The organism is Hylemonella sp. P2_B10 (genome assembly GCF_056404875.1).
In genome coordinates, this window is the sequence record NZ_JBFUDE010000003.1 from 1 (window position 1) to 55712 (window position 55712).

The 55712-nt window shown below is 65.4% G+C and carries 53 protein-coding genes and 2 pseudogenes (1 of these 55 running past the window's edge); 29 read left to right on the forward strand and 26 right to left on the reverse strand.

Annotated features, from left to right (window positions below):
• The 6 genes and pseudogenes from AC1DX2_RS12470 to AC1DX2_RS12495 all read left to right on the forward strand — a co-directional run.
• A pseudogene (locus AC1DX2_RS12470) lies at nt 1–1631 on the forward strand (hypothetical protein); the annotation flags it as partial.
• 263 nt (nt 1632–1894) lie between these two features.
• Nucleotides 1895–2566 (forward strand): FkbM family methyltransferase, encoded by a 672-nt coding sequence (locus AC1DX2_RS12475; protein WP_477196684.1) that lies wholly within the window; start codon nt 1895–1897, stop codon nt 2564–2566.
• A gap of 44 nt (nt 2567–2610) precedes the next feature.
• Nucleotides 2611–3765: a glycosyltransferase family 4 protein gene (locus AC1DX2_RS12480; RefSeq protein ID WP_477196685.1), complete on the forward strand. Its 1155-nt coding sequence runs from the start codon at nt 2611–2613 to the stop codon at nt 3763–3765.
• A gap of 111 nt (nt 3766–3876) precedes the next feature.
• Complete coding sequence (locus AC1DX2_RS12485) at nt 3877–4620, forward strand: FkbM family methyltransferase (protein WP_477196686.1); 744 nt, start codon at nt 3877–3879, stop codon at nt 4618–4620.
• A 15-nt stretch (nt 4621–4635) separates the two neighbouring features.
• A complete protein-coding gene (locus AC1DX2_RS12490; RefSeq protein ID WP_477196687.1) occupies nt 4636–5505 on the forward strand; it encodes an O-fucosyltransferase family protein in 870 nt (289 codons plus the stop codon).
• Between the two features lie 35 nt (nt 5506–5540).
• Nucleotides 5541–6281, forward strand: a complete 741-nt coding sequence (locus AC1DX2_RS12495; RefSeq protein ID WP_477196688.1) for an FkbM family methyltransferase — start codon at nt 5541–5543, stop codon at nt 6279–6281.
• A 2-nt stretch (nt 6282–6283) separates the two neighbouring features.
• Here AC1DX2_RS12495 and AC1DX2_RS12500 read toward each other — a convergent pair whose 3' ends face one another.
• The 6 genes from AC1DX2_RS12500 to AC1DX2_RS12525 all read right to left on the reverse strand — a co-directional run bounded on the left by AC1DX2_RS12500 (nt 6284) and on the right by AC1DX2_RS12525 (nt 15555).
• Nucleotides 6284–7750, reverse strand: coding sequence for a TolC family protein (locus tag AC1DX2_RS12500; protein WP_477196689.1), 1467 nt, complete (start codon nt 7748–7750; stop codon nt 6284–6286).
• Nucleotides 7751–7755: 5 nt separating this feature from the next.
• Nucleotides 7756–8964: a beta-barrel domain-containing protein gene (locus AC1DX2_RS12505; RefSeq protein ID WP_477196690.1), complete on the reverse strand. Its 1209-nt coding sequence runs from the start codon at nt 8962–8964 to the stop codon at nt 7756–7758.
• Between the two features lie 44 nt (nt 8965–9008).
• Nucleotides 9009–11246, reverse strand: coding sequence for a type I secretion system permease/ATPase (locus AC1DX2_RS12510; protein ID WP_477196691.1), 2238 nt, complete (start codon nt 11244–11246; stop codon nt 9009–9011).
• On the reverse strand, nt 11243–13072 hold the full coding sequence (locus AC1DX2_RS12515; RefSeq protein ID WP_477196692.1) for an O-linked N-acetylglucosamine transferase, SPINDLY family protein: 1830 nt from the start codon (nt 13070–13072) through the stop codon (nt 11243–11245). The genes AC1DX2_RS12510 and AC1DX2_RS12515 overlap by 4 nt, the downstream gene beginning before the upstream one ends.
• Nucleotides 13073–13218: 146 nt before the next feature.
• Complete coding sequence (locus AC1DX2_RS12520; protein ID WP_477196693.1) at nt 13219–14967, reverse strand: O-linked N-acetylglucosamine transferase, SPINDLY family protein; 1749 nt, start codon at nt 14965–14967, stop codon at nt 13219–13221.
• Between the two features lie 87 nt (nt 14968–15054).
• Complete coding sequence (locus AC1DX2_RS12525; protein WP_477196694.1) at nt 15055–15555, reverse strand: TlpA family protein disulfide reductase; 501 nt, start codon at nt 15553–15555, stop codon at nt 15055–15057.
• 15 nt (nt 15556–15570) lie between these two features.
• On the opposite strand from AC1DX2_RS12525, the gene AC1DX2_RS12530 reads away from it, so the two are divergent.
• From AC1DX2_RS12530 to ptsP, 5 genes are read left to right on the forward strand one after another with little or no spacing between them, the layout of a single operon-like run.
• Nucleotides 15571–16269 (forward strand): DUF4197 domain-containing protein, encoded by a 699-nt coding sequence (locus AC1DX2_RS12530; RefSeq protein ID WP_477196695.1) that lies wholly within the window; start codon nt 15571–15573, stop codon nt 16267–16269.
• A 47-nt stretch (nt 16270–16316) separates the two neighbouring features.
• The gene (locus tag AC1DX2_RS12535) at nt 16317–16823 is read left to right on the forward strand and encodes a hypothetical protein (RefSeq protein ID WP_477196696.1); all 507 of its coding nucleotides are present in this window, start codon (nt 16317–16319) and stop codon (nt 16821–16823) included.
• A 52-nt stretch (nt 16824–16875) separates the two neighbouring features.
• The gene (locus tag AC1DX2_RS12540; RefSeq protein WP_477196697.1) at nt 16876–17322 is read left to right on the forward strand and encodes a PTS sugar transporter subunit IIA; all 447 of its coding nucleotides are present in this window, start codon (nt 16876–16878) and stop codon (nt 17320–17322) included.
• Nucleotides 17291–17560 (forward strand): HPr family phosphocarrier protein, encoded by a 270-nt coding sequence (locus AC1DX2_RS12545; RefSeq protein ID WP_477196698.1) that lies wholly within the window; start codon nt 17291–17293, stop codon nt 17558–17560. The genes AC1DX2_RS12540 and AC1DX2_RS12545 overlap by 32 nt, the downstream gene beginning before the upstream one ends.
• On the forward strand, nt 17557–19326 hold the full coding sequence (gene ptsP, locus AC1DX2_RS12550; RefSeq protein WP_477196699.1) for a phosphoenolpyruvate--protein phosphotransferase: 1770 nt from the start codon (nt 17557–17559) through the stop codon (nt 19324–19326). The genes AC1DX2_RS12545 and ptsP overlap by 4 nt, the downstream gene beginning before the upstream one ends.
• An 87-nt stretch (nt 19327–19413) precedes the next feature.
• On the opposite strand, the gene AC1DX2_RS12555 is transcribed toward ptsP, so the two are convergent.
• The 7 genes from AC1DX2_RS12555 to AC1DX2_RS12585 form a co-directional block, all read right to left on the reverse strand.
• Nucleotides 19414–20229: a DMT family transporter gene (locus tag AC1DX2_RS12555; protein WP_477196700.1), complete on the reverse strand. Its 816-nt coding sequence runs from the start codon at nt 20227–20229 to the stop codon at nt 19414–19416.
• Nucleotides 20226–21260 carry a lipoyl synthase gene (gene lipA, locus AC1DX2_RS12560; protein ID WP_477196701.1) on the reverse strand — a complete coding sequence of 345 codons (1035 nt, stop codon included), beginning with the start codon at nt 21258–21260 and terminating at the stop codon, nt 20226–20228. The genes AC1DX2_RS12555 and lipA overlap by 4 nt, the downstream gene beginning before the upstream one ends.
• Before the next feature lie 51 nt (nt 21261–21311).
• Entirely contained in the window at nt 21312–22382 is a 1071-nt protein-coding gene (locus AC1DX2_RS12565) for a rhamnan synthesis F family protein (RefSeq protein WP_477196702.1), read from the reverse strand.
• A 21-nt stretch (nt 22383–22403) separates the two neighbouring features.
• A complete protein-coding gene (gene lipB / locus AC1DX2_RS12570; protein WP_477197676.1) occupies nt 22404–23051 on the reverse strand; it encodes a lipoyl(octanoyl) transferase LipB in 648 nt (215 codons plus the stop codon).
• Nucleotides 23052–23122: 71 nt separating this feature from the next.
• The gene (locus AC1DX2_RS12575) at nt 23123–23419 is read right to left on the reverse strand and encodes a YbeD family protein (protein ID WP_477196703.1); all 297 of its coding nucleotides are present in this window, start codon (nt 23417–23419) and stop codon (nt 23123–23125) included.
• Nucleotides 23416–24324, reverse strand: coding sequence for an aminotransferase class IV (locus AC1DX2_RS12580; RefSeq protein ID WP_477196704.1), 909 nt, complete (start codon nt 24322–24324; stop codon nt 23416–23418). Before AC1DX2_RS12580 ends, AC1DX2_RS12575 begins: the two co-directional genes overlap by 4 nt.
• A 7-nt stretch (nt 24325–24331) precedes the next feature.
• A complete protein-coding gene (locus AC1DX2_RS12585) occupies nt 24332–25498 on the reverse strand; it encodes an MBL fold metallo-hydrolase (protein ID WP_477196705.1) in 1167 nt (388 codons plus the stop codon).
• A 137-nt stretch (nt 25499–25635) separates the two neighbouring features.
• Between AC1DX2_RS12585 and AC1DX2_RS12590 the strand changes: the two genes are divergently transcribed.
• The 12 genes from AC1DX2_RS12590 to AC1DX2_RS12645 all read left to right on the forward strand — a co-directional run bounded on the left by AC1DX2_RS12590 (nt 25636) and on the right by AC1DX2_RS12645 (nt 35024).
• Nucleotides 25636–26097 carry an ATP synthase subunit I gene (locus AC1DX2_RS12590; RefSeq protein ID WP_477196706.1) on the forward strand — a complete coding sequence of 154 codons (462 nt, stop codon included), beginning with the start codon at nt 25636–25638 and terminating at the stop codon, nt 26095–26097.
• Between the two features lie 28 nt (nt 26098–26125).
• Nucleotides 26126–27022: a F0F1 ATP synthase subunit A gene (gene atpB / locus AC1DX2_RS12595; RefSeq protein WP_477196707.1), complete on the forward strand. Its 897-nt coding sequence runs from the start codon at nt 26126–26128 to the stop codon at nt 27020–27022.
• A 73-nt stretch (nt 27023–27095) separates the two neighbouring features.
• Nucleotides 27096–27359 carry a F0F1 ATP synthase subunit C gene (gene atpE / locus AC1DX2_RS12600; RefSeq protein WP_477196708.1) on the forward strand — a complete coding sequence of 88 codons (264 nt, stop codon included), beginning with the start codon at nt 27096–27098 and terminating at the stop codon, nt 27357–27359.
• A gap of 33 nt (nt 27360–27392) precedes the next feature.
• The gene (locus AC1DX2_RS12605; RefSeq protein WP_477196709.1) at nt 27393–27863 is read left to right on the forward strand and encodes a F0F1 ATP synthase subunit B; all 471 of its coding nucleotides are present in this window, start codon (nt 27393–27395) and stop codon (nt 27861–27863) included.
• 24 nt (nt 27864–27887) lie between these two features.
• Nucleotides 27888–28418 (forward strand): F0F1 ATP synthase subunit delta, encoded by a 531-nt coding sequence (locus AC1DX2_RS12610; protein ID WP_477196710.1) that lies wholly within the window; start codon nt 27888–27890, stop codon nt 28416–28418.
• Between the two features lie 52 nt (nt 28419–28470).
• Nucleotides 28471–30024, forward strand: coding sequence for a F0F1 ATP synthase subunit alpha (gene atpA / locus AC1DX2_RS12615; protein ID WP_477196711.1), 1554 nt, complete (start codon nt 28471–28473; stop codon nt 30022–30024).
• Nucleotides 30025–30054: 30 nt separating this feature from the next.
• Nucleotides 30055–30945 (forward strand): F0F1 ATP synthase subunit gamma, encoded by an 891-nt coding sequence (gene atpG, locus AC1DX2_RS12620; RefSeq protein ID WP_477196712.1) that lies wholly within the window; start codon nt 30055–30057, stop codon nt 30943–30945.
• 55 nt (nt 30946–31000) lie between these two features.
• Entirely contained in the window at nt 31001–32413 is a 1413-nt protein-coding gene (gene atpD / locus AC1DX2_RS12625) for a F0F1 ATP synthase subunit beta (RefSeq protein ID WP_477196713.1), read from the forward strand.
• A gap of 24 nt (nt 32414–32437) precedes the next feature.
• Nucleotides 32438–32854: a F0F1 ATP synthase subunit epsilon gene (locus AC1DX2_RS12630; protein WP_477196714.1), complete on the forward strand. Its 417-nt coding sequence runs from the start codon at nt 32438–32440 to the stop codon at nt 32852–32854.
• Between the two features lie 120 nt (nt 32855–32974).
• A complete protein-coding gene (locus tag AC1DX2_RS12635) occupies nt 32975–33427 on the forward strand; it encodes a YybH family protein (protein ID WP_477196715.1) in 453 nt (150 codons plus the stop codon).
• A 13-nt stretch (nt 33428–33440) separates the two neighbouring features.
• Nucleotides 33441–34451 (forward strand): YheT family hydrolase, encoded by a 1011-nt coding sequence (locus AC1DX2_RS12640; protein ID WP_477196716.1) that lies wholly within the window; start codon nt 33441–33443, stop codon nt 34449–34451.
• A gap of 27 nt (nt 34452–34478) precedes the next feature.
• On the forward strand, nt 34479–35024 hold the full coding sequence (locus tag AC1DX2_RS12645; protein ID WP_477196717.1) for a DUF2946 family protein: 546 nt from the start codon (nt 34479–34481) through the stop codon (nt 35022–35024).
• A gap of 24 nt (nt 35025–35048) precedes the next feature.
• On the opposite strand, the gene AC1DX2_RS12650 is transcribed toward AC1DX2_RS12645, so the two are convergent.
• Together AC1DX2_RS12650 and AC1DX2_RS12655 are read right to left on the reverse strand one after the other, a co-directional pair.
• A complete protein-coding gene (locus tag AC1DX2_RS12650) occupies nt 35049–35921 on the reverse strand; it encodes a D-hexose-6-phosphate mutarotase (protein WP_477196718.1) in 873 nt (290 codons plus the stop codon).
• 93 nt (nt 35922–36014) lie between these two features.
• Nucleotides 36015–36560: a c-type cytochrome gene (locus AC1DX2_RS12655; RefSeq protein ID WP_477196719.1), complete on the reverse strand. Its 546-nt coding sequence runs from the start codon at nt 36558–36560 to the stop codon at nt 36015–36017.
• Nucleotides 36561–36705: 145 nt separating this feature from the next.
• Here AC1DX2_RS12655 and AC1DX2_RS12660 point away from each other — a divergent pair, with 145 nt between their 5' ends.
• Nucleotides 36706–37278, forward strand: coding sequence for a Crp/Fnr family transcriptional regulator (locus AC1DX2_RS12660; protein ID WP_477196720.1), 573 nt, complete (start codon nt 36706–36708; stop codon nt 37276–37278).
• A 9-nt stretch (nt 37279–37287) separates the two neighbouring features.
• Here the strand turns inward: AC1DX2_RS12660 and AC1DX2_RS12665 are convergent, their stop codons facing one another.
• The 7 genes and pseudogenes from AC1DX2_RS12665 to AC1DX2_RS12695 all read right to left on the reverse strand — a co-directional run bounded on the left by AC1DX2_RS12665 (nt 37288) and on the right by AC1DX2_RS12695 (nt 45251).
• Nucleotides 37288–38595, reverse strand: coding sequence for a class I SAM-dependent methyltransferase (locus AC1DX2_RS12665; RefSeq protein WP_477196721.1), 1308 nt, complete (start codon nt 38593–38595; stop codon nt 37288–37290).
• A gap of 203 nt (nt 38596–38798) precedes the next feature.
• Nucleotides 38799–39623, reverse strand: a complete 825-nt coding sequence (locus AC1DX2_RS12670) for an NUDIX hydrolase (protein ID WP_477196722.1) — start codon at nt 39621–39623, stop codon at nt 38799–38801.
• A 75-nt stretch (nt 39624–39698) separates the two neighbouring features.
• Nucleotides 39699–40607 carry an HpcH/HpaI aldolase/citrate lyase family protein gene (locus AC1DX2_RS12675; protein ID WP_477196723.1) on the reverse strand — a complete coding sequence of 303 codons (909 nt, stop codon included), beginning with the start codon at nt 40605–40607 and terminating at the stop codon, nt 39699–39701.
• Nucleotides 40604–41982 (reverse strand): annotated as a pseudogene (locus AC1DX2_RS12680) (MmgE/PrpD family protein). The gene AC1DX2_RS12675 and the pseudogene AC1DX2_RS12680 overlap by 4 nt, the downstream one beginning before the upstream one ends.
• Entirely contained in the window at nt 41982–43160 is a 1179-nt protein-coding gene (locus tag AC1DX2_RS12685; RefSeq protein ID WP_477196724.1) for a CaiB/BaiF CoA transferase family protein, read from the reverse strand. The pseudogene AC1DX2_RS12680 and the gene AC1DX2_RS12685 overlap by 1 nt, the downstream one beginning before the upstream one ends.
• A 15-nt stretch (nt 43161–43175) precedes the next feature.
• Complete coding sequence (locus AC1DX2_RS12690; RefSeq protein WP_477196725.1) at nt 43176–44339, reverse strand: acyl-CoA dehydrogenase family protein; 1164 nt, start codon at nt 44337–44339, stop codon at nt 43176–43178.
• Nucleotides 44340–44360: 21 nt separating this feature from the next.
• Nucleotides 44361–45251, reverse strand: a complete 891-nt coding sequence (locus AC1DX2_RS12695) for an HTD2 family dehydratase (RefSeq protein ID WP_477196726.1) — start codon at nt 45249–45251, stop codon at nt 44361–44363.
• 153 nt (nt 45252–45404) lie between these two features.
• On the opposite strand from AC1DX2_RS12695, the gene AC1DX2_RS12700 reads away from it, so the two are divergent.
• Entirely contained in the window at nt 45405–46376 is a 972-nt protein-coding gene (locus AC1DX2_RS12700; RefSeq protein ID WP_477196727.1) for a LysR substrate-binding domain-containing protein, read from the forward strand.
• Between the two features lie 88 nt (nt 46377–46464).
• Nucleotides 46465–47505 (forward strand): TRAP transporter substrate-binding protein, encoded by a 1041-nt coding sequence (locus tag AC1DX2_RS12705; RefSeq protein WP_477196728.1) that lies wholly within the window; start codon nt 46465–46467, stop codon nt 47503–47505.
• 47 nt (nt 47506–47552) lie between these two features.
• Here AC1DX2_RS12705 and AC1DX2_RS12710 read toward each other — a convergent pair whose 3' ends face one another.
• The 4 genes from AC1DX2_RS12710 to AC1DX2_RS12725 all read right to left on the reverse strand — a co-directional run bounded on the left by AC1DX2_RS12710 (nt 47553) and on the right by AC1DX2_RS12725 (nt 52064).
• Nucleotides 47553–48014, reverse strand: a complete 462-nt coding sequence (locus AC1DX2_RS12710) for a hypothetical protein (RefSeq protein WP_477196729.1) — start codon at nt 48012–48014, stop codon at nt 47553–47555.
• Between the two features lie 146 nt (nt 48015–48160).
• Complete coding sequence (locus tag AC1DX2_RS12715; protein WP_477196730.1) at nt 48161–49948, reverse strand: peptide ABC transporter substrate-binding protein; 1788 nt, start codon at nt 49946–49948, stop codon at nt 48161–48163.
• A gap of 116 nt (nt 49949–50064) precedes the next feature.
• Nucleotides 50065–50709: a response regulator gene (locus AC1DX2_RS12720; RefSeq protein ID WP_477196731.1), complete on the reverse strand. Its 645-nt coding sequence runs from the start codon at nt 50707–50709 to the stop codon at nt 50065–50067.
• Complete coding sequence (locus AC1DX2_RS12725) at nt 50706–52064, reverse strand: cache domain-containing protein (protein ID WP_477196732.1); 1359 nt, start codon at nt 52062–52064, stop codon at nt 50706–50708. Before AC1DX2_RS12725 ends, AC1DX2_RS12720 begins: the two co-directional genes overlap by 4 nt.
• Nucleotides 52065–52386: 322 nt before the next feature.
• On the opposite strand from AC1DX2_RS12725, the gene AC1DX2_RS12730 reads away from it, so the two are divergent.
• From AC1DX2_RS12730 to AC1DX2_RS12740, 3 genes are all read left to right on the forward strand, one after another.
• Nucleotides 52387–53598, forward strand: coding sequence for an ABC transporter substrate-binding protein (locus tag AC1DX2_RS12730; RefSeq protein WP_477196733.1), 1212 nt, complete (start codon nt 52387–52389; stop codon nt 53596–53598).
• Between the two features lie 67 nt (nt 53599–53665).
• Nucleotides 53666–54541 (forward strand): branched-chain amino acid ABC transporter permease, encoded by an 876-nt coding sequence (locus tag AC1DX2_RS12735; protein ID WP_477196734.1) that lies wholly within the window; start codon nt 53666–53668, stop codon nt 54539–54541.
• A gap of 31 nt (nt 54542–54572) precedes the next feature.
• Nucleotides 54573–55712, forward strand: partial view of a branched-chain amino acid ABC transporter ATP-binding protein/permease gene (locus AC1DX2_RS12740; RefSeq protein WP_477196735.1) — the 5' portion only. 801 nt of this gene lie beyond the right edge of the window; the window shows 1140 of its 1941 coding nt (coding positions 1–1140); it begins with the start codon at nt 54573–54575; its stop codon lies off the right edge, out of view.

The window sequence follows — 55712 nt, forward strand, 5'->3', positions numbered from 1 at the left end:
CGGCCACCATCGCCAACATGACCAGTGACCAGATCATTGGCYTGACCACGGCACAGGTTCCCGGGCTGACCACAGGCCAGATCAAGGCACTGACCAGCGACCAGTTCTCAGTGATCACCACAGCAGACCTGGTGGCCMTGACCACGGCCCAGTGGGCCTCGGTGGGCACCACCGACCTGCAAGCACTGACCACGGCGCAGTTCACCGCCATCGMMACMGMCGACATCCGTGCGYTGACCTCGGGCCAGATGAAGGCCCTGGGCACCAACGAAATCGACGTCATGACCACAGCGCAGATCGCCGCGCTGACCTCGGGCCAACTGGGCGCGCTGACCAGCGACCAGTTTGCCGTGTTCACCACCGGCGACCTGGCAGCCCTGAGCTCGCAAGCCATAGGCGCACTGCCCACGGCCACCATCGCCAACATGACCAGTGACCAGATCATTGGCTTGACCACGGCACAGGTTCCCGGGCTGACCACAGGCCAGATCAAGGCACTGACCAGCGACCAGTTCTCAGTGATCACCACAGCAGACCTGGTGGCCCTGACCACGGCCCAGTGGGCGGCGGTCACTACAACCGATCTCCAGGCCCTCAGTACGGCGAGTTTCCAGGCCATCGCCACCGACGACATCCGTGCGTTGACCACCTTCCAGGTGCGTGCGCTGAGCACGGACGAAATTGTGGCCTTCACCACCATGCAGATTGGTGGGCTGACGACGCAGCAGATCATGGCCATGACCACGGATCAGGTACATGCGTTCACCAGCACCGACATTGCTGTGATGAGCAATGCGCAAGTCAATGCGTTGATTGCGGCCACCCCCATTGCGCTGGACTTGAACGGCGATGGTGTGCACACCACATCCGCAGCCAATGGCGTTCATTTCGACCTGATGGCGACTGGTCTTACAGGCAAGGTTGGATGGGTGTCACCGTTGGACGGCTTGCTGGTGCGCGACGTCAACCACGATGGCAAGATCAACGACGGAACCGAGTTGTTCGGTGGGGGCACCGTGCTCAGCACTGGGCAGCGTGCCGGTACGGGCTTTGCGGCGCTGGCGGATCTGGACAGCAACCACGACGGCAAGATCAATGCGGCCGATGGGCACTTCTCCGAACTGAAGGTCTGGGTGGACGCCAACCAGAACGGCGTGTCGGATGCCGGGGAAATGAAGGACCTGTCGTCACTGGGCATTGTGGAGCTGGATCTGAACGCCAAGACAACCAGCATCGGGGACAACGGCAACCTGATTGGTGCAATCTCGTCCTACAAGACGGCAGATGGCAAGACGCACGAATTGGCTGACGTGTGGCTGACCAAGGACACGCCGGCTGGCACCTCACCACCAGCGCAGACACCTGGCGACGGTGCAACAGGCCCACAGCCGCCCGACACCACGACAGCGGTGGCTGCCAGCGCCGGAGGGGCCCAGGCCGGACCGCCCACCCATGGCGACCTGCTGGCTGGCCCGCCGTCAGGCAGTCTGCCAGGAGCGCCGCCACACGACAGTGCGGGTGCGGTGACCCAGGTCGCCAGTGTGGACCCTGCGATGGTCCACCATGGCGGGCACCTCGAAGGCCATTTGCGACGGCTGCTTGAGGAAGAGCGAAACCAACCGCTCATTTGACGCCGTAGTCATGCAAACCCGCTGGCGCCTGTAGGTGCAGCGGGTTCTGCATGTCTATCGATCGACGTCCGGGGCCGCGTCGGCAGGGGGATAGACTCTTCACCCATGGTCAGCGCACGCCTACGCTGAATCCGTATCCGACATAGGTAGCCAATTGGCCGTCAATTGGCCTGCTATAGCGCGGAGTGTTGCTGGGCGATTGGTCTAATATCTGTCTGGAATAAAACAGAGCGGACGGCCGACAATTACCCAGGACCAGTGTCATGCGTGACCCATTCACGATCATTTCTGCGCTCGGACTGCCCTTGCCGAAGGGAATCATTCAAGTCGGCGCCAGCAGCGGGCAGGAGGTGGACCAGTTCATCAGCCTGGGAATAGCGCACGCACTGTTGATAGAGGCCCTGCCGGAGCCCTTTCAGGTTCTGGCGTCTCGCTGTGCGAAAGCGCCTGGCTACATTCCCGCGAACATGGTCTGCACCGCCACCGATGGGGAAAGAATAAGCTTCCATGTGGCTTCCAACTTTGGTGAGAGCAGCAGCATTTTGAAGCCAACGCGGCATTTGACCGATTTTCCGTGGGTCAAATTCCAGGACATGCGCGAGATGGTGGGCTACACCCTGGACCGCGTGGTCGCCTCCTTTGAGGCCAATTACCCCGCGCCAGAGCGTGTCATGGACATGTTGTACATGGACTTGCAAGGCGCCGAGCTGCATGTGCTGAAGGGTGCCAACGCCACCCTGCACAAAGTCAAATACATTTACACCGAGGTCGGCTTTGGCGGCAGCTACGATGGGGACGTTGAACTGGTGGACCTGATCCAGTTTCTTGGGCTTCATGGCTTTCGGCCCTACGAGCTTGAAATGGGGGAAGCCGGCTGGGGCAACGCCTTGTTCATCAAGCCGCCTGCGAGATCCTGGCAAATCCCTGCCAAGTGACAGCCGCGCAGCGCAGTCCATGAATGGCATCTTTCACATCTGAAATGAACGCATCGAATCAACACCTGGTGGTGGAGGGTTGGCGGGGCATCAACCATTCCATCGCCATCGTCAATCAATTCCAGTTGCTGGAACTGGCCCAACACCCCGGGCTGACCTTGCGGCATACCGACGCACCGTTTCATTTTTCCCATTGGAGCCGGGCGACCAACGGCGCTGGTTTTCAGCCGGCAGACGAGGCCGTGATATCCGGCATCCCCGAGGCCCAACCTGGCCAGGCTGCCGATTGGACGTACCGCATTTTCTCTCCGGCAGATTTGCGACCTTCACCACGGGGTGGGAAGTTGGCGGTGTTCATGGTGACCGAGTTGGGTCTGGAGGCGCAGTCACTGGCGCCCGGAAGCGACATCCCGCAATTCGAGGCGGACGGCAACCTGGTCATCACGCCCAGCCATTGGGCACGCGATCGCATTGTCGACTGGGGTTTTCAGCCCAGCACTGTGCACGTGGTGCCGCATGCCGCCAGCCCCCGGTATTTTCGGCCCATGCCGGGCGAAGTCACCCGACATCAGCGCGCGGCACTGGGCTTTGCCGAGCACGAAGTGCTGTTGTTGAACATTGGCGCGGCCATCTGGAACAAAGGCATAGACGTCTTGCTGAAGGGATTCGCACTGGCCAGGCAGAAGCGCAAGGATCTGCGCCTGCTGTTCAAGGACCAGCGCAATACCTACGGTGTCAACGGCGAATCGTTCGTGCAGCAGACATTGGCAGGTGCCGGCCTGCTTTCTGACGAGATCCTGCGCGCCATCACGATGATTCCGGCCAACCTGACCATGGACCAGATGAACAGCATGTACGGTATCGCGGACTGTTACGTCTCGCCTTACCGCGCCGAGGGGTTCAATTTGCCGGTCTGTGAAGCCATGGCCTGCGGCACACCGGTCATTGTCACGGCCGGAGGGGCGACCGACGACTTTGTGCGCGGGGCGACGCACCGCAAGATCGAATCGACATTCCATGCCCATGTGGTCATTCAGGACCGCAAGATCAGCGGCTATTGCGAACCCAATCTGGAGCAGTTGGTGGACATGCTGATTCACACCAGCCCCAAGTCACCAAACCGTTCCGCCACTGATTTGGGTGACTTGGCGGCAGGCTGGCGGCCGCCGGTTGACCAATTGCTCGCCCTGCTTCGGTGAGCGTCAGCTGCTGCTGAAAATCCACTCGCTTCGCCCGGTACTTCGAGGCCTGGCAGGCCTGGCCGTCCCCTAAAATTGCCGTGAGCAGGAACCAACTTCTAGGAATTTCAGATGACAAATCAAACCCCGCTCGGACAAGCCCAGGTGCTGGATTTGATGAAGCTCATCCGGCCGTGGTCGATGACCAAGAATCAGAAAGTCCGGATTGGCAACGTTTACGATGGTGGTTACGTCTTGCCGGCGGCGATCCAGCAATGCGATGCCGTGGTTTCCATAGGCGTGGGGCACGACGTCAGTTTCGACTTTGCGCTGGCCCAGAACGGCGCCAAGATTCTGCAGTACGACCATACGGTGCAGGGCCCGCCGCAGCAGCACGCGAACTTCAAGTTCCACAAGCTCGGATGGGGCACCAAGACCGAAGGTTTGTTCATCAGCTTTGATGACATCCACGCAGAAATGAAAGCCCTGAATGCCAAGCACCCCATGCTCAAGTTTGACATTGAAGGGGCGGAATACGATGTGCTGGAGGCCACCCAATCCAGCGACTTGGCGGACTATGAAATCATCGCTTGTGAAGTGCATGATTTCGAGAAACTGGGCGACCCGGTGTTTTTTTCCAAAGTGCAGAGTGCGTTTGAAAAGCTGAATGCCCACCACGTGCCCATACATCTGCATGCCAACAATTACCAGAGTCTGGTGCTGGTGCAAGGGGTGCCCATTCCCAAGGTCATCGAGGTCGCTTTTCTGCGCAAAGACCTGGACACCTTTCGCGGCTTCTCCACCGACCCGATACCTGGCCCGTTGGACCGCCCCAATCACCCTGGCCTGCCCGACATCTGCATGAACCCCTTTTGATCAGAGATGAGTCTCATGCGTACGCTTGTGATCTATTGCGACGGTGGTTTTGGCAATCGCTTCAACGCGGTGACGTCAGGCCTGGCGTTGGCGAAAGCGCTGCAGCTGAAGCCCCAGGTGGTCTGGCCGCTGAACAACTGGTGTGGCGCGGCATTTGAAGACCTGTTCGATGTCGAGATGCCCGTGGTGCAGCGTGAGCTGGCCAGCTTCATGCCTGAGCGCGAGCGTTACCACTACTTCATCGTGGAAGACCGCCTGGGCCTGGCCCAGCAGTGGGTGTCGCCGCTGCACATTCCCAACTGGGACGGCGTGCGCGCCTTCTTTTCGGCCAGCGACAAGGATGTTTTCTACTACACGGCATTGATCCCGCCGTTCACGGATTTCACGGCGATTGCCGAGCAGGTCCGCGCGCTTCGTTTTCGGCCTGCCATATTGGCGCGGGCGCAGCAATTCCTGGATCAGCACAACATTGGGCGCCAGCACGGCGACTTCTTTGGCGTGCAGATACGCAAGACCGATTTTGGCGGCCATGGCGCCGACGACACCAATTTGTTCAACCTGGTCAAAGATCGCCCACAGAGCAAATTCTTCATCTGTTCCGATGACAAGGATGTGGAGCAGCGTTTCGGCGCCCTGCCCAATGCACTGGTCTATCAGAAGCGGGCGCATGTCGAAAAAATGGTCACGGGCGACTGGAACGCGCTGACCACCGATTACAGCGGGCGGCTTTATGCCGGCAATGTGAACCGCAGCGCCGCCAGTGTCGAGGATGCGCTGGTCGACCTGTTGATTCTGTCGCGCTCGCAAATCGTCAAAACGTCCAACAGCACCTTCCTGAGCACGGCTTTGCTGCTGCAGCAGGTGGGTGCCAGTTGGAATTCGTGAAACAGCAGCTTGTCTCAAGCGGAAATGGCACTCTCATGAACGAAACCCCCGTGACCCAATTGGATCTCTTCAATTTGCTGAATGAGATCCGCCCGTGGCAGATGATCAGCGACATCAAGGTCCGGATCGGCGCGGATGGGGACGGTGGCTATGTGATGCCGTCCAGTTCGCGGCGCAGCAACACGGTGCTGTCCATCGGTATCGGCAACGAGGTCAGTTTTGACGATGTCCTTGCCAGCCAGGGCGCCCGGGTGATCCAGTTCGACCACACCATTGCCGCATCACCCAGCACGCACAAGAGTGTGGAATTTCACCGCAAGGGGTGGGGCGTGCGTGACGAGGAGCCCTTCGTCAGCCTGCACAGCATGGTGGAGATGATTGACTGGCGCCAGGCACAGCATCCGATCCTGAAGTTTGACACTGAAGGCGCTGAATGGGATTGCCTGGCGGATGCCCGTGAGGACGACCTGGCCCGCTTCGAGGTGCTGACCGGGGAGTTTCACGATTTTCACAACCTGATCAACCGCCCCTACTTTGACAAGGCGTATGCGGTGTTCAAGAAACTCGCCAAGTCCCACCGGCCCATTCACATGCATGCCAACAACGCCGGCGGCATGGTGATGATCGGCGGCATCCCGTTCCCCCGCCTGCTCGAGCTGACCTACATGCGGCAAAGCTCGGCGGCGTTTCACGGCCATTCCTCAGAGCCGATACCGGGTCCTCTTGATCGGCCCAACATCCCCCAGATGCCCGACCTTCAGTTGCGGGCGTTCTGACCTTATTTGGTGACGGAGGGGAGGGTGGCGGACTGCGCCACCCAATCCGCCAGGCCGCTGCCGGCGCCGCGCAACTGGACTTGCGCCGTCATGGCGTCGAACACCGAATTGACGAACGCAATCTGCACGGAGTAGTGGTCGCCTTGCGAGGCCATCACGTCGAACAGGGAGCGTCGGCCCAGCAGGAACCACAGATCCTGGGTGTTGCGGCGCACCTGCTCGCTGTCGTTGAGCACCTGGGCGTAGCGTTGCGCGCGGGTCCAGCCCTGCTCGATCTGGTCCTTCAATTCGGCCACCCGGGCGAACTGTTCGGTCTGCACTTGCTCCAGCCGCAACCGCGCAGCGTCGGCACGGGCCAGTGCGGCTTTGTAGCCTGCTTCAGTGGCGCCGCCCGAATACAGGCTGGCGTTGAAGGTGACGCCGGCTTGCCAGCTGGTGCTGGAGGTGGTGCCGTCGGGCGTCCGGCCGCTGCTGCCTATCACCGCCCAGTTTACTTGCGGCCGGTACTCGCGCCGCAGCGACTCCGCATAGCGCTTTTGCGCTTCCACCTCGGCTTGCAGCTGCTTGAGCACGGCCGAGTGGCGCAAGAACTCATCCACGGCCGGCACCAGGGGCGCGTCAATCAGCGCCGCGCTCAGTCCATGCACGGCCAAGGCGTCAGCGCCCAGCAGCCTTGTCAACTGAACCTCGATCTGCCGCGTCCGCGATTTGGTCTCGTCCACCGAGATCTGTGCCTGTATCAACGATTTGCGGGCTTGCACCAGCTCGCTGGCGCGGCCGCGATCTTCCTTGACGATCTGCTCCAGCGACTCCAGCAGGCAGCTCACTTGCGCCACATAGCGCTGGTAGACCTGGGTCTGCAATTCGTAGCGCTCGCGGTCCAGCGTGAGCATCACCACTTCCAGGGCGACCGCCTCACGGCTGCCCGCTTCGATGGCGCGTGTCACGTCGCTCAGACCCTCCTTCCAGGCCTGCAGGCTGGACAGGCGGCCGCCGTCGTAGATGGGCGCCGTCAGCTCCACCGATACCGAGCCCTGCTGCGGGTTGGACACGGATTGGCCGTTGATGCGTGTGTAGGCCGACGTCAGGCTGCCGCTCAAACCCAGCTGCGGGCGCGCTGCGCCGCGCTGCTCTTCCACGTCATACTCCGCGGCGCTGCGGCTGCGGCGGGTCGACTGCACACCCGCGCTGCTGCCTATGGCCCGCGACACCAGTTCGCTCAGCTGAACCCGCGCGCTGATGTTCTGGTTCTGTCCGGTCAGCTGCGCCAGCACCCTGGGCGTGTCCTGGGGGTTGTTGAAACGCACCTCCTGGTTGGCGGAGCCAAGCGAGCGCGCGCAACTGGTGGTGGCCTGTGCGGCAGCAGCATGACCGTTGAGCGCCAATGCCGCCAGCACTGCCAATCCGCAAGGCAGCCACCGCACCGCTCGTGTCAACCGGGATGGGCGTGCGTGCATGAGGGTGGGCATGGTGTTCATCTCTCCCGCAGCGCTTCACGCGACTTCAGCATGGGCCGCACCAGGTAATCGAGCACTGTGCGTTCGCCGGTCCGGATTTCCACCGTGGCTGTCATGCCCGGCAGCACCGGCAGGGGCTTGCCGCCGGCCAGCAGGGCGTCGCTTTCAACCGCAACCACCGCGCGAAAGGTGGGGCCGTCCGCCGTGGCGGGCTTGCCCTCCTCAGCAACGGCATCCGGGCTGATGAAGTCGATCTTGCCATGCAAGCCGCCGTAGACGTTGTAGTCGTAGGTGGCCAGTTTCACCATCGCCGGCTGCCCGATCTTGACGAAACCGATTTGCGAGCCCTTGATGCGTGCCTCCACCAGAATGCGGGGGCCCAAGGGCAGGATCTCGATCACCGGCTGACCGGCCGGGATCACGCCGCCGACGGTGCTGTAGCGTATGCTTTTGATGACGCCACGTACAGGCGACTTCAGCAGCGTGCGCTGCAATGCATCTTCGCGCACGGTGGCTTGCTGGTCCTGCTGCGCCAGCTCGGTGCGCAGGCGTGAGAGGTCCGCGGTGGCCTCCTGGCGGAAGCGGTTGACGCGCTCGTCGATCTGCCCATTCAGATCGATCTGCTGGCGCTTCAGGCGCATCACCTCGACCTCCGAGATCAGGCCTTGGCCTGCCAGCCGCTCCGACATCGCCAACTCGCTGTCCAGCATCTTCAGGCTGCGCCGCGCACCTTCGACCGCCTCGCTCAGTGCCCGCCGCCGGGCCAGGAAAGACGCCTGCTCCACAGCGGTGACCGCCGCCGGTGCCGCCTGCAACTCCTTGGAAAATACCAGCGGACGTCCGGCAAGTTCCGCCTCCAGCCGCGCAATGGCGGCTTTCAGTGCCATGCGGCGCGCGTCGCCTTCGTTCTGTTGCGACTCGGCTCGTATCGGGTCGATTTGCAGCAGTGGCTGATCCTGCTCGACGATGGCGCCTTCCCGCACCAGCAACTGGCGCAGGATGCCGCCTTCCAGGCTGCCCAAGGTCTGCTCACGGCCGTCGGCGACCACGTGGCCTTCGGCCTTGGTGACTTCGTCGACGCGTGCCCAAGCCGCCCAGGCGATGAAACTGGCGCACACACCGATCATCAGCCACAGGGCGGCATTGGCTTTGGGGGTGCGCTCGAAGACGGCGTTTTCCAGGCCGCCTTGCAGGAAGCGCAGATCGCTGTCAGTGGCGACGGCCATCCGTTTGCGGGGGGGGGTCAGGCGAAACATGGCAGGCGGTAGCTTCAAGCGTTTGCAGATCTGCCGGACAACGCATCCATCACCTGCGCCTTGGGGCCGTCGGCCACGATGCGGCCCTCATCCACCACAATGACGCGGTTGACCAGGTCCAGCAGGGCCGGCCGGTGCGTGACCAGCACCAGTGTGCGATCGCCGACCGAGTTGCGCAGGTGCTGGATGAAGGAGGCTTCTGCCTGCGCATCCATGGAGCTGGTGGGTTCGTCCAGCAACAGCACCTGCGGCTGTATCACCAGGCAGCGTGCCAGTGCCACCATCTGGCGCTGGCCACCGGACAACAGGTTGCCCATCTCACCCACCGGCAGATCCAGGCCCAGGGGATGCGCGGCGGCGAACCGGTCCAGGCCGGTCAGCCGCATCACTTCAAGGAAGTTTTCAATCCGCGCATTGGGACGGTCCAGCAGGATGTTGTCTTTCAGCGTACCGGCAAACAGCCGCGGGTCTTGCGACACAAAGCCGATCTGCGTGCGAAAGTCTGCCGGGTCGATCTGGCGCAGGTCCAGGCCGTCGGACTCCACCATGCCCTCGGTGGGCAGGTACAGGCCACCCAGCAGCCGCAGCAGCGTGGACTTGCCGCTGCCTATGCGCCCGAGCACGGCCACGCGGTCACCGGCGCGGATTTGCAGGCTCACTTTCTTGAGCACCAGCGGCGCATGGCCGCCGGGGCCTTCGGGGTATTTGAAACTGACCTCCCGCAGGCCGAGCGCGCCCTGGATGCTGGTGCGCGGCACGTAGCGCCGGCCGGCCTGACGCTCGGTGGGTTGGGCCATCAGCCGGTCCAGTGCCGCCAACGCGGCGCGCGCACCCTGGAAGCGCGTGGCCAATGACACCACACTGCTCAACGGCGCAATGGCGCGCATGCAAAACATCATGGAAGCGACCAACGCGCCGCTGGTGATGGCGTTGTCGGCCACCAGGTGCACGCCCCAGACCAGCAGCACCACGGTGACGATCTGTTGCGACACCATGGAGAAATTGTTGACCCAGCCCGTCAACATGCGGGCGCGCAGCGCCGAGTCCGCCGCCGCTGCATTGGCGCGCTGGTGGCGCTTGATGAAATGGCCTTGCGCGCCGGCAGCGCGCACGTCTTCCAGGCCCTCAATGGCCTCGATCAGGTCGCCTTGCATGCTGGCCTGCAGACGCAAGGTGTCGCTCATCAGGCGCCTGAGCAGCCGTTGCGACGCCCAGCTGACGCCCAGGATGATGGGCACCGCCAGCAAGGGCACCAGCACCAGGGGCCCGGCGACGACGTAGGTCATCAGGATGAAGACAAAGATGAAGGGCAGGTCGGACACCACGGTCAGTGTGGCCGAGGTGGTGAATTCGCGCACCACCTCGATTTGCGCCAGGTGGTGGCCAAATGACCCAGCCGAAGCGGGCCGGTGCTCCAGACGCACGGTCAATGCCTGGCGGAACAGCAGGGAAGCCAGCGACAGGTCTGACTTCTTGCCCGCCAGGTCGATCAGGTAGCTGCGGATTTGCCGGGCCACCAGATCGAACACCACCGCCAGGGCCACGCCGGCCGCCAGAGTCCACAGCGTGACGAAGGACTTGTGCGGCAACACCTTGTCCAGCACCACCGAGGAGAACAGGCCCGTGGCCAGCATCAGCACATTGCTCAAGGCTGCGGCCAGCATGGAGGAGCGGTAATACGGAACGTACTGACGCAGCGTGGACCACAACCAGTGACCGGGGGCGGGTGCCTCGTCGTCGTCCGGCGCGCGTGCCTTGTCCGAGATCGGTTCCGGCCCGGTGAAGATCGCGTAGCCACTGTATTCCGACAGCAGGGCCGGGGTGTCCACCTGACGCCGGTGGTCCGGCTGGCCGGGCCACAGCAATTCATACTCCGTCGCGCTGCCGGTGGCCTTGTTCTGCAAGGCCACACGCCGCAGCAGGATGCAGGCCTCGCCGTTTTTCATCAGCAGGATGGCGGGCAGCAACAGGTCCAGAATCTGCTCCGGCGTGCGCCGCACGATGTCCGCCACCAGACCGGCGCTGCGCAACACCCCGGCGGCCTGAGCCGGCTGCAGCGGTTGATCGCAGATGCTTTCGCTGGTCAGCGAGGTCCAGGTGCGGTCAATGCCGTGGTGACGGCACATCCACAAGGTGCACTGCGCCAGCGTGTCGCCACTGTCGGGCAGGCCTGGTGGCGGTGCGGTGTGAAGGGGCGGCGGCACCTCGTGCGCGGTGCCGCCGGCCACCACCAGTGAGGGGGCGGCGCTCATGGGCCGCTTCCCGGCCCGGTGTGGGCATCCAGCGTGCGCAACAGGGCGTCTTCGTAACCGCGCATGAATGCGGGGATGTCGAACAGCGCGCTGTCCAGGCGATGCTCTTGCAGGTAGCGCCGGTAGGTGGCGCTCATGCGCGGGTTGCGCCCCAGTTGCACGGCGCGGCGCTCGTACTCGTCAAAGCTGCTGGTGACCAGGTCAGGCAGGCCCACGGCGTGCAGCAGGCTGCCGGCCATGCGTGAGACGAAGGTCTTGCCCGAACAGGTCAGCAGCGGGCAGGCCATCCACAGCACGTCGCTGGCGGTGGTGCCGGCGTTGTAAGGGAAAGTGTCCAGGAACAGGTCCACCAGATGGAAGCGCGCCAGGTAATTGGCCGGCGCGGCGCGGTCGGCGAACACCAGGCGCTCTTGCGCCACGCCGTGCGCGCGTGCGCAGGCGGTCATGTTGGCCTGGGCCGGTGGGTTGTCCGCCAGCAGCCACAACACGCTGCCAGGCACCTGCTGCAGCACGCGCATCCACAGTGCGAACAGCTCCTCGGTGAACTTGAAGTTGTTGTTGAACGAGGCGAACACGAAGGCATCCTCGGGCAGCTTGCAGCTCTCCCGTGTGGGCGCGGGCGAGGCCTGGCGTTGCCGGTCGCTGACCTGGAAGCACTGCGGCATGGCCAGCAGCTTTTCCGTCATGTAGGGTTGCAGTGCCGGCGGAATGGCGTACTCGTCGCCAATCACATAGTCGATGCTGCTCAAGCCGGTGGTGCCTGGAAAGCCCAGGTAGGTCAGTTGCACGGTGGCCGGGCGGTAGCTCAGGATGTCGGGCCGGGCACCGTTGGTGATGCCTTGCAAGTCCACCAGCAGGTCGATGTCCAGCGAGCGTATCAACTGCGCCGCCGCCTCGTCTTTCAGGTGGCCTATGCGCACATGGTGGTCGAAGGCCTTGATGAGCCGCGCGCGCAGCGGACTGCCGTCCTCGCGTGACCAGCAGAAAGCGAACACCTCGAAGCGGTTGCGGTCGTGCAGCTCGTACAACTCTGCCGTCAGCAGGCCCACCGCATGCATGCACAGGTCGCCCGACAAATAGCCTATGCGCACCTTGCGGTTCACCGGACGTGGGGGATTGGGCCGTCGCGGGTCAGTGGGCCGCACTTTCTCTTGCGCGAAACGCTGGGCTGCCAGCAGCTGCAGTGCCGGGTCGTCATGCGCGCTCAACATGGCCAATGCCGACGTGCACACCAGTTGCTTGTGCAGCGTCAACCCGCCGAAGGCCTTATACAACGGCCACTCGCATTGTTTTTGCCGTACGTGCACGTAGTGTTGGACGGTGGCGGGCTGGTCTGGGTCCGCCTCCAGGCTTTGACGCATATAGGCTTCAGCCTCGTCGAAACGCCTGGCCTTTTCCAGCGCCCGGCCCAGGTTGTTCAGCGCGTGCAGTTTCAGGCTGAGTTCGGTGAATGGGCTGTTGGCGCAGTCTTGCAGCACCCGGCGCCACTCGGCCAGCGCCGGCTCCAGTTGGCCCTGGTTTTCCAGTTGGTGGCCCAGGTTCAGCCGTGCGTGCACGAAATAGGGCTGAATCTCCAGTGCCTGGCGGTGCGCCTGCGCTGAATCGGCCGGCCGGCCGGCCGCGCCCAGCGCGGTACCGTAGTTGAACCAGACGACATAGCGCTGTGGGTCATCGGCCACGGCCAGCCACTGGGCATACAGCGCCAGCGCTTCGGGCTGTTTGCCGGCAGCCATGAGCGCGGCGGTCTGGTTCATCACCTCCACCATGGAAAGGCGGGCCTGGGTGCCGGGCTGGGGGGGCGGCGCGGTCTTGGGCGGCTTCTTCATGGGACTGTGGTGTTTCACGGGCGGTGGTCGGCCGGCTGCCCGCCGGCAATCTGGCAACAAGCCATGATAGTGCCTGCCGGGGGCCACCAAAAGCCCGAATTGACTGGAGCAAGCCCGGTATTCCGGACAACGTGGGGGCGGCGCATTCAGGACAGCGCCGACAGCCCAGCCTCCAGGTCGCGCACCAATTGAGGAATATTGAACAAATCGCTGCTGGCAGCGTGCTCCTGCAGGTAGCGCCGGTACAGCACGGCCATCTGCGGGTTGCGGCCTATGCGCACGGCCAGTTGCTCGTAGTCCGCCGGGGTCTGGGTGATCAGCTGCGGCAGGCCCACCGCTGTCAGCAGGCTGCCGGCCATGCGCGACACGAAGCTCCTGCCCGAGCGTGTCAGCACCGGGCAGGCCATCCACAGCGCGTCGTTGGCGGTGGTGCCGGCGTTGTAGGGGAAAGTGTCGAGAAACAGGTCGGCCAGCTTCAGCCGCGCCAGGTAGTTGGCCGCGGACGTGCGCTGGGCGAAGACCAGGCGCTCGGGCGCCACGCCCTGGCTGCGCGCGCGCTGACGCAAGTTGGCTTCGGCATAGGGGTTGCTGGCCAGCAGCCACAGCACGCTGCCGGGTGCCTGGGCCAGGATGCGCAGCCAGCTGTCAAACACCGGTTCGGTGAACTTGAAATTCTGGTTGAACGAGCAGTAGATGAAGCCCGTCTCGGGCAGGCCGCACTCGGCGCGCGTGGGCGTGGCAGCGGCCTGGCGCTGCCGGTCACTGGGCTGGAAGCAGCGTGGCAGGCGCAGCGGCTGCTCGCTCATGTAAGGCGCCAGCTCGGGCGGCAGCACATAGGCGTCGGCGATCACATAGTCCACCGCTGGCAGCGCGCAGGTGCCGGGATAACCCAGCCACGCCAGTTGCACCGGCGCCGGCCGGTAGCTGAGGATGTTCGGGCGGGCGGCGCCGGTCAGGCCTTGCAGGTCCACCAGGACATCGATCTCCAGCGAGCGTATCCGCTGCGCTGCCGCCTCGTCGCTGAGGTGGCCCAGGGGCACGTGGTGGTCAAAGGCCTGCACCAGCCGGCGCCGCTCGGGCGTGGCTTCCTCGGGCGTCCAGCAAAAGCCGAACACCTCGAAACGGCTGCGGTCGTGCAGCTCAAACAGCTCCACCGTCAGCGCGCCCACCGGATGGGTGTTGAAGTCACCCGACAGGTAGCCTATGCGCAGGCGTTGGCCCGGCGGTTTGTTGCGCTTGGGCGGCTTGGGGTCGGCGGCCCGCAAGCCCTTGTCACGCACATAGTTCAGCGCGCTCAGCAGTTGCAGGGCCGGGTCGTCATGCGTGGCCAGCGACGACAGCGAGCCGGCCGCCAGCAGTTGCTGGTGCATGCTGACGCCGGCCAAGGGGCGCAGCACCGGCCACTGGCAGACCTTCTGGCGCGTATGCAGGTAGTGCAGCAGCAGGGTGCGCTGCTGCGGGTCCAACGCCAGGCCGCGTTCCAGGTAGTGCAGCGTTTGGTCCAACAGGCCGCGCTCCATGGTGGCCACTGCCAGGTTGATCAGCACATGCAGCTGTTCCTTGGGCTGCGGCGGCTGGGCGGCGTCCAGGTCTTGCAGCGTCCGTTGCCATTCGGTGATGGCGGCGTCGACGCGCTGGAGTGTCTTCAGCTCGGAGCCCAGGTTGGCACGCGCGGCGGTCATGCCAGGTTGCAGCGCCAGCGCCTGGCGGTAGGCAAGCATGGCTTGTTCGTGTGACCGGGCTTGGCCCAACAGGCTGCCCAGGTTGAACCAGGCGAAGTGGCGCAGTGGGTCTTGGGACTGGGCCAGCCAGTCCTGGTAAAGCTGGCATGCCTGGCTTGATTGCCCTTGGGCGACCAGCGCCTGGCTGGTGGTGATCAGCTCGGTCAGCGTCAAATCAGAGCCCCCACGTCCGGCACTGCGTGTCCGTCCTGCCCCCGGCTGCGTTTTGCCTTGGGGCGGCCCGGTGGCAAAACAAGGGAATCAGGCCTGGGCCAGCAGTTTTTCGATCAGCTTGTGCAGCTCGGCGAAATCGGGCTCGCCCACATAGCGCTTGACGATCTGGCCATGCTTGTCCACCAGGTAGGTGGTGGGCGTCAGCTGCACCTCGCCCCAGGCGCGCGCCACCGCGCCGGTGTTGTCGATCGCCACCTTGAACGGCAGCTTGCGCGTTTGCGCGTAGTTGACCACGTAGGCCGGTGGGTCGTAGGCCATGGCCACGGCCACGGTGTCAAAGCCCTGGGCCTTGTATTTTTCGTAGGTGGCGACGACCTTGGGCATTTCGGCCACGCAGGTGGTGCAGCTGGTGGCCCAGAAGTTGACCAGCGTGACCTTGCCTTGCAGGTCCTTGGTGCTTTGTTGCGAGCCGTCCAGCAGCACGAAGCTGGTTTGCGGCGCGGCATTCCCCGCCGTGGCCATGAAGGCGCCGAAACCGATTGCCAAAGCCAGCAGCGGTGCGGCAAGATACAAGCTTCGCTTCTTCATTTGTGGGGTCTTCGCGTGGACAGACGAAATTTTAGTTCGGTTTCAATGGCCCTGGGTCTGGCTGCGCTGGTGCCCGGCGCAGCCCGGGCCCTGTCGCTGGCCGATCTGACCAGCGGCGAAGCCTCCCAGGGGGTCAAGGCGGCGTTGGAAAAAGGCGCGATTGCCGCCGTTTCGCAACTGGGCCAGAACGGTGGATTCATGAACAACGACAAAGTTCGCATCCCGCTGCCCGGTTTTCTGGAAGACGCCGCCAAACTGTTGCGCCGTTTGGGCCAAGGCCAGCGCGTGGACGAGTTGGTGACGGCGATGAACCAGGCCGCCGAGCAGGCCGTGCCGTTGGCCAAGGACATGCTGGTGGGGGCCGTCAAGAGCATGACGCTGGCCGACGCCAAGAAGATCTTGACCGGTGGCGAAACCTCGGCCACCGCGTATTTCAGCGACAAGACGCGTGCGCCATTGAACGTCAAGTTCCTGCCGGTGGTGACGAAAGCCACGGAAAAAGTGGGTTTGGCGCAAAAATACAACCAATTGGCCGAAAAAGCGGCAAGTTTGGGCTTGATCAAGAAAGATAACGCCAGTATCCAGCAGTATGTGACCGGCAAGACCTTGGACGGCCTGTACACCATGATTGGCGAGGAAGAGAAAAAGATCCGCCAGGACCCGATAGGCACCGGCAGCGCCATCCTGAAAAAAGTGTTCGGCGCTCTCGGTTGATGCGGGGGATACGGTTGATACGAAGCCGCAAGCTGGCGGTGGGCTGGGTGGCAACGCTACTGCTGGCCTGCAGCCCCACCTTCAACTGGCGCGAGGCCCGGCTGGACGACACCCCGCTGGTGGCCCTGCTGCCCTGCAAGCCTGACCGTGCCACCCGCACCGTGCCGCTGGGCGGCACCCCGGTGAGCATGCGCATGATGGGCTGCGAGGCAGGCGGCGTGCAGTTCGCGGTGGCGGCGGTGCCGCTACCGAATGTCGCCCAGGCGGCCCAGGCCACTCAGGCGACCGAGCTGCTGACGCAGTGGCGCATGGCCACCTTGGGCAATTTCGCGGCGGTGGGGTCGGCGCCGCAGCCGTTCGCCCCCAAAGGCGCTTCCGGCGCCAGCCAGGGGCAGGTGCTGGCCACCCACGGTCGCCAATCCGATGGCCGCGCCGTCAGGCTGCAGGTGGCCTGGTTCCGCCATGGCGCCCACATCTACCAGGTGCTGGCGTACGGCGAGACATTGAGCGGCGAGGTGGCAGAGACCTTTTTGGGCAGCGTGGCGTTGCAATGAGCTGTTACCCGGGGCCAACCCCGCCCGCGCCATAATCGGGACTGCCTGATCTATGAACAACGGCATCCTCATCATCGCCCACGCGCCGCTGGCCAATGCACTGCGCCAGTGCGTGCTGCACGTGTTTCCCGACGCCGCCGACAGCGTGGTGGCGCTGGACGTGCAGCCCAATGTGCGGCCCGAAGAGTCGCTGGCGGCCTGCCGCATCGCCATGGACCAGATGCGCAAGCAGCAGGTGCTGGTGCTGACCGACATGTTCGGCGCCACGCCCTGCAATGTGGCACAGCGGGTGGTGGACGGTGTCAAGTCCCGGCTGATTGCCGGCGTCAACCTGCCCATGCTGCTGCGCGCGGTCACCTACCGGCACGAGCCGCTGGACTCGCTGCTGACGCGTGCCTTGGCGGGTGGCGCCCAGGGCGTGATGCAGGTGGCGGTGACGGCACCGCAGAACCAACAAAAACCCAAGCATGATCAAGATTACCGCGACCATCAGCAATAAGCTGGGCCTGCATGCACGCGCTTCCGCCAAACTGACCAAGCTGGCGGGCAGCTTTCCTTGCGAGGTGTGGATCGCCCGCGGTGAGCGCCGCGTCAACGCCAAGAGCATCATGGGCGTGATGATGCTGGCCGCCGGCATAGGCTCCGAGGTGGTGTTGGACGCCGATGGCGAGCGCGAGCAGGAGGCGCTGGACGCCATGCTGGCGCTGATCAACGACAAGTTCGGAGAAGGCGAGTGACCTTTGCCATCCACGGCCTGGCGGTGGCACGCGGCATTGCCATAGGCAAGGCCGTGCTGGTGGCCTCCAGCCGGGTCGACGTGGCGCATTACTTCATCGGCCCCGACACCATCGAGGCCGAGATCACCCGCATCCGCAACGGCCGCAACGTCGTGGTGGACGAACTGCACCGCCTGCAGCAAAGCGTGGCCCACATGGGCCCCAAGGACGCACCGCACGAGCTGACCGCGCTGTTGGACGTGCACCTGATGCTGCTGCAGGACGAGGCGTTGGTGGACGGCGTCAAGCACTGGATTTCAGAGCGCCTGTACAACGCGGAGTGGGCGCTGACCACCCAGCTGGAGGTGATCTCGCGCCAGTTCGACGAGATGGAGGACGAGTACCTGCGCGAGCGCAAGGCGGACCTGGAGCAGATCGCCGAGCGCATCCTGCGCGCCATGAAGGGCGTGGCCTCACCGGTGGCGCCACCGATACACCCGCGCAAGAAATCCAACCAGGACCTGCTGCTGGACGACACCGTGGACGTGCCGCTGGTGCTGATCGCGCATGACCTGTCGCCGGCCGACATGCTGCAGTTCAAGCAAAGTGTGTTTGCCGGCTTCGTCACCGATGTGGGCGGCAAGACCTCGCACACCGCCATCGTGGCGCGCAGCATGGACATCCCGGCGGTGGTGGGCGCGCGCCTGAGCAGCCAGCTGGTGCGCCAGGATGACTGGGTCATCATCGACGGCGACGCCGGCGTGGTCATCGTCGACCCCTCGCCCATCATCCTGGCTGAATACGGCTTCAAGCAGCGCCAGGGCGAGCTGGAGCGCAGCCGGCTGACGCGCCTGCTGCACACGCCAGCCGTCACCATGGACGGGCAGAAGATCGAGCTGCTGGCCAACATCGAGATGCCCGAGGACGCGCCCGGCGCGCTGAAAGCCGGTGCCGTGGGCGTGGGGCTGTTCCGCAGCGAATTCCTGTTCATGGGCCGCCAGGGCAACCTGCCGGGCGAGGAGGAGCAGTTCCAGGCCTACAAGCGCGCCATCGAAGGCATGCAGGGCCTGCCGGTGACCATACGCACGGTCGACGTGGGGGCCGACAAGCCGCTGGACCGCTCGGTGCGCGACGAGGCGCACCTGAACCCTGCCCTGGGCCTGCGCGCGATACGCTGGAGCCTGGCCGACCCGGCCATGTTCCTGACGCAGCTGCGCGCCATCCTGCGTGCCGCCGCCTTCGGCCAGGCCAACCTGCTGATCCCCATGCTGGCGCATGCCAGCGAGATACGCCAGACGCTGTCGTTGATCGACTTTGCCCGCGCCGAGCTGGACAACCGGGGCATTGCCTACGGTCCGGTGAAGCTGGGCGCGATGATAGAAATCCCCGCCGCCGCGCTGGCCGTGCGCATGTTCCTGAAGTATTTCGACTTCCTGTCCATTGGCACCAATGACCTGATCCAGTACACGCTGGCCATAGACCGCGCCGACGAATCGGTGGCCCACCTGTACGACCCGCTGCACCCGGCGGTGCTGGGCCTGGTGGCACAGACCATCGCCGAGTGCAACGCCCAGGGCAAGGGCGTCAGCGTGTGCGGCGAGATGGCGGGCGACACCAGCCTGACACGGCTGCTGCTGGGCCTGGGCCTGCGCAGCTTCTCCATGCACCCGGCCCAGGTGCTGGCGGTCAAGCAGGAGGTGCTGCGCGCCGACACGACCAAGCTGACACCGTGGGCGCAGCAGATTCTGCAAGACGACGAGCCCGCGCACCGCCTGGCACGAGTCTAGGACCCCCACGGTCGCTCACTGCGTGTAGCTCCCTGCCCCCCGAGGGGGCCGCAAATTCCCTTGGGGCGGCCCGGCGGGAATTTAGCCCTAGCGGCGCCCGAGCAACGCCGCACCCACGATAAGTGCCGCTGCCAAGATGATGCTGGCGCTGGGCGCCTCACCGCGCAACAGCAGCAACAACAGCGTGGACAGCAGCGGCGTCAGGAACGACAACAGGCCGATCTGTGCCGCGCTGCCGCGCTTTAGCGCCGCATCCCACAGGTAGAAGGCGGCACCCAGCGGGCCCAGCCCCATCACGACCAGCAGCAGCCAGTCCTTGCCGCTCAGTGCCACCGAAGGTTCCAGCGCCGCATGGCAGGCCAGCGCCAGCGCGCCGGAGACCGCCGCGAACAGGCCGATGGCGGCGGTGGGGAAAGGCGTCACCCGCTTGGTCAGCAGCGAGTAGCTGGCCCAGACGAAGGCCGAGGCCAGCGCCGGCAGGTAGCCCCAGGCAAAGCCGCCATCCAGCGTGCGCCCGCCGCTGATGGCCAGCGCGGCGCCGGCAAAGCCCAGCAGCGCGGCCAGCAGGTGCATGCCCTTGAGCTTGACGCCCGGCAGCAGCAGCGGCGCCAGCACCACGATCAGCAGCGGCCACAGGTAGTTGACCAGGTTGGCCTGCACCGGCGGCGCATGCCGCAACGCGATGAACAGCAGGAAGTGGTAGCCAAACAGGCCGTAGATGCCCAGCGCCAGCGTGGGCCACGACACCCGCCATTGGCGCCAGTACAGCAGCGAGGGCAGCGCGCCGATCAGCAGCGCAATGCCGGCCAGCAGAAAGGGCGGCACATGCGCCAGGGTGACGCTCAGGCTGGCCAGCGAGGCCCACAGGGCGATGGCGCCCAGGGCCAGCAGCGCGGGGTTCAAGAGGTGGTGGCGGGGGTCGCAGCTTGCGAAGCGTGTTCAGCGCCGCCCGCCGCCGCATGCGCCTGCTGGTCCGCGTGGTAGCTGGACCGCACCATCGCCCCCACGGCCGCATGCTTGAAGCCCATCTTGTAGGCCTCGGCCTCGAACATCTTGAAGGTGTCCGGGTGCACGTAGCGGCGCACCGGCAAGTGGCTCATGCTGGGCGCCAGGTACTGGCCAATCGTCAGCATGTCGATGTTGTGCGCGCGCATGTCGCGCATCACGGTGAGGATTTCGTCATCCGTCTCGCCCAGGCCCACCATCAGGCCGCTCTTGGTCGGCACGTCGGGGAACAGCGCCTTGAACTTCTTCAGCAGGTTCAGCGAGAAGGCGTAGTCCGAGCCCGGCCGCGCTTCCTTGTACAGGCGCGGGATGGTTTCCAGGTTGTGGTTCATCACGTCCGGGGGCGCGGCCTTCAAAATCTCCAGTGCGCGGTCGTCGCGGCCGCGGAAGTCGGGCACCAGGATCTCGATCTGCGTCAGCGGCGACAGCTCGCGCGTCTTGCGGATGCAGTCGACGAAATGCTGGCTGCCGCCGTCGCGCAGGTCGTCGCGGTCCACGCTGGTGATCACCACATACTTCAGCTTCAGCGCGGCGATGGTCTTGGCCAGGTTGTCCGGTTCGTTGGCGTCCAGCGGGTCGGGCCGGCCATGGCCGACGTCGCAAAACGGGCAGCGCCGCGTGCACTTGTCGCCCATGATCATGAAGGTGGCCGTGCCCTTGCCGAAGCATTCGCCAATGTTGGGGCAGGAGGCTTCCTCGCACACCGTCACCAGCTTGTTCTGGCGCAGGATGTCTTTGATCTCATAAAACCGCGTGGTGGGCGAGCCGGCCTTCACGCGTATCCACTCGGGCTTCTTCAGCACCTCGCCCGGCTGCACCTTGATGGGGATGCGGGCCAGCTTGGCGCCGGCCTTTTGCTTGGCGCTGGCGTCGTAGGTCTCGGTGCTCTGGGCAACGCGCACGACGTTGCCGGTCTCGGTGGTGCTCATGGCCTCTATTGTAGAAACATGCCGGGTTTCCGGTCGGCCGTGCGGCCTTTCTCACATCGCCCGGCGGTGCAGCGTGGCTTCCAGGTGGTGGTGGATGGCGTCGGTGTCGTAGTCGGGGTTGGCCTGGCGGACCACCGTCTCCCACTGGTTGACGAACATCACCCGCGCCGGGTTCTTGTGCAGCAGCTCGCGCTTCAGGAAGGGGCAACCCATCACGGCGATCAGGTGGTCCCAGAAGAAGTGGCTGCCGTTCAGCGGCACACCGTTGTCCACCGCCCGGAACAGCGTGGCCAGGAAGGCCTGGTGTTGCGGGCTCAGCGTCTTGTTGGTCAGCGCGCCATCGCGGCGCACCGCATCGCTCAGGGCCTGGGCGGCCTGGCGGTAGGGGAACAGCGCGGCGCAGCGCAGGCCGCCGCGCATCATGGCGCGCGTCAGCCCCAGCTCGTAGCGGCGCACCACCCAGGTCTTGGCCTGCACATACCGCACGCCGGACCAGAAGGCCACAAAGGCCGGGTTGCGCAGCGCCGGCTGCTTGAACAGCACAAAATAGCTTTGCAGGTGGAAGGCGCTGTCCCAGCAGTCGGTGATGCCCCAGACGCTGGCGTGCGCTGCATCGGCCTTGGCCAACACGTCGTTCAGGTTGCGGAATGGGCCGTACACGCTGTCGTTGACGATCAGCAGCTCATCCAGGCTGGCCAGTTGGCCCAGCAGCAGGCCTATGCCGTCGCGGTAGGCGCCGAAGTCATAGCCCAGGTTCTGGCGCCGTGCCACCAGCGCGCAGCGCTGGCGCACTTGCTGCAGCCCGGCAGGCTGCAGGCGCGGGGAGTTGCTGACGAAGACAATCTCGAAGCCGGCCGCCAGCAGCTCGTCCAGGTAGCGCAGCACGAAGTCGTGCACCACGCCCTGGGGGTCGAAGTGGCCGAACACCGCTACCTTGGCCGCGCCGGCCAGGCTGCGCTCACCCGGCCACTGCTCCTCGATGTAGTGCGGCTGGCGGCGCAAGAAGCTGGCGCCATAGGACAGGTAGGCCAGCGGCACGGACCCTGCACGCAACAGGCGCCGCCACAGGGCCAGGCAGGCACGCAGTGGTTGTTCCACGAATGAGGCGAGCAGGCGGTCCATGGGCGCTATTCTGGCGCCAGATCAGGGAGACAAATAGGTGTTTAACTTGCTGGCTATGACCGGGATCACATCTTCACAGCTGGCGGACACGCCCAGCGTGGCCAGGTCCACCGTCTGCAGGCCGGCGTAGCCACAGGGGTTGATGCGGGAGAACGGCTCCAGGTCCATGGCCACATTCAGCGCCACGCCGTGATACGTGCAGTGGCGGCTGACCTTGATGCCCAAGGCAGCGACCTTGCCCAGGCCGGTAAAGTCGGGGCCGCCGGTTGCGCCATCCGGTCCGGCGGTGGCCCGCGTGGGCCGTTGTGCCAGCAGTGCGTGTGAGCCCGGGTCGTCCAGCCGCACGTAAATGCCCGGCGCACCGGCCACGCGGTGGCCGGTGACGCCAAAGTGGGCCAGCGTGCGCAACACGGCCTCTTCCACCCGGTAGACGTATTCCTTGACGAAGTAGCCGGCACGCTGCAAATCCAGCAGCGGGTAGGCCACCACCTGGCCGGGCCCGTGGTAGGTGACCTGGCCGCCGCGGTTGCTGGCCAGCACGGGGATGGTGCCGGGGTTCAGCACATGCTCGGGCTTGCCGGCCAGGCCCTGGGTGTAGACGGGTGGGTGTTCGCACAGCCACAGCGCATCGGGCGTGTCGGCCGTGCGCGCGGCCGTGAAGGCCTGCATGGCCTCGTAGGTGGGCAGGTAGTCCACCTGGCCCAGGTTGCGCTGCACGAACTCCACGGCGCCGGACCGGCTCAGAGCACCATCTTCACCATCGGATGCGTGGACAGCGTGCGGTACAGCTCGTCGAGCTGCTCCCGGCTGGTGGCGGTGATGGTGATGGTTACGCCCAGGTAGTTGCCGGCCTTGCTGTCGCGAAGTTCCACCGTGCTGGCGTCGAACTGGGGGTCGAACTGCTTGGCGATGGCGGTGACGGCATGCACGAAGCCGTCCACCTTCGCGCCCATCACCTTGATGGGGAAGGACGAGGGGTACTCGATCAACGAGTCCTTGCGTGCATCGGGCTGGGCCGGCGGGGTGGGGGTGGTCATGGTGCGGACGTGTTCTGTTGTATGCAGCGCTGCTTGGCCTGCGCATAGCCGGCCAGCAACCGTTTAAAAATGGGGCCGGGTTGGCCATTTGCAACCGGCTGCCCGTCCAGCGTGACGATGGCCAGCACCTCGCGCACGGCCGAGCTCAACATCAACTCGTCGGCATCCAGCACTTCCTGGCGCGAGATGCGGCGCAATTCAAACGGTATGCCCTGGGCCTGGCAAATCTCGGCAATCAGCCCGTAGCGCACGCCGGTCAGCGCCAGGTGGTCCTTGGGCACGCCGGCCAGTTTGCCGTCCTTCACCACCCAGATGTTGCTGGCGGCGGCCTCGCTGAGCCAACCGTCGCGGAACATCACCGTCTCCACCGCCCCGACGTCGTAACTGAGTTGGCGTGCGAACACCGCGCCCAGCAGGCTGACGCTCTTGATGTGCGCCTTCTGCCAGCGGAAGTCTTCTGCGGTGATGCAGGCCACGCCCTCGGCCTGCTGCTGCGCCGTGGGCACGCCCATGCGGTCGGCCATGACGAACACGGTGGGCGCAATGTCGGTGGGCATCACGTGGTTGCGCAGCGCCACGCCGCGCGTGACCTGGATGTACACGCTCTGGATGTTGGCCGGAGGCTCACCCGCCGGGATGGACTGGCGGTGCCGCGCCAGCAGCTCCTGGGCAATGGCGCGCCACTGCGCATGCGTCATCGGGTTGGCCATGCGCAGCTCGGCCAGGCTGCGGTCCAGCCGCGCCATGTGGTCGTCAAAGCGGAACAGCGCGCCTTCGTAAGCCGGGATCACCTCGTAGACGCCGTCGCCGAAGATGAAGCCCCGGTCCATCACGCTGATCTTGGCGTCGGGCAGCAGCGTGTAGTCGCCGTTCAGGTAGCAGGGCAGGGGGGGCAGGGAGGTCATGAGGAGATTATCGGCGTGGCGGCAGCAGCCGTGTTTCACCGATCTTCAGCACGAAAAAGGCGTCCTCGGGCAGCTGGCGGGCCTGGCGCGCCTTGGCCAGGTCCAGCGGCGGCTGGTCCAGCGGTTCGTCGGTCAGGCTGAAGGTGCCCCAGTGCATGCCCAGGCTGCGCTGGCTGCCCAGGTCCAGATGCGCCTGCACGGCTTCGCTGGGGTTCATGTGTTGCAGGCGCATGAACCAGCGCGGCTCGTAGGCGCCTAGGGGCAGGATACTCAGGTCAAAGCCGCCCGGGTTGCGCTGCGCGAAGCGCGCACGGGTGTCGGCAAAGTCCTTGGTGTAACCGGTGTCGCCGCTGAAGTACCAGTGGAAAGCGGGGCCAAACACCGCCCAGCCGCCCCACAACGTCTTGCGGCGGTCAAACAGGCCACGCGCCGACCAGTGCTGCACCGGCACAAGGTTGAACTCCACCGTGTCATCCGTCAGGGGCCGGGCACCCGCGTCCACCACCTGGGTGCGGCCATCGCCACCACGACGCACCCGCACCTGCTGCCACCAATCCAGCTCCACCACCTGGCGCACACCCAGGTCCTGCATCCAGCCCTTCAGGCCCAGCGGCACCAGGAACAGCGTCTTGCCTGGTGCGCGTTTCTCCAGCGCCTCAATGCTGCCGGCGTCCAGGTGGTCGTAGTGGTTGTGCGAAATCACCACCACGTCAATGCCCGGCAGGTCGGCCAGCGCAATGCCGGGTGGCTGGGCGCGCTTGGGGCCGGCGAACTGCACCATGAAGGCATGGTCGCTGAAGATCGGGTCGGTCAGCACATTCAGGCCGCTGGCCTGCACCAGTGTGCTGGCGTGGCCTATCCAGGTGACGGCTGGGCGCATGTGCTGCGCGTCCAGCGCGCCGTTGGTCTTGATCAGTGCCAGGTCGGGTGTCTGCGCCGGCGTGGGCTGTTGCGGCGGCTTGGGCAGGTCGGCGCGCCAGGCGTCCCATTTCCAGCGCAGCAGATCGCTGAGTGGCCGCTCTATCGTGAGTGTGTAGTTGTTGTGGAAGCCATCGTCGTCATGGTGCGGACTGGCGGGCAGCGGCTGCGCGCAGGCGCTCAACAAAGACAGTAGTGAGGCGGCCAGCACCAGCTGGAGCAGCCTGCGGCATATGGACGATGAGGAACTGGACATGTTTTCAGGTCGCGCAGGGTCCGTGCTATTACTTAGCGGGTCATTGTCGGAGGGGCTGGGTTTCTACGTATAATCAGGGGCTTTGTGACAATCTGTGCGTAACCTGGGTGTAATTTACGATGTCGAAAATTACGCCCTTGGGTTTCGAGGATGCACAAGAGGAACCGGGCTACCCGCCGCTGTCCGCCGAACAGGCGAAATTGCTGCGGTTGCAGCAACCACCGTTGTCGCCCTGGAGGGTGATCGCGGTCCAGTTGCTGGTGGGGTTGGTGCTGACCGCGCTGGCCTGGGTCTGGACGGGGCGTTCCAACGCTGCTTGGTCGGCCGGTTACGGCGCCCTGGTGGCCATCATTCCCGCCGCCTTGTTTGCGCGCGGCTTGATGAGCCGGTTTGCTTCGGTGAACGCCGTGATGGCCGGCTTCGGGTTCTTTGTGTGGGAGATGGTCAAGATTTCCGTCAGCGTCGCCATGTTGTTTTTGGCGCCGCGCGTGGTTCCGGATCTGGACTGGTTGGCGCTGCTGATCGGCCTGATCCTGACCCTGAAAGTGTATTGGGTGGCGCTGTTGATGCGCCCGAAGGCGCGTCGCAGCGCCGCTTAACGAAGTTTTATTGAATAGAGTCGACGACATGGCACCTGTAGAACAAGCCGCTGCCGGCCCCTCGGCCAGTGAATATATCGTCCATCACCTGACGCACTGGCAGAACAAGCCCATGGGCGACAACATCGTGGACTTCACGGTGTTCAACATCGACTCCATCTTCTTCTCCGTGCTGATGGGTGTGCTGGGCTGCTTCTTCCTGTGGAAGGCGGCGCGCAGGGCCACGGCCGGCGTGCCCGGCCGCTTCCAGGCCGCGGTGGAAATCCTGATCGAGGTCGTCGACGGCCAGGCCAAATCCATCGTGCACAACGCCACCAGCCGCAAGCTGGTCAGCCCGCTGGCGCTGACCGTGTTCGTCTGGGTGCTGTTGCTCAACGCCATGGACTTGCTGCCGCTGGACCTGCTGCCCTGGCTGTGGGGCCATGCTTACGAAAAGATCACCGGCCACGAGGCCGCCCACGCCTATCTGCGCGTGGTGCCCTCGGCCGACCTGTCGGTCACCATGGGCCTGGCGCTGGCCGTGCTGCTGATCAGCCTGTTCTACAACATCAAGATCAAGGGCCTGGGCGGCTGGGGCCACGAGCTGGTCACCGCGCCCTTCGGCACCAGCAAGAACCCGGTGTTCGCCGCCATCCTGGCCGTGGTCAACCTGGCTGAGCAACTGATCTCCTTCACCGCCAAGACGGTGTCGCACGGCATGCGGTTGTTCGGCAACCTGTACGCCGGCGAACTGATCTTCATGCTGATCGCGCTGCTGGGCGGCGCCTGGGTCGGCTTTGAGCCGACCAGCATCGGGCTGGCGTTGTTGCACATCGCCTCGGGCTGGCTGTGGGCCGCCTTCCACCTGATCATCATTTTGTTGCAGGCCTTTGTGTTCATGATGTTGACGCTGGTCTACATCGGGCAGGCGCACGACGCCCACTAAGGCCTCAGGGTTTCAGTTTTCGGTTTGGTTTTTTTCTTAGTTCGTTAGTTAGTTTTCTTCTTAAGGAGTCATCATGGAAGTCATCAGCTTTGCAGCCATCGCCGCCGGCATCATCATCGGTCTGGGCGCCCTGGGTGCTTGTATCGGTATCGGCATCATGGGCAGCAAGTACCTGGAATCCGCTGCCCGCCAACCCGAACTGATGGGCGAGCTGCAGACCAAGATGTTCGTGCTGGCCGGTCTGATCGACGCCGCCTTCATTATCGGTACCGGTATTGCCCTGTGGTTCGCCACTGCCAACCCGTTCCTGGCGCAAATTTCCCGTCTGGTCAAGTAATCCCATTGACCATTTCGCTCTGGAAGTAAGACCATGAGTATTAACGGGACACTGATCGTCCAGATCATCGTCTTCATCCTGCTGGTCGCGTTCACGATGAAGTTCGTCTGGCCGCCCATCGCGGCAGCCCTGGACGAGCGCGCCAAGAACATCGCCGACGGCCTGGCCGCTGCCGACAAGGCCAAGGCCGATCTGTCCGCCGCCAACAAGCGGGTGGAAGACGAGCTGGTCAAATCGCGCACCGAGACCACCGCACGCCTGGCTGACGCCGAGCGCCGCGCACTGGGCATCATCGAAGAAGCCAAGGCCAAGGCCAACGAGGAGGGCGCCAAGATCATTGCCGCCGCCAAGTTGGAGGCCGACCAGCAGGCTGTGAAGGCCCGCGAAGCCCTGCGCGAGCAGGTGGCTGCGCTGGCCGTCAAGGGCGCTGAGCAGATTCTGCGCAAGGAAGTCAACGCTTCCGTGCACGCCGAGCTGCTGGGTCGCCTGAAGACCGAGCTGTGACGCGGCAGGAAAGGCATCAACACCATGGCTGAAACCGCCACCATTGCCCGTCCTTACGCGGAAGCGCTGTTCAAGGCGACCGCGGCCGATCTGGCGTCCACCGCCCAGTGGGTGGACGAGTTTGCCGCCATCGCCGCCAACCCGCAGCTGCTGCAGTTCGCCGACAACCCCAAGGCCAGTGCCGAGCAGGTGTTCGACGTCTTTGCCGGCGTCGTCAAGGCGCCGTTGAACGACGCGGCGAAGAACTTCCTGCGCACCGTCATCGCCAACGGCCGCCTGGCTGTGTTGCCGGAGATTGCGGCGCAATTCCGCGCGCTGAAGAACGCCCAGAGCGGCTCCAGCGACGCGGTGGTGCACAGTGCTTTCCCGGTGGAAGGCGCCGCATTGGCCGAAGTGGCTGCCACGCTGGAAAAGCGTTTTGGCCGCAAGCTCAACGTCACGGTGCAACTGCAGCCTGAGCTGATAGGTGGCATTCGCGTGGTGGTCGGCGACGAGGTGCTGGACACCTCCGTCAAGGCCCGTCTGGAACAAATGAAAGTGGCGCTCACGGCCTGAGGCGTTTGCCCTCGCGCTGTGGACCCTCAACCCTAGAAAGAAGGAAAGAGTCATGCAACTCAATCCCGCGGAAATTTCCGAGCTGATCAAGAGCCGCATTGAAGGCCTGTCGGCCAGTGCCGACATTCGCAACCAGGGCACCGTGGTGTCGGTGACCGACGGCATCTGCCGCATCCACGGCCTGTCCGACGTGATGCAGGGCGAAATGCTGGAGTTCCCTGCCGGTGCCGATGGCTTGCCCACGTATGGCCTGGCGCTGAACCTGGAGCGCGACTCCGTCGGTTCCGTGATTCTGGGTGCCTACGAGCACATCTCCGAAGGCGACACCGTCAAGTGCACGGGCCGCATTCTGGAAGTGCCGGTCGGCCCCGAGTTGAAGGGTCGCGTGGTCAACGCGCTGGGTCAGCCTATCGACGGCAAGGGCCCGATCAACGCCAAGATGACCGACGTGATCGAAAAGGTCGCCCCGGGCGTGATCGCCCGTGAGTCCGTCAGCCAGCCCATGCAGACCGGCCTGAAGTCCATCGACTCCATGGTGCCGGTGGGTCGTGGCCAGCGCGAGCTGATCATCGGCGACCGCCAGACCGGCAAGACCGCCGTGGCCATCGACGCCATCATCAACCAGAAGGGTCAGAACATGACCTGCGTCTACGTTGCGATCGGCCAGAAGGCCTCCAGCGTGAAGAACGTGGTGCGCTCGCTGGAACAAGCCGGCGCGATGGAGTACACCATCGTGGTGGCCGCCACCGCTTCGGAATCCGCCGCCATGCAGTACGTGTCGGCCTACTCCGGCTGCACCATGGGCGAGTATTTCCGCGACCGTGGTGAAGACGCGCTGATCATTTATGACGACCTGTCCAAGCAGGCCGTGGCCTACCGTCAGGTCTCGCTGCTGCTGCGCCGCCCGCCAGGCCGCGAAGCCTACCCCGGCGACGTGTTCTACCTGCACAGCCGCCTGCTGGAGCGCGCCGCCCGCGTGAATGCCGACTACGTCGAAGCCTTCACCAAGGGTGCCGTCAAGGGCAAGACCGGTTCGCTGACGGCGCTGCCCATCATCGAAACGCAAGCCGGTGACGTGTCGGCCTTCGTGCCCACCAACGTGATCTCCATCACCGACGGCCAGATCTTCCTGGAAACCTCGCTGTTCAACGCCGGCATCCGCCCCGCCATCAACGCCGGTATCTCGGTGTCGCGCGTGGGTTCTGCCGCCCAGACCAAGCTGGTGAAGAACCTGTCTGGCGGTATCCGTACCGACCTGGCCCAGTACCGTGAGCTGGCTGCGTTCGCGCAGTTCGCCTCCGACCTGGACGAAGCCACCCGCAAGCAGCTGGACCGCGGTGCCCGCGTGACCGAGTTGCTGAAGCAGGCCCAGTACAGCCCGCAGCCCATCAGCATCATGGGCGCCACGCTGTTCGCGGTGAACAAGGGCTTCCTGGATGACGTGGACGTCAAGAAGGTGCTGGCTTTCGAGCACGGCATGCACGCCTACCTGAAGGACAAGCACGCCGCGCTGCTGGCCAAGCTGGAAGCCGACAAGGCCATGGACAAGGATGCCGAAGCCGAATTGACCGCTGCCATCACGGCGTTCAAGAAGTCGTTCGCCTGATTTCCGACCTGACGACTCAAGGAGCCTTGTATGGCAGCAGGTAAGGAAATACGCGGCAAGATCAAATCGGTGGAAAACACCAAGAAGATCACCAAAGCCATGGAAATGGTGGCCGCCTCCAAGATGCGCAAGGCGCAGGAGCGGATGCGCGCTGCACGCCCGTACAGCGACAAGATCCGCAACGTCGCCGCCAACTTGGGCCAGGCCAACCCGGAGTACACCCACCCGTTCATGCAGACGAACCAGGCCAAGACGGCCGGGTTCATCGTCGTCACCACCGACAAGGGGCTGTGCGGCGGCATGAACACCAACGTGCTGCGCGGCGTCACCGGCAAGCTGCGTGATTTGCAGAACGCCGGCGTGTCCGCGCAGGCCGTGGCCATCGGCAACAAGGGCCTGGGCTTTCTGTCGCGCGTCGGCGCCAAGGTGGTGTCGCATGCGACGCAACTGGGCGACACGCCGCACCTGGACAAGCTGATCGGCCCCGTCAAGGTGCTGCTGGACGCCTACACCAAGGGTGAAGTCAACGCGGTGTACCTGTGCTACACCCGCTTCATCAACACCATGAAGCAAGAGCCCGTGGTCGAGCAGTTGCTGCCCTTGTCGGCCGACAAGATGCAGGCCGACGCCAAGGCTCACGAGCAGGCCACCGGTGCCAAGCACTCGTGGGACTACCTGTACGAGCCCGACGCGCAGACCGTCATCGACCAGCTGCTGACCCGCTATGTGGAAGCCCTGGTGTACCAGGCGGTGGCCGAGAACATGGCGTCCGAGCAGTCGGCGCGCATGGTGGCCATGAAGGCCGCCACGGACAACGCCGGCAGCGTGATCGCCGAGCTGAAGCTGGTCTACAACAAGACCCGCCAGGCCGCCATCACCAAGGAATTGTCGGAAATCGTGGCCGGTGCCGCCGCCGTGTAAGCGGCAGCCAGACCCACAGGTATTCAGTTAAAAGTTTTAATTATTGGAGCGACAAATGGCTCAAGCAAATGCAGTGCAAGGCAAGATAGTTCAGTGTATCGGCGCCGTGGTGGACGTGGAGTTCCCGCGCGACAAGATGCCCAGCATCTATGACGCCTTGAAAATGGAAGGCTCCACGCTGACGCTGGAAGTGCAGCAGCAGCTGGGCGACGGCATTGTGCGCACCATTGCACTGGGCTCGTCCGACGGCCTGCGCCGCGGCATGATGGTGTCCAACACCGAAAAGCCCATCATGGTGCCGGTGGGCCAGGCCACGCTGGGCCGCATCATGGACGTGCTGGGCGCGCCCATCGACGAGCGCGGCCCAGTTGATGCCACGCTGCACATGTCCATCCACCGCAAGGCCCCCACCTATGACGAGCTGAGCCCGTCGCAGGAACTGCTGGAAACCGGCATCAAGGTGATCGACCTGGTGTGCCCGTTCGCCAAGGGCGGCAAGGTGGGCCTGTTCGGCGGCGCCGGCGTCGGCAAGACCGTGAACATGATGGAACTGATCAACAACATCGCCAAGGCGCACAGCGGCCTGTCGGTGTTCGCCGGCGTGGGTGAGCGCACCCGTGAAGGCAATGACTTCTACCATGAGATGGCCGACTCCGGCGTGGTGAAGCTGGACAACCTGCCCGAATCCAAGGTGGCCATGGTGTACGGCCAGATGAACGAGCCCCCGGGCAACCGTCTGCGCGTGGCGTTGACCGGCCTGACGATTGCCGAGTCCTTCCGCGACGAAGGCCGCGACGTGCTGTTCTTCGTCGACAACATCTACCGCTACACGCTGGCCGGCACCGAAGTGTCCGCGCTGCTGGGCCGCATGCCTTCCGCCGTGGGCTACCAGCCCACGCTGGCCGAGGAAATGGGCCGCCTGCAAGAGCGCATCACCTCCACCAAGGTGGGCTCCATCACCTCCATCCAGGCCGTGTACGTGCCGGCCGATGACTTGACCGACCCGTCCCCCGCCACCACCTTCGCCCACTTGGATTCCACCGTGGTGCTGTCGCGCGACATCGCCTCGCTGGGCATCTACCCCGCCGTGGACCCTCTGGACTCCACCAGCCGCCAGCTGGACCCCAACGTGGTCGGCGAAGAGCACTACACCACCGCCCGCGCCGTGCAAGGCACGCTGCAGCGCTACAAGGAACTGCGCGACATCATCGCCATCCTGGGCATGGACGAACTGGCCCCTGAAGACAAACTGTCGGTGGCCCGCGCGCGCAAGATCCAGCGTTTCCTGAGCCAGCCGTTCCACGTCGCCGAAGTGTTCACCGGTTCGCCCGGCAAGTACGTCACGCTGGCTGAGACCATCCGCGGCTTCAAGATGATCGTCAACGGCGAGTGCGACCACCTGCCCGAGCAGGCCTTCTACATGGTCGGCACGATTGACGAAGCCTTCGAGAAGGCCAAGAAGGTCTAAGCGGCAGCCTCTGAAAGCCACACCATGAACACCATCCACGTCGATGTGGTCAGCGCCGAGGAGTCCATCTTCTCCGGCGAGGCGCGCTTTGTTGCCCTGCCGGGTGAAGCCGGCGAACTGGGCATCTACCCGCGCCACACGCCGCTGATCACCCGCATACGCCCCGGTTCGGTGCGCATCGAGCTGGCCAACGGCAATGAAGAGTTCATCTTCGTGGCCGGCGGCATCCTGGAAGTGCAGCCCAACGCCGTCACCGTGCTGTCCGACACCGCCATCCGCGGCAAGGACCTGGACGAAGAAAAGGCCAACGGCGCCAAGGCCGCGGCCGAAGAAGCCATGAAGAACGCCAAGAGCGATGTGGACTTTGCCAAGGCTGCATCCGAGCTGGCCGTCATGGCAGCCCAGATCGCCGCTTTGCGCAAGTACCGGCAAAAGAAGTAAGCAGCGCCGCCCGCGCGACGCTGCCCGGACCAGCCCCGCTCCCACCGGACCGGGGCTTTTTCTTTGGGCGGCGTCAAAAGCGCGGCACAATGGACCCAACCCCCCGCGATTCAACCCACCATGCCAAGAGCCAAGCAACAGCTCGCCACCCTGGGCGGCAGCGCCGACGATGTGGAGGCCGCGTTCTACGAGGCCCTGCAGACGGCCGACATCGACAAGCTGATGGCCTGCTGGGCCGACGACGACGAGATCGTCTGCGTGCACCCTGGCGGCCCGCGCGTGGTCGGGGCGGGTGCGATACGCGCCGCCTTCGACGCCATGTTCAGCAACGGCAGCATCGCCGCCGTGCCGCTGCAGGTGCGCAAGGTGGAGTCGTTGGCCAGCGTGGTGCACAACGTGCTGGAACGCATCGCCGTGATGACGCCGCAGGGCATGGTGGACGCCTGGGTGCTGGCCACCAACGTCTACCACAAGACGCCGCAAGGCTGGCGCATGGTGGCCCATCACGCCAGCCCCGGCACGCAGGACGAGGCGCAGGAACTGCACGACGCGCCACCGCAGGTGCTGCACTAGGAGCCGTTCCCCGTTGAACTACAGCGCCCCCTGGTGGTTGCCCGGCGGCAACCTGCAAACCATCTGGCCGCCGCTCTACGCGCGGCGCGTGTTCGGGCCGCACCCCGAGTACCGGCGTGAGCGTTGGGACACGCCCGATGGCGATTTCATCGATGTGGACTGGCTGCAGACGCAGGCCGGGGCCGCACCGCAAGCCCATGCTGCACAGCCGCACACCCAGGCAGGTTCACCCAAGCCGCTGCTGGTGCTGTTCCACGGCCTGGAGGGCACCTCGCGCAGCCAGTACGCCGAGGCCTTTGCCGATTTCGCCCGCGAACGCGGTCTGGACTATGCGGTGCCGCACTTCCGTGGTTGCAGTGGCGAGCTGAACCGCGGGCCACGCGCCTACCATTCGGGTGACCATGAAGAGATCGGCTGGATACTGCAGCGCTTTCGGCAACAGCGCAGCGGCCCCCTCGTGGCGGTGGGCATCTCGCTGGGCGGCAACGCCCTGCTGCGCTGGGCCGAGGAGATGGGTGAGGCCGCCAGCCAGGTGGCCGGCACCGTGGCCGCGGTGTGCTCGCCGATCGATCTGGCGGCCGGCGGCTGGGCCATAGGGCGTGGCTTCAACCGGCTGGTCTATACCCGCATGTTCTTGAACACCATGAAGCCCAAGGCGCTGCGCAAGCTGGCGCAGTTCCCGGGCCTGTTCGACCGCGAGGCGCTGGTCGGCGCGCGCGACCTGTACGAGTTCGACAACGTCTTCACCGCACCGCTGCACGGCTTCAAGAACACCGAGGACTACTGGGCGCGCGGCTCGGCCAAACCGCACCTGCACCGCATACGCATTCCCGCGCTGGTGGTCAACGCCCGCAACGACCCCTTCGTGCCGGCCTGGTGCCTGCCGCACCAGAACGAGGTCGGGCCCTGCGTCACGCTGTGGCAGCCGGCGCATGGCGGCCATGTGGGTTTTCCCAAAGGCCCTGTTCCCGGCCATGTCAGGACCATGCCCGACGCCGTGGGCGGCTGGCTGTTCGGACAATAGGCGCTCAACCGGCCGCGAACTCCCCCCATGGACGACATCGTCAAGCAAGCCCTGATCAAGTGGCCTAATGTGCCGCACTGCTACGGCTGGCTGGGGCTGGACGCGCGCGGCCACTGGTACCTGCGCGACATGGCCGCACAAGCCGCTGGCGCCTTTGCCGGCGGCGCGCCGGGTGCCAAGGGCGACCTGCTGGCGCACGAAGGCCTGATGGCCTTCATCAACCGCAACTACGCGGCCGATGATGCCGGCCAGTGGTTCTTCCAGAACGGGCCGCAGCGGGTGTACGTGGAGCTGGAGCTCACCCCCTTCGTCTGGCGCGTGAGCGCCGACTTTTCCGTCACCGCCCACACGGGTGACAGCGCGCGTGCCCAGCGCTGCCTGGTGGACGAGCATGGCCGCGTCTTCATCGAGGCTGATTTGGGGCTGGGGCTGGTGCACACGCTGGACGTGGGCCTGGCCGCCGAGGCGGTGCAAAGCGGCCTGTGGGTGCCCAAGGATGTGTTGGCGGCCGAGTTGCCGGCGCATTTTGGCTTTGTGGCCAGCCCGCAGGCACGCCACAACGTTGCTGGTTGAGCCCGGCCGGCTTGGCGCCGCGCCTCAGTTCGCCAGCGGCTCCAGGCTCAGCGTTTGCGTCAACCGGTGCTCGGCACCGGGGGCCAGCGTGATGCGGTCCTCGCCCGCATTGGCCACTTCGACGCAGAAGAAATGCGGCCATTGGTCGGCGCCCACGTCGGCCATGGCGGCGGCCTGCTCCGCCCCTGGGTTCCACACCACCACCGAGTGGCTGCCAGATGCGCTGATGGCGATGCGCCGGCGCCAGGCCGGGTCGCTCAGCATGTAGCGGCCGCTGGCCTGGGCGTAGATGCGATCGCAGGCGGTGTCCAGCGCGAAAGGCTGCTGTTGCAAGTGCTCACTGTCGCCCTGCAGCTTGTCGCGGTAGCGCAGGCCTTGCAGGCCTTCTATCGCCACCTGGCCGGCATCACCCACCGCAAAGTAAGTGTGCAGCCCCTGGGTCAGCACAAAGGGGGCGGCGCCGTGGTTGCGGGTGTGCAGGGTTTGCGTCAGCGTGGCGCCCAGTGTCAGTGTCTGGCTCAGGGCCAGCCCTGCAGCCCAGGGGCTGGCCGCGCCATCGGCAGGCACCAGGCGCAGTTGCACCAGGTCATCCGTGGCCTGCACGTCCGCCAGCTGCCAGGCCGCATTGCGCACCGGGCCGTGCTGGGCGCCGCCCTCGGGCATGCCCTGCTTGGCAAACCAGGGCCAACACACCGGCACGCCGCCGCGGATGGCGGCGGGCAGCGGTTTCAGCCGGGGTGACAGCCAGAACACCTCGCGACCGCCCTGGGGCGCCCACGACAGCAGTTGGCCGCCATGCCAGGCCACAAAGGCACTGCCGTACCGGGTGGTGATGCGCAGACCTTCCAGTCCGGCGTGTTGTGAGGGGCTCAGCTGAGGGGGCAGGTCGGTCTTCATGGGCGGTTCAAGGCAGGGGTGGTGCCTGGGGTGGCCAACAAAAAAAGGCCGGTTTGTGACCGGCCTTTTGGGGGAACTGCGTTGCGATGCCTCTTACTTGCTGGCCGCCGGGGCTGCGGCCGAAGCGGCACCTGCGGCCGCCGGAGCAGCCGGTTGCGGGAACTTGGCGCCGCCGGCGTTGGCCATGTAGACCACGGCGCGGGCCACTTCCACGTCTTCAAAATCGCCACCGCCCTGCGCGCCCATGGCGCCCTTGCCCTTCAGCGCGGAGTGCAGCAGCGTGTCATAACCGGTCTTGATGCGCGGGCCCCAGGCGGCGGCATCGCCCAGCTTGGGGGCGCCGGCCACACCCGCGCTGTGGCAGGTGGTGCACTGGGCCTTGAAGACGTCTTCGCCACTCTTCAGAACGCGGTTGGCGTCGCGAATCTGCACCAGGCCCACCTTTTGGATGCGCTCGGCCACGGATTTCTCGTTTTCCACCGCACCGGGGGCCGTCTTGTTGGCCGAGGTCACGTAGTACACCAGGCCGATGATGGCGAACACCGGCACCACAAATGAGAAAAACACGGCCAACAGCAGTTGCTTCGGCGTCTTGATGGGGCCGGTGTGTTCTTCTTCGACGTGGCTGTTGTCGCTCATGGTGTCCTCGAAAATGCAGGGGGCTGGAAAATCAACCGCCGATTATACCGGGCACCCCCCACCCGGGCCGGCGCCCAGCCAGCGCCAGCCATGGGGCAACAGCTGGTTACGCGCGGGTATGCCGGGCGGTGTACCATGCTCAGCCATGAAAGTCGATCCGGCCATCATCGCGCTCGCCGCCGAGAACGTGCGGGCCGAGATCATCAGCGACAAAGGGCCGACGCTGAAGCTGGACCCGGCCATCGTGCAGAAAATCAAGGAAAAGGTGCCGGTCTTTGCCGGCATGAGCCTGGAATGCCTGCTGCGCACGCTGGCAGTGGCCGAGTACTACCCGGTGACCGCCGACGAGGTGGTGTTCACCGAAGGCGACATCGGCGACTCCTTTTTCGTCGTCGTGGCCGGCGAGGTGCGGGTGGAAAAGCAGCGCAATGGCCGCGCCGTGGAGCTGGCCCGGCTGGGTTCCGGTGAATGCTTTGGCGAAATGGCCCTGGTGGGCCGGCATGTGCGCTCGGCCACCGTGCGCGCGCTCAATGCCGTCAGCACCATGCGCTTTTACCGCGAGCGGGTGGACGCCAACCCGGAAAGCGCCCACCTGATCTACCGCAACATCGCCCGCATCCTGGCCGGCCGGCTGGACGAGTCCAGCGAAATGCTGGCCGAACTGGTCGGTGGCCGGGTGGATCCGGTGGACGTGGCTATCTCCACGTCGCGTGGCTGACCACCGGCGTCAACGCCGGTACAGGTCGGCCCGCGTCAGCGGCAGCGCGGGCTCCAAGCCGCGCCGCGACGCCAGGATCTGGTAGATGCCGGTGCTGCCGTTGTCGAACTCGCGTGCGCAGGCCGCCATGTACAGCCGCCACACCCGGTAGGTGGGTTCGTCCACCTCTTGCAGCGCCGCTTCGCGTTGCGCCTCCAGCCGCTGCACCCAGTGGCGCAGCGTCAGCGCGTAGTGGCGGCGCAGCGCCTCCACGTCCTGGATCTCGAAGCCGGCGCGCTCCATGCCCAGCTGGATGTTGCTGACGCAGTCCAGCTCGCCGTCGGGGAAGACATAGCGGTTGATGAACTCCGAGGCCACCGCGTCGTGGTTCCAGCCTTCCTCGTCGTGGGTGATGCCGTGGTTCAGAAACAGGCCGCCGGGGCGCAGCACGCGCTGCACCGTGGCCAGGTAGGTGGGCAGCTGCTCCAGGCCCACGTGCTCGAACATGCCCACGCTGCTGACCTTGTCGTACACCGCCTCGCCGGGCAGGTCGCGGTAGTCGCGCAGTTCCAGCGTCACGCGGTCCTGCAGGCCCAGGCTGGCGATGCGCGCGCGCGCATGGTCCAGCTGGCGCTGGCTCAGCGTGATGCCATGGGCCTGCACGCCGTGGTGTTGGGCCGCCCAGCACACCAGCGCGCCCCAGCCGCAGCCAATGTCCAGCAGCCGCTCACCAGGCTGCAGCCGCAGCTTGCGGCAGATGTGCTCGAGTTTCTGCCGTTGCGCCTGGTCCAGCGTGTCGTTCTCGTGCTGGAAATAGGCGCAGGAATACACCCGCAGCTCGTCCAGCCACAAGCCGTAGAAGTCATTGGAGACGTCGTAGTGGAAGCTGATGGCGGCGCGGTCGGTTTCGCGGTTGTGCTCGTGGGCAAAGCCGCGTGCGCTGCGTTCGGCCGGGCTGTGCGAGGGCAGCTTCAGGCTGTCCAGCAGCAGCGCGAGCTTTTCCCGCCAGGGCAGGGAGATGGTCTCGAAATGCTCCTTCAGCGCCAACGCGCTGTAGAGGTCGCCCTCTACGTCCACCTGGCCCCTGAAGTAGGCGTCGGCCAGCGCCACCGGGTTGCCGCGCGTGATCAGCCGTCGCAGCACCGAGGGGTCGCGCAGCACCAGCGTGAAGGCCGGAGTGCCGCTGGTCAGCGGCAGGAACTTGTCGTTCCACAGCTTCAGCGCAGCTTGGCCGTTGAAGCCATGCAACAGGCGCTTGAGGATGCGCAGCGCCACCTCGGCGTGCGCGCTGGAGACGCCAGGAAAAGCGCCGGGTGAGGTGGTAGAAGTCGCTGCCATGCTTCACTCCTTTCTCTGCACCGCCCGGCCTGTCAAACCGGGGCTGCCCGGGGCCGCCATGGCCCCATGCCAAAGTTTTACCGCGCGCCCGAACGGTGCGCAACCGGGGTTGTGTAAACCCTTGGTAATCGTCTCGGAATTGGCCGGATGGCGCTGTGTGCCGCCACACACAGGGCTGTAAAGCTGGGCCAGGCTGTTGCCGCTCAGCGCCAGGCCGGGCCGAAGAAGCCTTCAAAGCCCTGCGGTGGCTCGGCCCGTCCATTGCGCACCACCAGCCGGGTGGTGCCGGGCATCACGCGGTGCGTGTCGGGGTTCAGCGGGTCGCCCGGGTAGGCCATCACGCGCAGGCCATCGACGTCGGTGACATGCGGGCGCACCACGTGGGGCGGTCGGCCGGCGGCCTCGGCCAGCACCGAGGCCACGCTGGCATGGCTGGCCAGGTGCGACAGGCTCATCAATTGCGGCGCCATCACCGCGATGTCGCCCTGCCAGTAGCTGTGCAGCGCCGCGTGCGGCGTGAACCATTGGCTGTGCACCGCCTCGTGGTTGTCGTGGCGGGCGGTCTGCGCCGCTGGCATGCGGGCGACGAAGAAACGGGTGTCGAAGCGCCGCGTGGGGGAGGAGATGGAATTGGGTGGCGTCACCCAGCGCGACCAGGGCAGCAGCTGCCGGGTGTCAACCTGCAGTTGCTGGCGTTGCAGCAGGTCGTAAAAGTGCTGCCCCATCTCGACCGTGGCGCCTGGTGCCAACAGCACGCCGCATTCCTCGAACACCTCGCGCGCGGCTGCCAGGTAGATGCCGGCCGCCGCCTGCGGGGCCAGCTCGGCCTGGTCCAGCGCGGCGTGCAGGGCGGGCGGCGCCTGGTCCAGGTGTGCCAGCAGTTCGGGCCGGGCGTCGGCGGCGTCCACCTTGCCGCCGGGGAACACATAGGCGCCGCCGTAGCCGCCGGACTTTTCATGCCGCTGCACCATGAACACTTCCAGGCCCTGGGCGCCGTCGCGCAGCAACAGCACGGTGGCGGAGTCCACGGGGTGTTTGGGAAAGGGGGCGGGTGGCGGGGTGTCTTGCATGCGATGGGCGTGCAACGCCAGGATGCGCTGCGTTCAGCCTGGGGGTCTGCCACGGGCCAGCAGGCGCTGGGCCAGGTGGACCACCGGCGCGTCAATCATACGGCCATCCAGCGTGAAGACGCCGCCGCTGTGCGCCGCAAAGCCCTGCACGACCCGCTGTGCCCAGTCGCGCTCGGCCGTGCTGGGGGCAAAGGCGGCATTCACCACCGGCACCTGGCTGGGGTGTATGCACAGCTTGCCGCCAAAGCCACCGCGCCGGCTGCGCGCAGCATCGCTGGCCAGCCGGGCCAGATCCTGAATACTGGGCGTCACACCGTCCAGCGGCGGCTGCAAGTTGGCGCGGCGTGAGGCCAGCACCACCGCCAGCCGCACCGGCAGCAACTCGGCCTCATCGGCATCGCAGGCCAGGCCGGCATCCAGCTGGAAATCCAGGTTGCCAAACACCAGGCGCAGCACCTGTGGGGCGCTGGCCAGCGCCGGCAACGCGTCCAGCCCGGCCACCGATTCCACCAGCGGCAGCAAGGCGCAGTCGGGGCCTGTGGCCTGCGCCAGGCGCTGCAAGGGGGTGGCGCTCTCCGCCTTGGGCAGCACCACGCCGCCCAGGCCTTCGGCCGCCAGTGCCTGCACCAGCGCCAGGTCGCCGTCATGCCAGGGCGTGGTGCAGGCGTTCATGCGCACCAGCAGGCGGCTGCATTCCGGGGTGGAGAGCTGCACAAAGGCTTCGCGCAGCAGGCCGCGCGCACGCGCCTTGTCGGCGGGCGCCACGGCATCTTCCAGGTCGACGATGGCGCCATCGGCGCCCGAGGCCAGCGCCTTGGCCAAACGCTCCGGCCGCGTGGCTGGAACGAACAGCAGGCTGCTGGCGTGTGCCAGCGGGTGAGGTCGCCCATCGCGTGGTAAAGCGCCCGCGGGTGTTCCCGATGCCAGGCCGGACGGACTCATGCCGCTGCCGCGGCCAGCAACGGCCCCACGCGCGGCCACTGGGCCACCTGCCACAGCCGGGCCAGCGCGGCCTGCATCTCGGCCTCGGTGGCGCCGCCGCTGAAGGCCGCCAGTCGCAGTGCCTTGGCGCTGATCTCGTCTCGACTCAGCGTGTTGCCGGGGTCGCCCTTGGGCTCATCCACCCGGCCGTGCAGTACGCGGCCGTCCAGGGTGTGCACGGTCACCTTGCCTATCCAGCGTGCCGGGTAGGCGGCGTCCACCTCCGGGTCCAGCAGCATCACCACGCGGGCGCACAGCGCCTGGGTGTCATCGTCCTTGAAATGCCGGTCAAACTCGGCCAGCCCGGCGTGGCCAAAGCGTGCCACCAGCGCCAGTACCGTGCCCATGGAGAACTTGCTCTGGTGCACGGTGGCCGGGTCCACCACCGGGCCCAGCACGTCGATGGCACCCTGGTGCACATGGGTCTGCACATAGGCCAGGTCTTGTGCCTTCAACCCGTGGTTTTGCATCACCTGCAGCAGCGCATCGGCAGCAGGGTGGGTGTGACGGCATGACGCGTGGTATTTGAACGAGGTTTCGGCCGTGGCCCAGCGTGTGCCCAAAGCCGCGGTGAGTTTGGCCACGTCGGCGTCGCTGGACATGCCGGCGGCCATGCCCTGTGGCCCTTCCAATATTTGCGCTGCGCCGGTGAAGCCGTCTTGCGCCAGGTAGGCGGCCATCAAGCCGGCGCCTGCCGCGTGCGCGGTGTGCAACTGCTTGCTGTCAGCCGCGGTGCGCAAGAACTCCCACAGCCCGGCCGCCTGTGTGCCGGCGGAACCCAGCGCATGCTGCATCTGCGCCGCGTTCAGGCCCAGCAGATTGCCCACGGCGGCAGCGGCGGCCAAGGTACCGGCCGTCCCGGTGGTGTGGAACACCTTGTAGTGCGAGCGGCCCAGGAACTCGCCCGCGCGTATGCCCACCTCGTAGCCAGCCACACTGGCCGCCAGAAACTGCGCACCGCTGGCGCCCAGCGCCTGGGCCACTGCCAGTGCGGGTGGAAACACCACTGTGGCCGGGTGGAACACCGAGCCGTTGTGCACGTCGTCCTGCTCGGCCACGTGCGAGGCCGCCGCATTGGCCATGGCGGCCAGGTAGGGGCTGCTGAAGAGGCGCTGCGTGATGACCTCGCTGGGCCCTCTCTGCGGCCCCATGGCCAGCGCGAAGCGGGTGATGGCCTCCACCGGCCGGCCACGGCCGAACCGAACCAGTCCACCAGCAGGTCCTCGGTCTTGCGCAGCACCGGTTCGGGAATGTGCGCAAAGCGCAGGCTGGCGGCGAAGGCGGCCAGTTGTGCGGTGGCGCTGGCGTCGGGCGTGTTCACGGCAGTGGCATCCATCACACCGCCCCCGCCGCACGCAGCGCGGCCACGTCGCCGTCCGCCAACCCCAGCTCGCGCAGAATGGTTTCGGTGTGCTGGCCCACGCTGGGCACCGCGTCCATGCGAGGCTCAAAGGCATTGCTGCGCCCGGGCGGCAGCAGCGCCGGAATGTCGCCAGCTGGCGAGCCCACCGTGCGCCAGCGCTCACGCGCCTTCAGCTGCGGGTGGGCCCACAGGCCGGCCATGTCATTCATGCGGGCGTTGGCGATCTGGGCCTGGTCCAGCCGCACCTCCACCTGCGCGGTACCCAGCTTGCTGAAGGCCTCGACGATCAGCGCTTTCAGCGCCGCGCGGTGTTCATTGCGTTTGGCGTTGCTGTCAAAGCGCGGGTCGCTGGCCAGCGCGGCGTCTTGCAGCACCTGTTCGCAAAACACCTTCCATTCGCGCTCGTTCTGCAGGCCCAGCATCACCGTGCCGTCGCGGGTGGTGAACGGGCCATAGGGGTAGATGCTGGCGTGCGCGGCGGCCGCGCGCGGCGGCGGCGGCGCGCCATCAAACGCGTAGTACAGCGGAAAGCCCATCCACTCGGCCAGCGACTCCAGCATGGACACGTCGACGTGCGAACCCTTGCCGGTCTTGCCGCGCAGCAGCAGCGCCGACAGCACGCTGGTGTAGGCATACATGGCCGCCGCAATGTCAGCCATGGAGTTGCCGGCCTTGCAGGGTTCGTCCGGCGTGCCGGTGACGGACAGCAGGCCGGCCTCGCTCTGGATCAGCAGGTCATACGCCTTTTTGTCGCGGTAGGGGCCGTCTTCGCCATAGCCGGAGATGTCGCAGACGATCAGTTGCGGGTGGCTGGCGCTGAGCGCCTCATACGACAAGCCCATGCGCGCGGCAGCACCGGGCGCTAGGTTTTGCACCAGCACATCGGCCTTGGCCAGCAACTGCTTCAGCGCGTCAAGCGCCTGCGGGTGCTTCAGGTCCAGCGTCAGGCTTTCCTTGGAGCGGTTGGTCCAGATGAAGTGCGACGACTGGCCATTGACCCGGGTATCGTACGCGCGGGCGAAGTCGCCGCTGCCGGGGCGCTCGACCTTGATCACGCGCGCGCCCAGGTCGGCCAGCTGGCGGGTGCAGAAGGGCGCCGCGATGGCGTGTTCCAGCGAGACGACGGTGATGCCGTCCAGAGGGCGGGTCATGGGTTGCTCCCGGTGTCAGAAGGACCGTGGCAGACCGAGGATGTGCTCGGCCACGTAGGAATAAATCAGGTTGGTGGAGATCGGCGCCACCTGGTACAGCCTTGTTTCGCGGAATTTGCGCTCGACGTCGTACTCATTGGCAAAACCGAAGCCGCCGTGGAACTGTATGCAGGCGTTGGCCGCCTCCCAGCTGGCCTTGGCGGCCAGGAACTTGGCCATGTTGGCCTGGGCGCCGCAGGGCTGGCCGGCGTCGAACAACTCGCAGGCCTTGAAGCGCATCAGGTTGGCGGCTTCCACCTCGATGTAGGCGTCGGCGATCGGGAACTGCACGCCCTGGTTCTGGCCGATCGGGCGGCCGAATACGACGCGCTCGCTGACGTACTTGGTCACGCGGTCCAGGAACCAGTAGCCGTCGCCAATGCATTCGGCGGCAATCAGCGTGCGCTCGGCATTCAGGCCGTCCAGGATGTACTTGAAGCCCTGGCCTTCCTGGCCAATCAGGTTCTCGGCGGGAATCTCGAGGTTCTCGAAGAACAGCTCATTGGTCTCGTGGTTCACCATGTTGGCGATCGGCCGCACCGTCATGCCGCTTTTCTCGGCCAGGCGCAGGTCCACCATGAAGATGGACATGCCCTCAGATTTCTTCTTCACGTCGGCCAGCGCCGTGGTGCGGGCCAGCAGGATCATCCAGTCCGAGTGCTGCACGCGCGAGATCCACACCTTCTGGCCGTTGACCACATAGCGGTCGCCTTTTTTCACCGCCGTGGTCTTGATCTTGGTGGTGTCGGTGCCAGTGCTGGGCTCGGTCACGCCCATGCTTTGCAGCCGCCATTCGCCCGATGCGATCTTGGGCAGGTACAACTCTTTTTGCGCCTGCGAGCCATGGCGCAACAGCGTGCCCATGTTGTACATCTGGCCATGGCAGGCGCCGGAGTTGCCGCCGCTGCGGTTGATCTCTTCCATGATGACCGAGGCCTCGGCCAGGCCCAGGCCGGAGCCGCCGTAGTCGGTGGGGATCAGTGCCGCCAGCCAGCCGGCCTTGGTGAGCGCGTCCACAAACTCCTCGGGGTAACCGCGTTTGTCATCGATCTTGCGGTGGTATTCGTCGGGGAACTGGGCGCACAGCGCGCGCACGGCGTCGCGTATCTCTTGGTACTTGTCAGGGGTGCTTTTGATCATGGGGATGTGAGGTGAAGAAGCTCAGGCCAGCTCGGCTTCGGCTTGCATGGTCAGCCAGCCGTCATGGTCCTGCGCCCACAGGTGGGCGCCCTTGCCATCGGCCGACGGTTGGCCGTTCAGCCGGAAGGGGTGCAGGTCGAACGTCGGCCGCACGGCCTTGAAGCTGAAGCGTTTGACGATCGCATCCGGCCGCTGGCGGCGCAGCAGGTCCACCAACAGCGTGGCGATCAGCGGGCCGTGCACGATCAGGCCGGGGTAGCCTTCCACCTGCGTGACGTACTGGCGGTCGTAGTGGATGCGGTGGCCGTTGAAGGTCAGCGCCGAGTAGCGGAACAGCAGCACGTCGTCCGGCACCACCTCGCGCTGCCAGGCTGCGCCGGCCTGCGCAGCGGTCGGTGGTGGCACCGGGTCACCGGGGCGGGCAGCGGGGCGGTAGACGATGTCATGCTCCTCCGTCAGCGCCAACCCTTTGGCGTTGTGCACCTCGTGGCGAACCAATACGAAAACCAGGTCGCCACTGCGCCCGGCCTTGTGTGTGACGGACTGGATGGTGGACTCGCGCCGTACTGTATCGCCCAGCTTCAGCGGGTTGCCGCTTTGCCATTCCAGCCGGCCGCCGGCCCACATGCGCCGGGGCAGCGGCACCGGCGGCAGGAAGCCGCCACGTTTGGCGTGGCCATCGGGGCCGAGTTGGCTTTGCGGCGGCTGCGGCAGGAAATACAGCCAGTGCCACAGCGGCGGCAGTAGGGCGCCGGGTGTGGGCGGCGGGTCGTCGCGGTCCAGCGTGGCCGACAGGCCGCGCAGCGGGGCGGCGGTGATGTCGTCGTGCAGCGTCTCGCGCCGGCCGGCCCAGGCCTGCAGCTGGGCCAGGGTGGCGGCATCCACGGTGGGGGGGTTGTCCGGGGTGTTCATGGCTGCCATCGTCGTCGCAGCGGTGCACCAAGGCAATCACTGATTTTGAAACCGCCACTTCTGAAATTTGGAAGGCTGGGTGCTTTCTCATATCAAAACCGGGCATGGCTTTTGAAAACCTGAAGGGTTTTCGTCTTTGCGCTAGCATGCGGCATGCATTTCGACCTGGTGGACCTGAAGCTGTTCGTCTGGGCCTGCGACGAAGGCAGCCTGACCAAGGCGGCACAGCGCCAGCACCTGTCGTTGGCAGCGGCCAGCACGCGCATCAAAGCGCTGGAAAATCAGGCCGGCCAGGCGCTGCTGTACCGCGAGGCACGCGGCGTGCGCCTGACACCGCCGGGCGAGGCCTTTTTGCACCACGCACGCGGCGTGCTGCGCCAGGTGGACCAGCTCAGCAACGACTTGCAGGAGTACACCGGTGGCCTGCGCGGTCATGTGCGGGTGTTTGCCAACACCACGGCGGTGATGGACTTTTTGCCCGAAATCCTGCCGGTGTTCCTGGCCGCCAACCCGCGCGTCAACGTCGACCTGCAAGAGAAACCCAACGCCGAGATCGCCCGTGGTGTGCTGGAGGGCCGGGCCGACGTGGGCATCGTCGCCGGCCAGGTGGACATGCTGGGCCTGCAGGCGATCCACTTCAGCACCGACAGGCTGGTGCTGGTAACCGCGCGCAGCCACCCGTTTGCCGGCTTGGGCAGCATCGCCTTTGCCGACACGCTGGACGAAGACATGGTGGGCATGAGCGCGCACAGCACGTTGCAAAACTTCCTCGGCCAGGTGACGGAAAGCCTGGGCAAGGCACCCAAGCTGCGCATCCAGCTGTCCAGCTTCGACGCCATGTGCCGCATGATTGGTGCTGGCGTGGGCATAGGCATCGTCCCCGAGAGCGCCGCGCGCCGCAACCGCGAGGCCATGGGCCTGGCGCTGGTGGAGCTGACCGACGCCTGGCGCATACGTGAGCGCTACATCTTGCTGCGCGACCGCGACAAGCTGCCGCCGTATGCGCTGTCACTGATCGACACGCTGTGCGCGCATTACCGCGAGCAAGACAGCCCGGTGGCGCCTGACGCCGGGGCTGGCGTGAAGAAGGCGCCAGCGCGCGCGACCAGCCTTAAGCAGCGCTGAAGCCCGGGTCTTGAATTCGCCAATTGTCAAAGCCGGGGGCGGCGGGCACACTGCCCAGGTTCAGCACAATAACCCCCGGAGACAAGCCATGAGTTCTTCCGCGCACAAGCGCACCTCTTCCATTCGCCGTCAGCTGCTTGCCGCAGCTGCCCTGGTGGCTCTGCTGTCAGTCGCGCCTGTGGCGCAGGCGCAAGCGCAGATCGTCATCAAGTTCAGCCACGTGGTGGCGCCCGACACGCCCAAGGGCAAGGGCGCCGAGCGTTTCAAACAACTGGCCGAGGAACGCACCAAGGGCCGGGTGAAGGTGGAGCTGTACCCCAACAGCCAGCTTTACAAAGACAAGGAAGAGATCGAGGCGTTGCAACTGGGCTCGGTGCAGATGCTGGCACCGTCGCTGGCCAAGTTCGGCCCGCTGGGGGTGAAGGAGTTCGAGGTGTTCGACCTGCCCTTCATCTTCAAGGACACGCCGTCGTTCCGCGCCGTGACCGAAGGGCCGGTGGGGCAGGCGCTGTTCAAGAAGCTGGAGCCCAAGGGCATCAAGGGCCTGGCCTACTGGGACAACGGCTTTGACATCATGAGCGCCAACAGGCCGCTGCACCATGTGGCCGACTTCAAGGGTCTTAAGATGCGCATCCAGAGCTCCAAGGTGCTGGACGCCAACATGCGCTCACTCGGCGCCATCCCGCAGGTGATGGCTTTCTCCGAGCTGTACCAGGGCCTGCAGTCCGGCGTGGTGGACGGCACGGAGAACACCCCGTCCAACGACTACACGCAAAAGATCCACGAGGTGCAAAAGCACATCACCGTGTCCAACCACGGTCACATCTCGTACGCGGTGATCGTCAACAAGAAGTTCTGGGAAGGCCTGCCGGCCGACGTGCGCACCACGCTGGAAGGCGCCATGAAGGACGCCACCACCTACGCCAACGCCATCGCCGAGACCGAAAACGCCCAGGCCATGGACAAGATCCGCGCCAGCGGCAAGAGCATCGTCTACACGTTGGCGCCGGCCGAGACCGAGGAATGGCGCAAGGCCATGTTCGTGGTGCACAAGGAGATGGAAGACCGCGTGGGCAAGGACACCATCGCGGCGGTGTACAAGGCCTCCGGCTTCGTGCCGCCGAAGTGACCAGGCATTGCAGGCGCGCACCGTGATGCGGTGCGCGTTGTGCTGTTTCAGGGCCGCACCGGGGTGCGGCTCACGCTCACCTGGCGGCCCACGCGCTCTTGCGCCTTCAGGTCCACCACCTTGCCGGCCAGCGTGCCATCCTCGCGCAGCACATAGCTCCAGCGTATGCTGACGCGCGCATTGGCGAAGTCGGCCCACCACTGGCCGCGCTGGGCGTCGTAGTCAAAATCCAGGTCGTACATGGGTTGCGGCGCCTGCTGCACGTACTTGAAGGCATGCAGTGTGATCCTGGCCGGCGCAGCCGTGCTGGGCACGAATTCATACATCACCGTCTCGTCGTTGCAGGCGGCGTTCCAGTCGGCCTTGACGCAGAGGGACGTGCCGTACCAGCGACCCAGTATGCGGTTGGCTTCACCAGTGTCTGCGTGCGCGGCGCACACGGTCAGCAGGCTCAACAGCGCAGCCAAGCCGCGATGGCACGAATGAGCGAGGAAGTTGGGGGTGTTCATGCCGCAACCTTAGCGGGCGCGGGCGCCAGGGGGCAAGCCCTTTGCGGCGCCTGGTGGGATGGACGGCGGTTTCCGGGGGGTCAGCAGCGGAAAGTGCACGAGCCAAGCACGCTGCGCGCGAGCGAAGTCATGACCGGAACGGCACGTCAGGCTTCCCGGTACCAGTCCGACAGCGTGCTCATGTCGTTGTCCCACCCCGTCATCGGCGCCACCAGCTTCCTGGCCAGCCCCGTGACTTTCTTGCGGAACATCAGCGGCACGATGAAGCCTTCGCTGCACACGATGTCATTCATCTTGATCATCAAAGCGGCGCGTTTCGCCGGGTCCAACTCGCCCTCCGCGGCGCGGTAGGTCTTGTCAAACTCGTCGCTGTGCCAGCGGGTGTAGTTGCGGCCCTGCCACTTGTTGGCCTTGGTGGCGATTTCCCAGGAGGTGCAGGCCTTCAGGTGCACGTCGGGGTCAGGGCTGCCCTGGGTGCGCGCGAACATCTGCATGTCGGCCCAGAATTTGCCGGCGGTTTCGGGGTTGCCGACATCGCTGGAGAAGAACACCGCGGGCACGATGCCCTTGAGCTCGACGTCAATGCCGGCCTTCTGGCAGGCCTGCTTGATGATGGTCTGCATCTTCTGCCGCGGCGCGTTGATGGAGGTCTGGAACAGGAAGCGCAGCTTGTGCCCGCCCTTTTCGCGCACGCCGTCGGCGCCGCGCTTGTAGCCGGCGGCGTCCAGCAGCGCGTTGGCCTTCTCCACATTGAACTCGGCCTTCATGTTGGGGCTGTTGAAGCGCGGCGGGTTGTTCACCAGGTTGGCCGTGCCCACGCCGCTGCGCCCGAGGATGTACTCCTGCATGCCCTTGCGGTCCATCAGCAGGCCCAGGGCCTTGCGTACCGCAGGGTCGCTGAGCACGGGGTGTTTGGTCTTGATGCTGGCGCGCTCGCCGTCCACTTCCTTGTTGGGGTCGGTGGCGTTCAGCATCAGGTGCTCCACGGTGCCGCCGCTGGAGAAGTCCACCCGGCCCTTGCCGGCGGCTTCCATGCGCAACAGCACCTCGTCTTCCACCAGCGGGTTCCAGCAGTAATCGCACTCACCGGTTTGCATCAGCGCGCGTGCGGCCGAGACGGCGTCGCCGCCGCCTTTCAACTCGATGGTGTCGAAGTACGGGCGGTTGGGCCGGTGGTAGTTGGCGTAGAGCGCGCCGCGCGCCATGTCACCGGGCTTGAAATCAACAAACTTGTAGGGACCGGTTCCCACGGGCTTCAGGTTGTTGGGCGCCTCGCGCGACTTGGCGCCCTGGAAAGGGGCGAACAGGTGCTTGGGGATCAGCTGGGTGGTGGTGTAGATGCCGGGCCAGAATGGCGTTGGCCTGGCGAATACCACGCGCACGGTGTGGGTGTCCACCTTCTCGAACTTCAGGTTCAGGTAGTTGCCGGAGGTGAAGGTGGCGGTGGCGGGGTCGCTGGAGAACTGCCAGTTGAACACCACGTCGTCGGCGGTGAAGGGGGTGCCGTCGTGCCAGGTGACGCCTTTCTTCAATTTCCAGGTGACGCTCTTGCCATCGGCGGCCAGGCCGCCGTTCTCGCGGCTGGGAATTTCCGCCGCCAGCACCGGCACCAGGTTGGCATCCTGGTCCCAATAGGCCAGCGTCTCGTAGAAGATGTTGCAGGCCTCCACATCCTTGGTGCCATTGGCGAAGTGCGGGTTCAGCAGCGTGGGGGCCTGCCAGATCAACAGCTTCAGCGCGCCGCCCCCGCCACGCTTGGTGGGCTTGTAGGCCGGCACGGCCGCCTGGGCCGAAGCCACGCCGGCGTGCATCAGCAGCACGGAGGCCATAGGGGCCGTCAGGCCGGCCCCGACCAGGGTTTCGATGAAGCTGCGGCGCGACAGGTCGCCGGCTTTCACGGCACCTACCAGGCGCTTGATGTCTGTTTCGTTCATGCCGGCCACACTCCTTTGCGCGATGCGCCAGTCTAGCGGTGAACGCCGAGCCTGTACATGCGCATGCCAGGGCAGCCGCCAGCGAGCCGGTACGCTGCGAGCAGGCCTGGCAGCCCTCAGCGAGCCGACTGAACGGTGATCCAGCCCTGGCTGAGTGCGTATTTGGTGAGTCCGGCCGGGGTCTCGATGCCCAGCTTGCGGCGCAGGTTGAGCCGGTGCGTCTCGACGGTGCGTACGCTGACGTTGAGCTGCTGCGCCACCCGCTTATTGCTGCTGCCCTGCGCCAGCAGGGTCAGCACCTCGCGCTCGCGGTCGGTCAGCAGGGGGGGTACGTCGCCAGTGGCGGCAAATGCCGCCGCCACGGTGGAGCTGAAATAGATGCCGCCGGCAGCGACGGACTTGATCGCCATGATGATTTCCGTCGATGGGGAGTCCTTCAGCACATAGCCGTGGGCCCCAGCGCGCATGGAGCTCAGCACGTACTCGCGGTTGTTGTACATGCTGAGGATCATGATGCGCGTCTCCGGCACCAGGTCCGCCAGTTGGGCGGTGAGCTCCACGCCGCTCATGTCGGGCAGGTTGATGTCGACCAGGGTCAGCCGGGGTCGCAGTGCGATGGCCATCGCCATGGCTTCGCTGGCACGGCCGGCCTCGCCCACGATGCGTATGCCGGGTACGTCGCCCAGGCGGGCGCGCAGGCCGTCGCGCACCAGCTCATGGTCGTCCACCAGCATCAGCGTGATGTCGCTGTCGTTGTTCATGCGGGTTGCGCCTGGTGCGCCAGTGTCGCCAGCACCTGCGTTTTGCCGGGTTGGGAGCGTATGGCCAGCGTCCCGCCGCCGTGCTCCAGCCGCTCGCGCATGTTGCGCAACCCAATGCCGGCACCGCGCGACTGCTCGACCCGGCTGAGGTCGAAACCGCAGCCGTCGTCGGCAATGGTCAGGGTCAGTGCGCTGCCATCGTCCACGAGCTCCAGGCGCACATGCGACGCGGCCGCGTGGCGGCTGATGTTGGTCAGCGCCTCCTGGGCGACGCGAAACAGCGTGGTGGCGTTTTGCTCCTGCAGTGCCTCCACCGTCGATGTGATCCTGGTCTCCACGGCAATGCCCGTCTGTTGTCGGAATTCGTCGGCCAGTTGCTGCAGCGCCGCCGGCAAGCCCAGGTTGTCCAGCAGGGATGGCCGCAGATCGTGTGAAATCCGGCGGATTTCCCCGATCGCCGTGGCCAGTCCGCTCAGGCCCTTGTCGATGTGGGGCGCCGCGTTGCCACGGCCCTCGTTCAGCCGCTCCTGCGCCAACTCAAAATGGAATTTGACGGAGACCAGCAGTTGGCTCAGGCCGTCGTGCAGCTCCCGCGACACCCGGGCGCGCTCCTCTTCCTGCAGGGTCACCACCCGCTGTGCCAGCGCCGCCAGCTTCTGGTCGGCCAGGCGCCGTTCGCTGAGGTTCAACGCTGTTCCGCCCGCAAACACGGCCAGCGAAGCGACAACGGCCACGATGGCCAGCTGCACCAGCGTGGCATCGGTGTGGCGGCTGACCTCCTGGCGGGTCTGCTCCACGCTGTGCGCCAGGTCGTCGAGGTAGGCGCCGGTGCCCATCATCCAGCCCCAGCGTTCCAGCATGACCACGTAGCCCAGCTTGTCGGTTTCCTGCCCAGTGGACGGCTTGCGCCAGGCGTAGCGTTGGAAGCCCCGGCCGGAACGGGCCGCATCGATCAGGCTCTGGATGACCGGCAGGCCGGTGGAGTCGCGCATCTCCCACATGTTGCGGCCCACCAACTCCGGCTGTCGCGGATGCGCCAGGTTGGTGCCTTTGAGGTCATAGACGAAAAAATAACCGTCATCGCCGAAGTTCATGGCGCTGAGGGTGCGCAGCACCTCCGCCTTGGCGGCGTCGTCATTGCGCCCGGAGGCGTACAGGTGGTTGATCGAGGTCTGGGCCAGCTCGACATAGTGCCGCAACTCGGCGCGCTTGGCGGTCAGCATGCTCTCTTGCAGCAGCCGCTGCTCATCGCTGCTCAGGCGGCGCGCCTGCGTCGTCACCAGCATGCCGATGATGACGATCGCCGCGATCAGGGGCATGACGCCCAGAACGATGATTTTGTGTTTGATGCGCAAGCGTTTTCTCCTGCGTTGTCTCCGTCTTTCATTCTAAGGACATGGCCTCCTGTCTGCGGACTCTATGTAGTACTACTGAGCCGCCACGCGTAGTACTGCGAATGGTCAAGCGTGCCGCGGGCGACGAACAATTTGCCACCGGTCCCGTTCACGCGGGACACGGCCAAGGAGCCAGTGAGTTCCGTAGAAAGACAGAGGAGCAGATCGTGATGTTCATGGCGGTGTCCGTCCCTTCGCGGGGCTGGGCAGCCGCCAGCTCGGCCAGCTCCGGTGCGTTCCCGTTTTCGTTCCAGTCGAGACAAATTCCATTTCAGGAGACAAGATGATTCGCTTTGCAAAATTGGCCATTGCGGCCGCGGTGGTCGGTCTGGCGGGTGGCGCTTTCGCTGCCGATCCGATCAAGATCGGCGTGGCCGGCCCCTACACCGGCGGTTCCTCGTCCATGGGCGTGAGCATGCGCGATGGCGTGCGCCTGGCGGTGGCCGAGATCAACAAGTCCGGCGGCGTGCTGGGCCGCCAGCTGGCGGTGGTGGAGCGCGACGACGAGGCCAAGAACGAGCGCGGCGTGCAGATCGCCCAGGAGCTGATCAACAAGGAAAAAGTGACCGCCACCGTGGGCTACATCAATACCGGCGTGGCCCTGGCCTCGCAGCGCTTCTACCAGGAAGCCAAGATTCCGGTGATGAACAACGTCGCCACCGGCTCGCTGGTGACGCAGCAGTTCAAGGACCAGCCGGAAAACTACATCTTCCGCAACGCCGCGCACGACAGCATCCAGGCGCCCATGATCGTGGAAGAGGCCATCACCCGCCGCGGCTTCAAGAAGGTCGCCATCCTGGCCGACTCCACCAACTACGGCCAACTGGGCCGCGAAGACCTCGAGAAGGCGCTGAAGGCCAAGGGCATCACACCCGTCGCGGTGGAGAAGTTCAACATCAAGGATGTGGACATGACGGCCCAGCTGCTGAAGGCCAAGGAAGCCGGCGCTGAGGCGGTGCTGACCTATGGCATCGGCCCCGAGCTGGCGCAGATCGCCAATGGCATGACCAAGCTGGGCTGGAAGGTGCCGATGATTGGCAGCTGGACCCTGTCCATGGCCAATTTCATCGACAACGCCGGCCCCGGCGGCGAAGGCGCGCGCATGCCGCAAACCTTCATCCAGGAGGCCAACACCGTCAAGCGCAAGGCCTTCATCGACGCCTACCTGAAGGAATTCAAGCCCAAGAACGGCCGCATCGACTCGCCGGTGTCCGCCGCCCAGGGCTACGACTCCATCTACCTGCTGGCCGCCGCCATCAAGCAGGCCGGCAGCACCGACGGCCCCAAGGTCAAGGAGGCGCTGGAAAACCTGAACGCGAAGGTTGACGGCGTGGTGACCAGCTATGACCACCCCTTCACCAAGGACGACCACGAGGCCATCACCGCCAACATCCCGGTGTTCGGCGAGGTCAAGGGCTCCAAGGTGGTGTACGCGTATGAGGACGACCGCAAAAAGGGCGCCGACATCCGCGTGAAGGCTGCCAAGAAGAAGTAAGCCCACGGGCGCCCCAGGCACTCGGCCGGCAACCGCCGACTGGGTGCCTTTTTACATCAGCACCACTATGCAAATCCTGCTCCAACTCATCTACAGCGGCATCGCGCTGGGCATGATCTACGCGGTCATCGCCTTCGGTTACCAGCTGACCTTTGCCACGTCTGACACGCTGAATTTCGGCCAGGGCGACGCGCTGATGCTGGGCGCCATGGTGGGGCTGACGCTGGTCAACCTGGGCCTGAACTACTGGCTGATGATCCCGCTGGTGATCCTGTTCGGCATGGTGCAGGGCGGCGTGGTGGAGCGCATCGGCGTGCGCCCGGCGATCAAGATCAAGAGTGAATTCGGCTGGATCATGTCCACCATCGCCCTGGGCATCATCTTCAAGAACGTGGCTGAGAACCTGTGGGGCCGTGACGACCTGCGCTTCCCCTCGCCGCTGCCCGAGTCGCCCATCAAGTTGCTGGGCGCCAACGTGCTGCCGATGGAACTGCTGGTGGTGGTGGGCGCGGTGGTGATGATGCTGGCGGTGGAGTTTTTCAACCGCAAGACCATTTACGGCAAGGCCGTGGTCGCCACCTTCAATGACCGCGACGCCGCCAAGCTGATGGGCATCAACACCGGCCTGGTCATCACGTTTTCGTATGCGCTGTCGTCGGCCACCGCCGCCGTTGCCGGCGTGCTGATCGCACCGCTGACGCTGACCGGCGCCACCATGGGCGCGGTGCTGGGCCTGAAGGCCTTTGCGGTGGCCATCATCGGCGGGCTGACCAGCGGCATGGGCATCATCGTCGGCGGCATCATCCTGGGCGTTGCCGAGACCACCACCGGCTTTTACCTGTCCACCGGCTACAAGGACGTGCCGGGGCTGGTGCTGCTGCTGATCGTGCTGGTGGTCAAGCCGGCTGGCCTGTTCGGCAAGACCGCCATCAAGAAGGTTTGACGCGGCAAGGTTCGCAAAGAGAACAACGAAGATGACAACGAAGCGCAACGTTCTGGTGTTCGCGGTGGTGTTCCTGGCGCTGCTGGCCGGTGTGCCGCTGCTCACGCACAACCCGTACTACATCCACCTGGTCGAGACCATCATGATCTACGCGATCCTGCTGTTCGGCCTGGACATCGTGGTCGGCTACACCGGCCAGGTGTCGCTGGGCCATGCCGGCCTGTTCGGCGTCGGCTCCTATGCCGCCGGCGTGCTGTTCATGAAACTGGGCGCGCCGGTGTGGCTGACCATACCGGCTTCCATCGCGGTGACGGCGGTGTTCGGCGCACTGCTGGCGCTGCCGGCGCTGCGCGTCACTGGGCCGTATCTCGCGATGGTGACGCTGGCTTTTGGCACCATCATCCAGATCCTGATCAACGAGATGACCTTCCTCACCGAAGGTCCGCTGGGCATCAAGATCCCCAAGCCCAGCCTGTTCGGCGCGCAGCTGGACGAGCGCGGCTTCTACTGGCTGGTGCTGGTGATGCTGGGGCTGTCCATGCTGGTGGTGGACCGCATCCTGCGCTCGCAGCTGGGCCGCGCCTTTGAAGCGCTGCGCGGCAGCCCGGTGGCTTCGGACTGCATGGGCGTGTCGGTGTACCGCTACAAGGTCTATGCCTTCGTCATCAGCGCCGGCTTTGCCGGCCTGGCCGGCTGCCTGTACTCGTATTCCGAGCAGTACATCTCGCCCAACACCTACAACTTCGAGCTGACGGTGCTGTTCCTGCTGGCCGTCATCATGGGCGGGCGCAAGACGCGCAGCGGTTCGCTGCTGGGCGCCACCATCATCGTGTTGCTGCCCAAGCTGCTGGACGACCTGGAGATGTTCCGCATCGTCGCCTGCGTGCTGGCGGTGCTGATGGCCATCGGCGCGGTGGTGGGCATCGCCAGGAAGATGACGACGCCGAAGCAGATGGCCATCCCCGTGGTGGGCACCATCGCGCTGGCCGGCTTCTCGTTCTGGCTGCAATCCATCACCGACTGGCGCCTGTCCATCTTTGGCCTGATGATCTTGTTCGTGGTGTACTACCTGCAGGACGGCATCGTTGGCTTCGTGCGCAAGCTGCTGAGCTACCGCAAGGCGGCGCCGCGCGTGCCGGCCAGCGCGCAGCAGATTGCCGACACCCACAAG

What these genes read in the sequence shown, in the direction of transcription:
- AC1DX2_RS12475 (WP_477196684.1), top strand. Translation starts at nt 1,895, where the DNA reads ATGCGTGACCCATTCACGATCATTTCTGCGCTCGGACTGCCCTTGCCG.
- AC1DX2_RS12480 (WP_477196685.1), top strand. Translation starts at nt 2,611, where the DNA reads ATGAACGCATCGAATCAACACCTGGTGGTGGAGGGTTGGCGGGGCATC.
- AC1DX2_RS12485 (WP_477196686.1), top strand. Translation starts at nt 3,877, where the DNA reads ATGACAAATCAAACCCCGCTCGGACAAGCCCAGGTGCTGGATTTGATG.
- AC1DX2_RS12490 (WP_477196687.1), top strand. Translation starts at nt 4,636, where the DNA reads ATGCGTACGCTTGTGATCTATTGCGACGGTGGTTTTGGCAATCGCTTC.
- AC1DX2_RS12495 (WP_477196688.1), top strand. Translation starts at nt 5,541, where the DNA reads ATGAACGAAACCCCCGTGACCCAATTGGATCTCTTCAATTTGCTGAAT.
- AC1DX2_RS12500 (WP_477196689.1), bottom strand. Translation starts at nt 7,750, where the DNA reads ATGCCCACCCTCATGCACGCACGCCCATCCCGGTTGACACGAGCGGTG.
- AC1DX2_RS12505 (WP_477196690.1), bottom strand. Translation starts at nt 8,964, where the DNA reads ATGGCCGTCGCCACTGACAGCGATCTGCGCTTCCTGCAAGGCGGCCTG.
- AC1DX2_RS12510 (WP_477196691.1), bottom strand. Translation starts at nt 11,246, where the DNA reads ATGAGCGCCGCCCCCTCACTGGTGGTGGCCGGCGGCACCGCGCACGAG.
- AC1DX2_RS12515 (WP_477196692.1), bottom strand. Translation starts at nt 13,072, where the DNA reads ATGAAGAAGCCGCCCAAGACCGCGCCGCCCCCCCAGCCCGGCACCCAG.
- AC1DX2_RS12525 (WP_477196694.1), bottom strand. Translation starts at nt 15,555, where the DNA reads ATGAAGAAGCGAAGCTTGTATCTTGCCGCACCGCTGCTGGCTTTGGCA.
- AC1DX2_RS12540 (WP_477196697.1), top strand. Translation starts at nt 16,876, where the DNA reads ATGAACAACGGCATCCTCATCATCGCCCACGCGCCGCTGGCCAATGCA.
- AC1DX2_RS12545 (WP_477196698.1), top strand. Translation starts at nt 17,291, where the DNA reads ATGATCAAGATTACCGCGACCATCAGCAATAAGCTGGGCCTGCATGCA.
- lipA (WP_477196701.1), bottom strand. Translation starts at nt 21,260, where the DNA reads ATGAGCACCACCGAGACCGGCAACGTCGTGCGCGTTGCCCAGAGCACC.
- AC1DX2_RS12565 (WP_477196702.1), bottom strand. Translation starts at nt 22,382, where the DNA reads ATGGACCGCCTGCTCGCCTCATTCGTGGAACAACCACTGCGTGCCTGC.
- lipB (WP_477197676.1), bottom strand. Translation starts at nt 23,051, where the DNA reads ATGCAGGCCTTCACGGCCGCGCGCACGGCCGACACGCCCGATGCGCTG.
- AC1DX2_RS12575 (WP_477196703.1), bottom strand. Translation starts at nt 23,419, where the DNA reads ATGACCACCCCCACCCCGCCGGCCCAGCCCGATGCACGCAAGGACTCG.
- AC1DX2_RS12580 (WP_477196704.1), bottom strand. Translation starts at nt 24,324, where the DNA reads ATGACCTCCCTGCCCCCCCTGCCCTGCTACCTGAACGGCGACTACACG.
- AC1DX2_RS12585 (WP_477196705.1), bottom strand. Translation starts at nt 25,498, where the DNA reads ATGTCCAGTTCCTCATCGTCCATATGCCGCAGGCTGCTCCAGCTGGTG.
- atpB (WP_477196707.1), top strand. Translation starts at nt 26,126, where the DNA reads ATGGCACCTGTAGAACAAGCCGCTGCCGGCCCCTCGGCCAGTGAATAT.
- atpE (WP_477196708.1), top strand. Translation starts at nt 27,096, where the DNA reads ATGGAAGTCATCAGCTTTGCAGCCATCGCCGCCGGCATCATCATCGGT.
- AC1DX2_RS12605 (WP_477196709.1), top strand. Translation starts at nt 27,393, where the DNA reads ATGAGTATTAACGGGACACTGATCGTCCAGATCATCGTCTTCATCCTG.
- AC1DX2_RS12610 (WP_477196710.1), top strand. Translation starts at nt 27,888, where the DNA reads ATGGCTGAAACCGCCACCATTGCCCGTCCTTACGCGGAAGCGCTGTTC.
- atpA (WP_477196711.1), top strand. Translation starts at nt 28,471, where the DNA reads ATGCAACTCAATCCCGCGGAAATTTCCGAGCTGATCAAGAGCCGCATT.
- atpG (WP_477196712.1), top strand. Translation starts at nt 30,055, where the DNA reads ATGGCAGCAGGTAAGGAAATACGCGGCAAGATCAAATCGGTGGAAAAC.
- atpD (WP_477196713.1), top strand. Translation starts at nt 31,001, where the DNA reads ATGGCTCAAGCAAATGCAGTGCAAGGCAAGATAGTTCAGTGTATCGGC.
- AC1DX2_RS12630 (WP_477196714.1), top strand. Translation starts at nt 32,438, where the DNA reads ATGAACACCATCCACGTCGATGTGGTCAGCGCCGAGGAGTCCATCTTC.
- AC1DX2_RS12635 (WP_477196715.1), top strand. Translation starts at nt 32,975, where the DNA reads ATGCCAAGAGCCAAGCAACAGCTCGCCACCCTGGGCGGCAGCGCCGAC.
- AC1DX2_RS12645 (WP_477196717.1), top strand. Translation starts at nt 34,479, where the DNA reads ATGGACGACATCGTCAAGCAAGCCCTGATCAAGTGGCCTAATGTGCCG.
- AC1DX2_RS12650 (WP_477196718.1), bottom strand. Translation starts at nt 35,921, where the DNA reads ATGAAGACCGACCTGCCCCCTCAGCTGAGCCCCTCACAACACGCCGGA.
- AC1DX2_RS12655 (WP_477196719.1), bottom strand. Translation starts at nt 36,560, where the DNA reads ATGAGCGACAACAGCCACGTCGAAGAAGAACACACCGGCCCCATCAAG.
- AC1DX2_RS12660 (WP_477196720.1), top strand. Translation starts at nt 36,706, where the DNA reads ATGAAAGTCGATCCGGCCATCATCGCGCTCGCCGCCGAGAACGTGCGG.
- AC1DX2_RS12665 (WP_477196721.1), bottom strand. Translation starts at nt 38,595, where the DNA reads ATGGCAGCGACTTCTACCACCTCACCCGGCGCTTTTCCTGGCGTCTCC.
- AC1DX2_RS12675 (WP_477196723.1), bottom strand. Translation starts at nt 40,607, where the DNA reads ATGAGTCCGTCCGGCCTGGCATCGGGAACACCCGCGGGCGCTTTACCA.
- AC1DX2_RS12685 (WP_477196724.1), bottom strand. Translation starts at nt 43,160, where the DNA reads ATGACCCGCCCTCTGGACGGCATCACCGTCGTCTCGCTGGAACACGCC.
- AC1DX2_RS12690 (WP_477196725.1), bottom strand. Translation starts at nt 44,339, where the DNA reads ATGATCAAAAGCACCCCTGACAAGTACCAAGAGATACGCGACGCCGTG.
- AC1DX2_RS12695 (WP_477196726.1), bottom strand. Translation starts at nt 45,251, where the DNA reads ATGAACACCCCGGACAACCCCCCCACCGTGGATGCCGCCACCCTGGCC.
- AC1DX2_RS12700 (WP_477196727.1), top strand. Translation starts at nt 45,405, where the DNA reads ATGCATTTCGACCTGGTGGACCTGAAGCTGTTCGTCTGGGCCTGCGAC.
- AC1DX2_RS12705 (WP_477196728.1), top strand. Translation starts at nt 46,465, where the DNA reads ATGAGTTCTTCCGCGCACAAGCGCACCTCTTCCATTCGCCGTCAGCTG.
- AC1DX2_RS12710 (WP_477196729.1), bottom strand. Translation starts at nt 48,014, where the DNA reads ATGAACACCCCCAACTTCCTCGCTCATTCGTGCCATCGCGGCTTGGCT.
- AC1DX2_RS12715 (WP_477196730.1), bottom strand. Translation starts at nt 49,948, where the DNA reads ATGAACGAAACAGACATCAAGCGCCTGGTAGGTGCCGTGAAAGCCGGC.
- AC1DX2_RS12720 (WP_477196731.1), bottom strand. Translation starts at nt 50,709, where the DNA reads ATGAACAACGACAGCGACATCACGCTGATGCTGGTGGACGACCATGAG.
- AC1DX2_RS12730 (WP_477196733.1), top strand. Translation starts at nt 52,387, where the DNA reads ATGATTCGCTTTGCAAAATTGGCCATTGCGGCCGCGGTGGTCGGTCTG.
- AC1DX2_RS12735 (WP_477196734.1), top strand. Translation starts at nt 53,666, where the DNA reads ATGCAAATCCTGCTCCAACTCATCTACAGCGGCATCGCGCTGGGCATG.